42 protein-coding genes and 1 tRNA gene are annotated in these 44,462 nt (G+C 30.5%); 27 read left to right on the top strand and 16 right to left on the bottom strand.

Annotated features, from left to right (window positions below; translation table 11 throughout):
* Positions 1-146 precede the first annotated feature (146 nt).
* The 7 genes from ACEWL1_RS05335 to ACEWL1_RS05305 all read left to right on the top strand — a co-directional run bounded on the left by ACEWL1_RS05335 (position 147) and on the right by ACEWL1_RS05305 (position 7,651).
* Positions 147-1,382 carry a sigma-54 interaction domain-containing protein gene (locus ACEWL1_RS05335; protein WP_409232245.1) on the top strand — a complete coding sequence of 412 codons (1,236 nt, stop codon included), beginning with the start codon at positions 147-149 and terminating at the stop codon, positions 1,380-1,382.
* Between the two features lie 30 nt (positions 1,383-1,412).
* Entirely contained in the window at positions 1,413-1,919 is a 507-nt protein-coding gene (locus ACEWL1_RS05330; protein ID WP_409232244.1) for an LptE family protein, read from the top strand.
* A gap of 7 nt (positions 1,920-1,926) precedes the next feature.
* Positions 1,927-2,643 (top strand): hypothetical protein, encoded by a 717-nt coding sequence (locus ACEWL1_RS05325; protein ID WP_409232243.1) that lies wholly within the window; start codon positions 1,927-1,929, stop codon positions 2,641-2,643.
* On the top strand, positions 2,640-2,972 hold the full coding sequence (gene secG / locus ACEWL1_RS05320) for a preprotein translocase subunit SecG (RefSeq protein ID WP_409232242.1): 333 nt from the start codon (positions 2,640-2,642) through the stop codon (positions 2,970-2,972). The genes ACEWL1_RS05325 and secG overlap by 4 nt, the downstream gene beginning before the upstream one ends.
* Positions 2,973-3,152: 180 nt before the next feature.
* The gene (locus ACEWL1_RS05315; protein WP_301401599.1) at positions 3,153-3,428 is read left to right on the top strand and encodes a co-chaperone GroES; all 276 of its coding nucleotides are present in this window, start codon (positions 3,153-3,155) and stop codon (positions 3,426-3,428) included.
* 116 nt (positions 3,429-3,544) lie between these two features.
* The gene (gene groL / locus ACEWL1_RS05310) at positions 3,545-5,179 is read left to right on the top strand and encodes a chaperonin GroEL (RefSeq protein WP_409232241.1); all 1,635 of its coding nucleotides are present in this window, start codon (positions 3,545-3,547) and stop codon (positions 5,177-5,179) included.
* A gap of 105 nt (positions 5,180-5,284) precedes the next feature.
* Positions 5,285-7,651, top strand: coding sequence for a hypothetical protein (locus ACEWL1_RS05305; RefSeq protein WP_409232240.1), 2,367 nt, complete (start codon positions 5,285-5,287; stop codon positions 7,649-7,651).
* Between the two features lie 41 nt (positions 7,652-7,692).
* Here the strand turns inward: ACEWL1_RS05305 and ACEWL1_RS05300 are convergent, their stop codons facing one another.
* From ACEWL1_RS05300 to xrtF, 3 genes are read right to left on the bottom strand one after another with little or no spacing between them, the layout of a single operon-like run.
* Positions 7,693-7,953 carry a heavy metal-binding domain-containing protein gene (locus ACEWL1_RS05300; RefSeq protein ID WP_409232239.1) on the bottom strand — a complete coding sequence of 87 codons (261 nt, stop codon included), beginning with the start codon at positions 7,951-7,953 and terminating at the stop codon, positions 7,693-7,695.
* Positions 7,954-8,005: 52 nt separating this feature from the next.
* Positions 8,006-8,446 (bottom strand): exosortase F system-associated membrane protein, encoded by a 441-nt coding sequence (locus ACEWL1_RS05295; RefSeq protein ID WP_409232238.1) that lies wholly within the window; start codon positions 8,444-8,446, stop codon positions 8,006-8,008.
* Entirely contained in the window at positions 8,443-8,979 is a 537-nt protein-coding gene (xrtF, locus tag ACEWL1_RS05290; RefSeq protein ID WP_409232237.1) for an exosortase family protein XrtF, read from the bottom strand. The genes ACEWL1_RS05295 and xrtF overlap by 4 nt, the downstream gene beginning before the upstream one ends.
* Before the next feature lie 71 nt (positions 8,980-9,050).
* On the opposite strand from xrtF, the gene ACEWL1_RS05285 reads away from it, so the two are divergent.
* The 7 genes from ACEWL1_RS05285 (at position 9,051) to rodA (ending at position 16,969) form a co-directional block, all read left to right on the top strand.
* The gene (locus ACEWL1_RS05285) at positions 9,051-9,503 is read left to right on the top strand and encodes a GAF domain-containing protein (RefSeq protein WP_409232236.1); all 453 of its coding nucleotides are present in this window, start codon (positions 9,051-9,053) and stop codon (positions 9,501-9,503) included.
* A 312-nt stretch (positions 9,504-9,815) separates the two neighbouring features.
* Positions 9,816-11,348 (top strand): bifunctional phosphoribosylaminoimidazolecarboxamide formyltransferase/IMP cyclohydrolase, encoded by a 1,533-nt coding sequence (gene purH / locus ACEWL1_RS05280; protein WP_409232235.1) that lies wholly within the window; start codon positions 9,816-9,818, stop codon positions 11,346-11,348.
* 87 nt (positions 11,349-11,435) lie between these two features.
* A complete protein-coding gene (locus ACEWL1_RS05275; protein ID WP_409232234.1) occupies positions 11,436-12,464 on the top strand; it encodes a rod shape-determining protein in 1,029 nt (342 codons plus the stop codon).
* Between the two features lie 20 nt (positions 12,465-12,484).
* Complete coding sequence (gene mreC / locus ACEWL1_RS05270) at positions 12,485-13,312, top strand: rod shape-determining protein MreC (protein ID WP_409232233.1); 828 nt, start codon at positions 12,485-12,487, stop codon at positions 13,310-13,312.
* Positions 13,305-13,808: a rod shape-determining protein MreD gene (gene mreD / locus ACEWL1_RS05265; RefSeq protein WP_409232232.1), complete on the top strand. Its 504-nt coding sequence runs from the start codon at positions 13,305-13,307 to the stop codon at positions 13,806-13,808. Before mreC ends, mreD begins: the two co-directional genes overlap by 8 nt.
* Entirely contained in the window at positions 13,809-15,695 is a 1,887-nt protein-coding gene (mrdA, locus tag ACEWL1_RS05260) for a penicillin-binding protein 2 (RefSeq protein ID WP_409232231.1), read from the top strand.
* Positions 15,692-16,969, top strand: a complete 1,278-nt coding sequence (gene rodA, locus ACEWL1_RS05255; RefSeq protein WP_409232230.1) for a rod shape-determining protein RodA — start codon at positions 15,692-15,694, stop codon at positions 16,967-16,969. The genes mrdA and rodA overlap by 4 nt, the downstream gene beginning before the upstream one ends.
* Positions 16,970-17,049: 80 nt before the next feature.
* Here rodA and rpsT read toward each other — a convergent pair whose 3' ends face one another.
* The 3 genes from rpsT to proS form a co-directional block, all read right to left on the bottom strand.
* Positions 17,050-17,301: a 30S ribosomal protein S20 gene (gene rpsT, locus ACEWL1_RS05250; protein WP_409232229.1), complete on the bottom strand. Its 252-nt coding sequence runs from the start codon at positions 17,299-17,301 to the stop codon at positions 17,050-17,052.
* 30 nt (positions 17,302-17,331) lie between these two features.
* Positions 17,332-17,403 (bottom strand) — tRNA-Glu (locus ACEWL1_RS05245).
* A gap of 85 nt (positions 17,404-17,488) precedes the next feature.
* The gene (gene proS / locus ACEWL1_RS05240; RefSeq protein ID WP_409232228.1) at positions 17,489-18,967 is read right to left on the bottom strand and encodes a proline--tRNA ligase; all 1,479 of its coding nucleotides are present in this window, start codon (positions 18,965-18,967) and stop codon (positions 17,489-17,491) included.
* Positions 18,968-19,103: 136 nt separating this feature from the next.
* Between proS and ACEWL1_RS05235 the strand changes: the two genes are divergently transcribed.
* The 5 genes from ACEWL1_RS05235 to porT all read left to right on the top strand — a co-directional run bounded on the left by ACEWL1_RS05235 (position 19,104) and on the right by porT (position 23,966).
* On the top strand, positions 19,104-20,084 hold the full coding sequence (locus tag ACEWL1_RS05235; protein ID WP_409232227.1) for a hypothetical protein: 981 nt from the start codon (positions 19,104-19,106) through the stop codon (positions 20,082-20,084).
* Between the two features lie 23 nt (positions 20,085-20,107).
* Positions 20,108-21,493 (top strand): OmpP1/FadL family transporter, encoded by a 1,386-nt coding sequence (locus ACEWL1_RS05230; RefSeq protein WP_409232226.1) that lies wholly within the window; start codon positions 20,108-20,110, stop codon positions 21,491-21,493.
* Positions 21,494-21,628: 135 nt separating this feature from the next.
* On the top strand, positions 21,629-22,525 hold the full coding sequence (locus ACEWL1_RS05225; RefSeq protein ID WP_409232225.1) for a NifU family protein: 897 nt from the start codon (positions 21,629-21,631) through the stop codon (positions 22,523-22,525).
* A gap of 4 nt (positions 22,526-22,529) precedes the next feature.
* Positions 22,530-23,261 carry a bifunctional demethylmenaquinone methyltransferase/2-methoxy-6-polyprenyl-1,4-benzoquinol methylase UbiE gene (gene ubiE / locus ACEWL1_RS05220; protein WP_409232224.1) on the top strand — a complete coding sequence of 244 codons (732 nt, stop codon included), beginning with the start codon at positions 22,530-22,532 and terminating at the stop codon, positions 23,259-23,261.
* 3 nt (positions 23,262-23,264) lie between these two features.
* Entirely contained in the window at positions 23,265-23,966 is a 702-nt protein-coding gene (gene porT / locus ACEWL1_RS05215; RefSeq protein ID WP_409232223.1) for a type IX secretion/gliding motility protein PorT/SprT, read from the top strand.
* Positions 23,967-24,065: 99 nt separating this feature from the next.
* Here porT and ACEWL1_RS05210 read toward each other — a convergent pair whose 3' ends face one another.
* A complete protein-coding gene (locus tag ACEWL1_RS05210) occupies positions 24,066-24,797 on the bottom strand; it encodes a TrmH family RNA methyltransferase (RefSeq protein WP_409232222.1) in 732 nt (243 codons plus the stop codon).
* 72 nt (positions 24,798-24,869) lie between these two features.
* Here ACEWL1_RS05210 and tamL point away from each other — a divergent pair, with 72 nt between their 5' ends.
* The 7 genes from tamL (at position 24,870) to ACEWL1_RS05175 (ending at position 35,266) form a co-directional block, all read left to right on the top strand.
* Positions 24,870-27,362 carry a translocation and assembly module lipoprotein TamL gene (tamL, locus tag ACEWL1_RS05205; protein ID WP_409232221.1) on the top strand — a complete coding sequence of 831 codons (2,493 nt, stop codon included), beginning with the start codon at positions 24,870-24,872 and terminating at the stop codon, positions 27,360-27,362.
* A gap of 123 nt (positions 27,363-27,485) precedes the next feature.
* Positions 27,486-28,556, top strand: coding sequence for a class II fructose-bisphosphate aldolase (fbaA, locus tag ACEWL1_RS05200; RefSeq protein ID WP_409232220.1), 1,071 nt, complete (start codon positions 27,486-27,488; stop codon positions 28,554-28,556).
* A 64-nt stretch (positions 28,557-28,620) separates the two neighbouring features.
* Complete coding sequence (gene accD / locus ACEWL1_RS05195; protein ID WP_409232219.1) at positions 28,621-29,478, top strand: acetyl-CoA carboxylase, carboxyltransferase subunit beta; 858 nt, start codon at positions 28,621-28,623, stop codon at positions 29,476-29,478.
* Positions 29,479-29,656: 178 nt separating this feature from the next.
* Positions 29,657-29,926 (top strand): 30S ribosomal protein S15, encoded by a 270-nt coding sequence (gene rpsO, locus ACEWL1_RS05190; RefSeq protein ID WP_409232218.1) that lies wholly within the window; start codon positions 29,657-29,659, stop codon positions 29,924-29,926.
* Positions 29,927-30,181: 255 nt separating this feature from the next.
* On the top strand, positions 30,182-32,404 hold the full coding sequence (locus tag ACEWL1_RS05185) for a polyribonucleotide nucleotidyltransferase (RefSeq protein ID WP_409232217.1): 2,223 nt from the start codon (positions 30,182-30,184) through the stop codon (positions 32,402-32,404).
* A gap of 156 nt (positions 32,405-32,560) precedes the next feature.
* Positions 32,561-33,685, top strand: coding sequence for a 2-amino-4-hydroxy-6-hydroxymethyldihydropteridine diphosphokinase (gene folK, locus ACEWL1_RS05180; protein WP_409232216.1), 1,125 nt, complete (start codon positions 32,561-32,563; stop codon positions 33,683-33,685).
* 63 nt (positions 33,686-33,748) lie between these two features.
* Positions 33,749-35,266, top strand: a complete 1,518-nt coding sequence (locus tag ACEWL1_RS05175) for an OmpA family protein (protein WP_409232215.1) — start codon at positions 33,749-33,751, stop codon at positions 35,264-35,266.
* Positions 35,267-35,344: 78 nt separating this feature from the next.
* Here ACEWL1_RS05175 and ACEWL1_RS05170 read toward each other — a convergent pair whose 3' ends face one another.
* The 3 genes from ACEWL1_RS05170 to gldB form a co-directional block, all read right to left on the bottom strand.
* A complete protein-coding gene (locus ACEWL1_RS05170) occupies positions 35,345-35,887 on the bottom strand; it encodes a hypothetical protein (RefSeq protein WP_409232214.1) in 543 nt (180 codons plus the stop codon).
* Positions 35,888-36,061: 174 nt separating this feature from the next.
* Complete coding sequence (gene gldC / locus ACEWL1_RS05165) at positions 36,062-36,397, bottom strand: gliding motility protein GldC (RefSeq protein ID WP_409232213.1); 336 nt, start codon at positions 36,395-36,397, stop codon at positions 36,062-36,064.
* Entirely contained in the window at positions 36,397-37,353 is a 957-nt protein-coding gene (gene gldB / locus ACEWL1_RS05160) for a gliding motility lipoprotein GldB (RefSeq protein WP_409232212.1), read from the bottom strand. Before gldB ends, gldC begins: the two co-directional genes overlap by 1 nt.
* Before the next feature lie 59 nt (positions 37,354-37,412).
* Between gldB and nadE the strand changes: the two genes are divergently transcribed.
* Positions 37,413-38,201, top strand: coding sequence for an NAD(+) synthase (gene nadE / locus ACEWL1_RS05155; RefSeq protein ID WP_409232211.1), 789 nt, complete (start codon positions 37,413-37,415; stop codon positions 38,199-38,201).
* On the opposite strand, the gene ACEWL1_RS05150 is transcribed toward nadE, so the two are convergent.
* From ACEWL1_RS05150 to ACEWL1_RS05125, 6 genes are all read right to left on the bottom strand, one after another.
* Complete coding sequence (locus tag ACEWL1_RS05150) at positions 38,193-38,324, bottom strand: hypothetical protein (protein WP_409232210.1); 132 nt, start codon at positions 38,322-38,324, stop codon at positions 38,193-38,195. The two genes, nadE and ACEWL1_RS05150, sit on opposite strands and share 9 nt — an antisense overlap.
* Positions 38,325-38,407: 83 nt before the next feature.
* Positions 38,408-40,399 (bottom strand): DNA primase, encoded by a 1,992-nt coding sequence (gene dnaG / locus ACEWL1_RS05145; protein WP_409232209.1) that lies wholly within the window; start codon positions 40,397-40,399, stop codon positions 38,408-38,410.
* 69 nt (positions 40,400-40,468) lie between these two features.
* Positions 40,469-41,710 (bottom strand): ATP-dependent Clp protease ATP-binding subunit ClpX, encoded by a 1,242-nt coding sequence (clpX, locus tag ACEWL1_RS05140; protein ID WP_409232208.1) that lies wholly within the window; start codon positions 41,708-41,710, stop codon positions 40,469-40,471.
* Between the two features lie 58 nt (positions 41,711-41,768).
* The gene (clpP, locus tag ACEWL1_RS05135; protein WP_409232207.1) at positions 41,769-42,431 is read right to left on the bottom strand and encodes an ATP-dependent Clp endopeptidase proteolytic subunit ClpP; all 663 of its coding nucleotides are present in this window, start codon (positions 42,429-42,431) and stop codon (positions 41,769-41,771) included.
* A 202-nt stretch (positions 42,432-42,633) separates the two neighbouring features.
* Complete coding sequence (tig, locus tag ACEWL1_RS05130; RefSeq protein WP_409232206.1) at positions 42,634-43,956, bottom strand: trigger factor; 1,323 nt, start codon at positions 43,954-43,956, stop codon at positions 42,634-42,636.
* Between the two features lie 93 nt (positions 43,957-44,049).
* Complete coding sequence (locus ACEWL1_RS05125; protein ID WP_409232205.1) at positions 44,050-44,400, bottom strand: phage holin family protein; 351 nt, start codon at positions 44,398-44,400, stop codon at positions 44,050-44,052.
* Positions 44,401-44,462 lie beyond the last annotated feature (62 nt).

Raw genomic sequence — 44,462 nt, 5'->3', positions numbered from 1 at the left:
GGAACCGCAGTTTTTTATTATTATAAAAATTAAATTTAAAAAAATCATCAAATTTTAAAATTTACAAAGCGAAAATAAAATTCACTTTGAGCCTTTGTAACTATGAACCTCTGAACCTCAAAAAAAAAAAAAAAAAAAAAAAAAAAATGGAAAACTTACAAGTAATAAAACAACGATTCGGAATTATTGGAAACGACCTACATTTAAATCGTGCTTTAGAAAAAGCGATTAGAGTTGCTCCAACTGATATTTCTGTACTTGTAACTGGAGAAAGTGGTGTAGGTAAAGAAAATATTCCAAAAATCATTCATCAATTATCACACAGAAAACACGCAAAATATATTGCTGTTAACTGTGGTGCAATTCCGGAAGGAACCATTGATAGTGAATTATTCGGTCACGAAAAAGGTGCGTTTACTGGTGCATCCGCAAGTAGAAAGGGGTACTTTGAAGTTGCCGATGGCGGAACTATTTTTTTAGATGAAGTTGGTGAATTACCTTTAACAACTCAAGTTAGGTTATTACGTGTTTTAGAAAATGGGGAGTTTATAAAAGTTGGTTCATCTCAAGTACAAAAAACAAATGTGAGAATAGTTGCTGCTACAAACTTAAAAATGGCAAATGCCATTCAGAAAGGAAAATTTAGAGAAGATTTATTTTACAGATTAAGCACGATTGAAATTTCTTTACCACCACTTAGAGAACGTAAAGAAGACATTCATTTATTGTTCCGAAAATTTGCGGCAGATTTTGCACAGAAATACGGAATGCCAACGATTAGATTAGAGGAAAACGCTGTTAATTTGTTAACGAATTATCGTTATCCAGGAAACATTAGACAGTTAAGAAATATTGCTGAACAAGTATCAGTTGTCGAAGAAAATAGATTGATTACTGCAGAAAAATTGATTCAGTATTTACCCAACAATCAAGGTAATTTACCCGCTGTGATAGGCAATTCTGGCAGTTCAAATTCAGATTTCGCAAACGAACGAGATATAATGTATAAAATTTTGTTTGACATGCGAAATGACATTAATGATTTAAAAAGATTGACATTAGATATTTTAAAGAATGATGACATTGATGATTTGCAAGAAGAAAATCACAAATTGTTAGAAAAAATTTACAAAGAACAACATGGAGCTAGCAATGTTGAAGTGGTTCAAATATCAAAATCAAATTCAACTGACAATGATGATGATAAATACGATTTTATCGAAACTATTGAAGAAGACGAATCGTTATCATTACAAGATAAAGAAGTTGAAATGATAAAAAAGTCGCTAGAAAAAAATAATAACAAACGGAAATTAGCCGCTAAAGAATTAGGTATTTCTGAACGTACATTATATAGAAAAATTAAACAATACGATTTGTAAGTCTTACTTTTGTTTATATTTGAAATTCGTATGAAAAAACTATTCTACATCGCAACTTTTTTTATTAGTTTAATACTCATAACATCTTGTGGTGCTTATTCTTTTACAGGTGGAGATACAGGTAAAGCAAAAACCTTACAAATAGACTTTTTTAGAAATAATGCGCCTTTAGTTGAACCCTCTTTAAGTCAGAAATTTACGCAAGATTTTCAGGATTTATTTTTAAGACAAACCAATTTAAGCTTAGTAAGTTCTGGTGGAGATTTACGTTTTGAAGGAGAAATTACAGGCTACAGAATTGCACCAATGAGCTCAACTGCTCAGCAAACTGCAGCGCAAAACAGATTAACAATTACGGTAAATGTTCGTTATTTTAATAAGTTCATAGAAAAAGATAATTTCGAAAAATCTTTTTCTTTTTATCATGATTACCCAGCTAATTCACAACTAACCGGGGGTGTTTTAGAAACAGCTTATAAAGAGATTATAGATAGAATAACGCAAGATATTTTTAACGCATCTGTCGCAAAATGGTAAATGTATTATGAACACAAACAGCTTTACCGAAACATTAAAAAATCCTCAAAAAATTACTACTGAAAACACAGAAGTAATAAAAACCATCATTGAAGAATATCCGTATTTTCAGGCTGCTAGAGCCGTTTATTTAAAAGGATTAAAAAATAATGATAGTTTTAAATACAATGCCGAATTAAAAACAACAGCTGCACATACAACAGACAGAAGTGTTTTGTTTGATTTTATCACATCCTCAAAATTCGTTGAAGAACAAAAACTAGAACCTAAAGAAGTACATCAACAAATTACTGAGAAAATAATTAAAGAAGAACCTGTTATTACTATTAAAGAAGAATTATCAATTGGCAAACCTATTTCATTTTCTAAAACAGAAACACATTCTTTTAACGAATGGATGCAATTAGCTTCACAAAAAAAGATTGAAAGAAATCCTGTTGAAAAAGAAACCATAGATAAAAAAGTGATTATTGATACTTTTATCAAACAAAATCCAAAAATTTCTAAGATTTCTAAAGACACAGAAAGAAAGGAAGTTGTTTTAGAAGAGAAACAAGACTCTTACTTAATGACTGAAACCCTAGCGAAAGTATATTTAGAGCAAAATAAGTACGAAAACGCTATCAAAGCATATGAAATATTAAGTTTGAAATATCCAGAAAAAAGTGGTTTCTTTGCAGACCAAATTAAAAGAATTAGAATTTTACAAAAAAATAAATCATGAGTACGTATACAATCATTTTAATTTTAATATTAATCGTTGCAATTGCATTAATATTAATCGTTATGGTACAAAATCCAAAAGGTGGAGGATTATCTTCTTCATTTGGTGGCGGTGGAGCACAATCTATGGGTGGTGTACAAAACACAAACAACTTTTTAGACAGATCTACTTGGACTCTAGCAATTTCTATGTTTGCTTTAATCTTATTAGCAAATTTTGCAATTCCAAGAGCAAGCAACAACAATCCTCAGTTAGAGAATACATTAGAAAATGTAAATCCAACTCCAGTAAATACGAACCCAGTTACAACTAACGATAGTCTTAACTAATTAAGTTCGTAAACAAATATATAAATGCCAACGTAAATGACACGTTGGCATTTTTTGTATCTATATATTTTACAAAGAAAACTAAGTTATAGTAAAATTGTCAGTTTTTGATAATTGGTATAATTTATGACTCTTTATTTATCATAATAAAAACTATTAATTAATCAAAAATTTATAAAAATGGGATTAAACATTAAGCCTTTAGCAGACAGAGTTCTTGTAGAACCAGCTGCTGCAGAAACAACTACAGCTTCAGGTATTATTATTCCTGATAACGCTAAAGAAAAACCTCAAAAAGGAACTGTCGTTGCAATAGGTAACGGTACCAAAGACGAGCCTTTAACTGTAAAAGTTGGAGATTCTGTTTTATACGGAAAATACGCAGGAACTGAATTAAAATTAGAAGGTTCTGATTATTTAATGATGAGAGAGAGCGATATTTTAGCAATTATTTAAAAAGCTTATTAGCTTTTGGCTATTTGCCTTTAGCTTAAAAAATAAAAATTAATCTAGTAACTAAAACTTTTAGCAAACAGCCAAAGGCAAACAGCTAAAAGCAAAAATTAAATAAAATGGCAAAAGATATAAAATTTGATATTGAAGCACGTGATGGTTTAAAACGTGGAGTTGACGCATTAGCAAATGCAGTAAAAGTAACCTTAGGTCCAAAAGGAAGAAATGTAATTATTTCTAAAGCATTTGGAGCTCCAACTGTTACAAAAGATGGAGTTTCTGTAGCAAAAGAAATTGAACTTGAGAACGAATTAGAAAACATGGGAGCTCAAATGGTTAAAGAAGTTGCTTCTAAAACCAACGATTTAGCTGGTGACGGAACAACAACTGCAACCGTATTAGCACAAGCAATTGTAAAAGAAGGATTAAAGAATGTTGCTGCAGGTGCAAATCCGATGGATTTAAAACGTGGAATTGACAAAGCAGTAACTGCTATTGTGAAAGATCTTGACAAACAATCTCAAAAAGTTGGTAATTCATCTGAAAAAATAAAACAAGTTGCTTCTATTTCTGCAAATAACGATGATGTTATTGGAGATTTAATTGCCACTGCTTTTACCAAAGTTGGTAAAGAAGGCGTAATTACTGTTGAAGAAGCAAAAGGAATGGACACCTACGTTGATGTTGTTGAAGGAATGCAATTTGATCGTGGATATTTATCTCCATACTTTGTTACAGATGCAGATAAAATGATTGCAGATTTAGAAAATCCGTATGTATTATTATTTGATAAGAAAATTTCTAACTTACAAGAAATTCTTCCAATTTTAGAACCAGTTTCTCAATCTGGAAGACCTTTATTAATTATTGCTGAAGATGTAGACGGACAAGCGTTAGCAACTTTAGTGGTAAACAAATTAAGAGGTGGATTAAAAATTGCTGCTGTTAAAGCTCCAGGTTTTGGAGACAGAAGAAAAGCAATGTTAGAAGACATCGCTATTTTAACAGGAGGAACAGTAATTTCTGAAGAAAGAGGTTTTTCTTTAGAAAACGCAACCTTAGATTTACTAGGAACTGCTGAAGGCATCACAATAGACAAAGACAATACAACGATTGTAAATGGTTCTGGAAATGCTGCAGATATTAAAGCGAGAGTAAATCAAATTAAAGCACAAATAGAAACAACAACTTCTGATTACGACAAAGAAAAACTACAAGAACGTTTGGCTAAATTAGCTGGCGGAGTTGCAGTTTTATATGTTGGTGCTGCTTCTGAAGTAGAAATGAAAGAGAAGAAAGACAGAGTTGATGACGCTTTACATGCAACAAGAGCTGCAGTTGAAGAAGGAATTGTTGCTGGTGGTGGAGTTGCTTTAGTTCGTGCTAAAAAAGTACTAGAAAAATTAACTGCTGATAACTTAGATGAAGTAACAGGAATCCAAATTGTTGCTAGAGCAATAGAATCTCCTTTGAGAACCATTGTTGAAAATGCTGGTGGAGAAGGTTCTGTAGTGATCAACAAAGTATTAGAAGGTAAAAAAGATTTTGGTTACGATGCCAAATCTGATGCATATGTGGATATGTTAAAAGCAGGAATTATCGATCCTAAAAAAGTAACGCGTGTTGCTTTAGAAAACGCTGCTTCTGTAGCTGGAATGATTTTAACAACTGAATGTGCATTAATCGACATTAAAGAAGATAATCCTGGTGGTGGAATGCCTCCAATGGGTGGTGGAATGCCAGGAATGATGTAGTCGAGAAATTCGATACTTAACTAAAAAACCTCAAGAAATTCTCGAGGTTTTTTTATTGGAATGATTTTTGTAATTAAACAATAAATAATTAATTATCTTTAAGCTATGAAAAAAAACACATTCCTATCTCTTTTTTTATCAATTTTCACAGTTGCTTGTTTTGGTCAAGAAAAGAAATCGTTAGATTCTTCGTATGTTAATTACTTTAAATTAACGAGAGAGATTCCATACTTACACTTAAACAAAACAAGCTTTATTAATGGTGAAGAAGTTTGGTTTCAAGCCTACATCTTAGATCAAAAAACTAAAAAATTACACAACCACACAACAAATTTATACAGTGCAATTTATAATGAAAAAGGGGAACACAAACAATCTCAATTGCTTTTTGTTAAAAACGGAATTGCGTCAGGAAGCATAAAAATTGACTCTACATTTACAGACGGAACCTATTATTTAAAAGCATCTACTAATTGGATGCAAAATTTTAAAGAAGACGAATCTTATATCCAAAAAATACAAATTGTTGGAGGCAAAAAATCTGAAGAAAACATAATTGAATCGGACAGTAATTACGATTTACAATTGTTGCCTGAAGGTGGTCATTTAGTAGAAGCTACAAACGCAGTTGTTGGCATCGTCATTAAAGACAAAAAAAATAAAGGTGTTCAAATAAAATCGGGTGTTTTACTAGACGATAAAAACAACGTTGTAAAAGAAGTAAGCACAAATCAGTTTGGTTTAGGGAAAGTTAGTTTTTATTATGAACCAAACATCAATTATAAGGTTAAAATCACAACTCAAGGTGAGGAAACTATTATAAAAAATATTGAAGCTGCAAAAAAAGTTGGAATTACGCTTAACGTTGACAATCCTAATTCTACTTTTATAAAATTAACAATGCAAACCAATAAAGAGACTTTAAAAAATGCTGTAAACAACACGTATCACATTTATATACACAACACATCATCTATCCTTAAAAGTTCGTTTTCATTAAAAGAAAACACCTTTTCTTATAATTCCTTTTTATCTGTTAAAAAATTACAAAAAGGGACAAATATTATTACAATTTTAAATGATAAGATGCAGCCAATCTTAGAAAGAGTGTTCTTTAACAATCATCAGGATTTATATTCTGATATTTCTTCTAAAGTAATTTCAAAATCTAGAGATTCATTAACAATAACGCTAACTAAAAACGATACGAAAAATCATTTTTTGAGTGCTACTTTTTTACCAGAAAGCACTAAAAGTTATGCTTTAGAAAACACAATGTATTCTAAGTTTCTATTAAAACCATATATAAAAGGAGATGTTGAAAACAGTGCTTACTATTTTAAAAACACAAATAGAAAAAAATTAGCAGATTTAGACCTATTGCTTTTAACACAAGGATGGAGCAAATACAACTGGTACAATATTTTTAATACTACTCCAAAGCAAAATTTTGACTTTGAAAAAGGGATTACGGTTAAAGGAACTGTAAACATGAATGATCTCAATGATGATACAACCATCGTTTTATTTTCTTCTGAAAGTGAACTTTTATTGTCTGCTCCGGTAACTAATAACAAGTTTTCTTTTGACAATATTTATTTATCAGATTCTAGCAAGGTTAGTTTCTCAATCCAAGAAAAAAACAAATTGATAAAACCCCAAATTTATGCTAATTATTTACCTAGAATAAACACAAATTCTATTGCTGTAAATAAGTATTCTTACAAATTGAATGAATTAAATCTAAACTTAAAAGACTATATAAAGGAAAGAATTCTTTTAGATGAAGTAGTTGTAAAAGGGAAATCAAAATTAAAACACAAGCCAAAAACTTCAGGTTCATATCAAACATTTAAAGTTTCTGATGGATTAATTCCCAAAAGAGTAAATATCCTTGATTTCTTAAGAAACAGGGGCTTTGATATTAACGCAGATTTCTCACAAAGTGGTACCATTTCTACAAATAGAGGAAAAAGTAGAGGACCAACTAGTATTTTAGGAGGTGAAGACAATAACCTTGTAAAAACACCTGGAATCACTGCTGATTTTGTAAAAGTATTTGTAGACAACACCCAAATTGTTAGCCAGTATGAGAATAGTATCTATATGATTAATCATTTAAATGTTGAAGATTTTGATGAGATTCATTATACAAAATCTTTTGGTGGAGAAATTTATTTATTTACCAATCCCGTTAGAAAGTACGCAAACAAGAAAACATTTTTAACTAATGAGCTGCCAACTGGTTTTTCTAAATCAAAAGAATACTATCAACCAAAATATTATTCTACTTCGTCAGATATTTTTAAAAATTTCGGTGGTATTTATTGGAAATCAAAAATTGAATTAGATAAAGAAAGTTACACGTTTAAAGTTCCGCATTTAAATCAAAAAAGTATTCGATTCTACATAGAAGGAATTGCAAGTGATGGTTCCATCATTTTTGAAGAAAAAGTAATAACGATCAAGTAGTTTACATAAAAAACCTCGAGAAATTTTCGAGGTTTTTTTATTTAATGATTCTCGCCTGAATCTTTTTCTTCTGTCACTTTTTTTCTAAGCTTCATTTTACAAACTGGGCAAACTCCTTCTTTCTCATATGTTTTGCCTTTTTCGCAATCCATTGGGCATTGATACGTATTATGCGCTAATTCTTTTGACTCTTTATCAACCGTTACATGTTCTTTTTTAACTTCTTTTTTCTCTAATTTACATGCTGTAAACACAAAACCTATTGAGAAAACAACTGCTATTACAAATACTATTTTTTTCATTTTTATTGTTTTATTTAATTTGTGACTAATTAATTTAACGTATCGCAACGCTTTAAAATCTTCTTAATTTATTTAATTTCATATAATAAAATGCAGGAAAAAGTAATAATAAAAATAGTGGGTGAATTAAAAACCTTCTAACATAAAAAGGCAACAAATAACCCTGTCTAAATTCTCCTTTTAATAAAAACACAAAAGCAACGATCAATATTATAAAAGCTAACATTAAAAAAAAGCCTGCAAACTTTACAAACCGCTTTTTATCAAAAGCTATGTAAATAATACATAAAGTAATTAATGAGTTTAAAGTGTACCTAAACAATAAATCTACTACCAACTTCCAAGTATTTACCTCTGGCATACTTGAATACAGATAATCATTTTCAAAATAGGTAATTAACGGGTCATAAAACAAATCATTCTCAAATGCTCTAATTAAAAAAAATAGTGCAATTAAAATTATTATTGATATGTATTTAAAACCTTTTTTCATTTTTTTTGATGTGAAAATCTTTGAACCCAAATAACCCACAATAAAAATGTTGTTCCATAAATAATTGCAGGAAAAACTAAATTATGCAACACCATTTGTTGATTTGGGTATTGATACAACATTGCTGTTAAAAAAGCAATTCGCAATATATTTATTACATATATTATTAGACTACCAATAATTGCATAAATTATAGTTGTTCTTTTGGGGCCAGAAAATGCTACAATAAAAGCTACAAACAAAATGATAATGCTGATAGAGTTACAGCCTTCAATAACCCTTGCTGTATATTGATTATTTACAATTAATTTTACAGACATTTCTGTATTGTGCTGCGCACTAGTAACATCATATCCAATAAAATTTAAAACCGAAACTGTTTGATCTGCAACCTTGGATGTTATTGATGCACATTGAAAACCATTATTTTTTGATTGACTAGAATTTAAATAAGTAGCATAAAAAGTAAAAAGCAGAAAATAGGTTAAAAAAAATTTAACTAAAAAAAGAGCACTATTTTTATACTTATTCAACCTAAAATGTATTTATTTTGCAGCAATAATATTCATGCTTAACAAATTTAAGTAATTTCAATTAAAACAACATGCAGCTAGATAATTTAAAACAACATATTTCTTCAATAATTGACAGTTCAAATACTAAAGAAGAAAAACTTCAAGAAATTTGTGATTATTTAGAGTCTCAAATACCTTATTATGATTGGGTTGGTTTTTATTTTAAAAACGGAGACAAAGAAGAATTAAAATTAGCACAATTTACTGGAGAACCAACAGATCATGTTATTATTCCTTTCGGAAAAGGAATTTGTGGACAAGTTGCTGTTAGTAATGAAAATTTTGTAGTACAAGATGTTTCGGAACAGGATAATTATATTTCTTGTGGATGGAAAGTAAAATCTGAAATTGTAATTCCGATTTTTGTAAAAGGAGAAAATATTGGTCAAATAGACATCGATTCTCATACAGCAAACACATTTACAAAAAAAGACGAAGAATTGTTAGAGTATATTTGCAAAAAGGTTTCTAAAATATTATAAAAAAATCTTGAGCAATTGTTTATTCTAAAAAATTTATTTAAGTTTGTTACATATATATTTGATGTATATAAATTTTTTGTAATCATTAATCCCCTACAGATGAAAAAACAAAACACTATTTTTAGTGCTTTTTTAAGCAAAATTACAAGTTCTAAAAAGAACGATTTCTCTTCAAAAAAATACCAAAACTACACTAGTTTAGTCAACAATTTTAAAACCAGATTCGAACTCGATTAAGGTTTAATTTAAATAAAAAACCTATTGCTTTAAGCTAGATATTTAGTAGCTTTGCGTGCTTAACAACCCAACACAATGACCAGCACAAAAACTATTAAATCTGCATTAATTTCTGTTTTTCACAAAGACGGATTGCAGCCTTTGGTTGAAAAATTAAACGCACAAAACGTAACAATTTATTCAACTGGTGGTACTGAAAAATTTATTAAAGATTTAGGTATCCCTGTAATTCCGGTAGAAGACGTAACCTCTTATCCATCTATTTTAGGTGGTAGAGTTAAAACATTACATCCAAAAGTTTTTGGAGGGATATTAAACCGACAAAACCATGATGGTGATGTTTCCGAGATGGAAGCATATCAAATTCCGCAATTAGATTTAGTGATTGTAGATTTATATCCGTTTGAAAAAACGGTTACTTCTGGTGCTTCAGAAGAAGACATTATTGAGAAAATTGATATTGGCGGAATTTCATTAATTAGAGCAGCAGCAAAAAACTTTAAAGACACAGTTATCATCTCTTCAATGGAGCAATACAATGATTTCTTATCATTGATTTCTGAGAACAATGGATCAACTTCTTTATCGGACAGAAAAAAATTAGCTGCAAAAGCATTTAATATTTCATCGCATTACGACACTGCTATCTTTAACTACTTTAATTCAAATCACGAGGAAGCAGTTTTGAAAATTAGCGAAACAAGTGGACAGGTTTTACGATATGGAGAAAATCCACATCAAAAAGGTTTTTTCTTTGGTGATTTAGAAGCAATGTTTGATAAATTACATGGAAAAGAATTAAGTTATAATAACCTGTTAGACGTTGATGCTGCAGTAAATTTAATGGCCGAATTTAAAGGAGAAGCACCTACATTTGCTGTTTTAAAACACAATAATGCTTGTGGTTTTGCTCAAAGAAAAACGATAAAAGAAGCTTATATTGATGCTTTAGCGGGAGATCCTGTCTCTGCTTTTGGCGGAATTTTAATTGCAAATACAGAGATTGATTTAGAAACTGCAAAAGAAATTCATAAATTATTTTGCGAAGTTGTTATTGCCCCTTCTTTTACAGATGATGCTTTGACTATTTTAAAAGGAAAGAAAAATAGAATTATATTAATTCAGAAAGAAGTTGATTTACCAAAAACAACTATTAGGACTTGTTTAAATGGCGCTTTAGTTCAAGATAAAGATTTTAAAACAGATGGTTTAGAAGATTTATCTTATGCAACCAACAATAAACCAACCAAAAGTCAGTTAGAAGACTTATTATTTGCTTCTAAATTGTGTAAAAACACAAAGTCGAACACCATAATATTAGTTAAAGACAAACAATTACTAGCTGGTGGAACTGGGCAAACAAGCAGAGTTGATGCTTTAAATCAAGCAATTGAAAAAGCAAAGAATTTTAATTTTGATTTAAACAACTCTGTAATGGCAAGCGACGCCTTTTTTCCTTTTCCAGATTGTGTAGAAATTGCTGGAAATGCAGGAATAACAAGTGTAATACAACCTGGTGGATCTATTAAAGACCAACTAAGCATTGATTATTGTAACAACAATAATATTTCAATGGTTTTAACTGGAACAAGACATTTTAAGCACTAATAAATAACTATTAAATATTGTGTGATTTGAACACAGAATTTTAGTAGATTTGTAAGAATACATTAAAAAATAAAAAAAAATAATTTTATGGGTTTTTTCGATTTTATGACGGAAGATATCGCTATCGATTTAGGTACTGCGAATACACTTATCATTCACAATGGTAAAGTGGTAATAGATAGTCCATCTATAGTTGCCCGTAACAGAATAACTGGTAAAATTATCGCTGTTGGAAAAGAAGCAAACTTAATGCAAGGAAAAACGCACGAAAATATTAAAACCATTCGTCCGTTAAAAGATGGCGTTATTGCAGATTTCCAAGCATCAGAAGAAATGATTAAAGAATTTGTAAAGCAAATTCCATCTATCAAAAAGAAATTATTTCCACCTGCATTGCGCATGGTAATTTGTATTCCATCTGGAATTACAGAGGTTGAAAGACGAGCTGTACAGGATTCGGCAAGACATATGAACGCCAAAGAAATTTATTTGATTTTTGAACCAATGGCAGCTGCAATTGGTGTTGGTATTGATATTATGGAGCCTAAAGGAAACATGATTATTGACATAGGAGGAGGAACAACTGAAATTGCAGTTATTGCTTTAGCTGGTATTGTTTGCGATCAATCTGTAAAAGTTGCTGGTGATTTATTTACAAGCGATATTATGTATTATATGCGCACACAACACAACTTATATGTTGGAGAAACCACGGCAGAAAAAATTAAAATTAATATTGGAGCAGCAACTGAAGATTTAGATTCTCCACCAGAAGACATGTTGGTTCAAGGTAGAGATTTACTAAGTGGAAAACCAAAACAAGTACAAGTTTCATACAGAGAAATTGCTAAAGCATTAGACAAATCTATTTTAAGAATTGAAGATGCAGTAATGGAAACTTTATCTAAAACTCCGCCAGAATTAGCTGCAGATATTTACAATACTGGAATTTATTTAGCTGGTGGTGGCTCAATGCTTCGAGGATTAGACAAACGTTTATCTAGAAAAACAGACTTACCTGTTTATGTTGCAGAAGACCCTTTAAGAGCCGTTGTAAGAGGAACAGGGATTGCTTTAAAAGAAATTGAAAAATACAAAAGTATATTAATGAAATAAAATACATTTGACTCTTTTTTATGCAACAATTATTTTATTTCTTTGAAAAGTATAAGTATTTTCTTTTTTTCTTGTTGTTAGGGTTTATATCTATATTTTTTACAATTAACAACAACAACTTTCACAAAAGTAAATTTATAAGTTCTGCGAATGAAGTGACTGGTGGTTTTTACGAAAAAACATCACATTTTTCTAATTACTTCAATTTAAAACATCAAAATGAAGAACTGATACTAGAAAACAACAACTTAAGAAATTTAGTAGAAAAATATACTTCAAAAGCAGATTCAATGGTTACGTTTTCTGTTGTTGATTCAATAAAATATCACCAAAAATACACCTACTCTACTGCTAAAATTTACAGAAATAGCTACCATACTCCAAATAACATTCTCCTTATCAATAAAGGAAAAAATCAAGGTGTCTTTAAAGAAATGGCCGTTATAAATAGCAAAGGTATTATTGGAATAACTGATGATGCTAGTGCAAATTACGCAAGAGTACAGTCTATATTGAATAGCAATAGTAAAATTAACGCAAGATTAAAAAACAGCTCTCACTTTGGGACATTGGTTTGGGACGGACAAAATTATAACGTGGTACAGCTAGAAGACATTCCAAGGCAAGCAGATGTAAAAGTTGGAGACACAATAATTACCGGAGGGAAATCAACTATTTTTCCAGAAGGTATTTTAATTGGAATCGTTCAAAAAATCAACTCACAAAGCAGTAATAACTCAATAGATATTAAATTATTTAATGACATGAGTAATCTTAAAAATGTATATGTGGTCACCGCTTTAGATAAAGAGGAAATAAAAACTTTAATCAATTTTTTAGATGAATAAAGTTAGTTATATTTCTTTTTTGTTTTTCTCTCTCCTTCTACTACAAGTTTTAATACTAAACAATGTGTTATTTTTAGATTATATAAATCCTTATTTATATGTTGCTTTTGTAATATTTTATCCTTTAAAAAAAGAACGATACTTATTTTTATTCCTCTCCTTTTTATTAGGATTATCAATTGACTTCTTTTCTGATTCTGGCGGAATTAACGCTTTCTCTTTACTATTTATTGCCTACATAAGACTTTTTCTTGTTCGAATAATTTTTAAAAAAACAGAACAAGATTATTTATTATTTGATTTACATCAGGAGCCATTTGGAAAAGTTTTTAATTATGTGATAATTTTAATAGTAATACATCACTTCATCTTATTTTCTTTAGCTAACTTTAGCACACAAAACTTTTCAAGTGTTATTGCTAACACATTGTATTCAAGTATTTTTACTTCAGTTTTGTTTTTTTTAGGAACATACATTATCAGAAAGAAAAAATAAATGAAGCGTAGCGTTTTACTTTACTTTTTTATTACTCTAGCAGGATTAATATTAATAGGTAGATTATTTCAATTACAAGTAATCAAAGGAGCTGATTTAGATCCAAATCACAATGCTGCCGTAAAAGTAATTTATGATTACCCAGAGCGAGGTTATATTTTTGATAGAAACGGAAAACTTTTAGTTGCCAATCAACTTTCTTATGATGTTATGGTTGTTCCGAATGAAGTTGAGCAATTAGATACAATTGAGTTTTGCAACCTCTTAAAAATTGATATTGACTATTTTGAAAGAAAATACAAAACTGCTGAAAATTATTCCCCTTGGCTTCCATCTGTTTTTTTAAAACAATTAGCAAAAGAGGATTTTGCTTTTTTACAAGAAAAGCTTCATAAATTTAAAGGATTTTATATTCAAAAAAGAAACATTAGAGATTATCCAATCAACTCTGCTGCAAATGTATTGGGTTACATAAGTGAGGTAAACGAATTAGAAGCAAAAAACAACCCAAATTTCCAACAAGGAGAATTAATTGGAAGTAGCGGAGTAGAAAAATCATACGATTCTATTTTACGTGGAATTAAAGGAAAAAAATTTCTGCATCGAAATCGTTTAAACAAAATTATCGGAAAATATAAAAACGGAGAATATGACACTCTTGCAGTGAATGGTCAAGACATCACATTAACAATTGATAGCGAATTACAACAATACGGAGAATTATTAATGTCTGGAAAGCGAGGTGGTATTGTAGCAATTGAGCCCAAAACTGGAGAAATTCTAGCATTAATTTCATCACCAACCTACAATCCAAATATGATGGTTGGAAGAAAAAGATCTAAAAATTCAGTCATTTTAATGAACCCTGAAAATCCTGATAAACCAACTTTTGATAGATCTTTACAAGCAACCTATGCTCCAGGATCCCCTTTTAAACTTGTCAATGCACTTATTGGTTTGCAAGAAGGTGTAATAGACCACAATACTAATGTGTATTGTTATGGAGGATACAGATATGGAAATAAAAAAAGCGACTTTCAGAAATGTCATTGTAATATTTTTGGTGGACCTATTAAATTAAACACAGCAATTTCTAAATCTTGTAACAGTTATTTTTCTACAGCTTACAGAAAAATAATAGAAAATGCAGAATCTGCAAGTATTGGCATGGATGTTTGGAGTAATCATGTAAAAAGTTTTGGCCTAGGAAATTATTTAGGTTATGATTTACCAATTGGTAATAGAGGTTTGATTCCAGACGGAAAATATTATGATTCTCGATATAAATATTCTTGGGGACCAACAACAAATATTTCTAATGCAATCGGACAAGGTGAGATATTAACCACCCCCATTCAATTGGCTAATGTTACCGCTGCAATTGCTAATAAAGGATATTTTTTCACTCCACATATATTAAAGAAAACAGATGGAAAAAACATTAAAGACCCTAAATACACTGTTGCTAAAAGAACAACTATAGATGCTAAATATTATGACCCAATTATAGAAGGAATGCATGAGGTTTTTAAAACAGGTACAGGTACATATAGTAAAGTAAACGGAATTGATATTGTAGGAAAAACCGGAACATCAGAAAATTTTGCCATTATAAATGGGGTAAGAAAACAATTAAGAGATCATTCTATTTTAATTGCCTTTGCTCCAAAAGACAATCCACAAATTGCTATTGCTGTATTTGTAGAAAACGGAGGCTACGGATCTACAATTGCCGCTCCAATTACAAGTTTATTAATAGAAAAATACTTAAATAAAAAGATCTCGAGCAATAGAAGAAAATGGATAGAAAACAGCATGATTAATCTTAGCTTAAGAGATATTTATGATCAAAAAGAGTTGATAAACAAAACAGAATTTAAAGATTGAGAGTAGAAAAAAATAATATTTTTTATGGTATAGATTGGATTTTAGTAATCCTCTATATTACTTTAGTTGGTTTTGGCTGGATGAACATTTTTGCTGCTACAACTACTGATAATAATTCTGAGATTTTTGATCTGTCTACTAGATTTGGAAAGCAGTTGTTATGGATAATATTATGTGTTCCGTTAATTATTTTCATACTTTTTTTTAATTCAAAATTTTACGAAAAATTTGCAAGTATTTTATATTTATTAGGCATTCTTTCTTTAGTTGGACTTTTCTTCTTTGGTAAAAATATTAATGGTGCAACTTCATGGTATGGATTTGGAAACGCAAGTTTTCAGCCATCAGAATTTGCTAAAGCATTTACTGCATTAGCAATTGCTAAGCTACTTAGTGATCGTCATTACAATTTAAAACTAGTAAAAAATCAAATAAAAGCGTTTATCATCATTTTTTTACCCGCAGTTTTAATTGCATTACAACCAGATCTAGGTTCTGTATTGGTATATCTTTCTTTCTTTTTTGTATTAAACAGAGAAGGACTAACATTAAACTATATCACTATTGGCGCACTTGCTATTGTATTGTTTTTACTAACATTACTTTTTGGACCAACCACAATCATCTCTGTTGTTTTTGCACTATTAACTATAATTGTTTTTTATTTTTTAAAGAAAAACAAAGGATATTTTAAGTTTAATTGGCATAAAATTCTTGGGCTATATCTAATTTTTGGACTATATATTTTTAGTTCTGGTTATATCTTTAATAATGTTTTTGAGCAACACCAAAGAGATCGATTCGAAATTCTTTTAGGCCTTTCTCAAGACACAAAAAAAATTGGGTATAACACAAATCAATCTTTACAAGCAATTAGTTCTGGTGGGGGATTTGGAAAAGGTTTTTTACAAGGTGATAGAACGCAAGGAAATTTTGTGCCAGAACAAGACACCGATTATATTTTTACAACGGTTGGTGAAGAATGGGGTTTTACAGGAAGTGCTTTTGTTATCGTTTTGTTTATGCTACTACTCTATCGAATCATTTATTTAGCAGAAACTCATAAAAATAAATTTGGAAGAATTTACGGATATGGATTAGCCTCCATTCTCTTTTTTCATGTAGTAATAAATATTGGAATGGTAATTCAGTTATTACCAACAGTAGGAATTCCTTTACCGTTTTTTAGTTACGGCGGATCTTCTCTTTGGGGATTTACATTACTATTATTTATCTTTATTAAGTTAGATGCAAATAAAGGTTATGATTGGTAATGCTAAAATTCACCGAAATTATAAAATAAAAAAAGCGTTCTGAAATTCAGAACGCTTTTTTGTATTGTTTAATCTAAAAATTACAATGCAGCTACGTGCTTTGTTAATTTAGATTTTAAATTACTCGCTTTATTAACATGAACAATATTGTTCTTTGCTAACTTATCTAACATTGCAATAACAGAAGGTAATAATGCTTCAGCTTCTTTTTTATCTTCAACTGCACGCAAATTTCTTACAGCATTTCTTGTAGTTTTATGCTGATACTTGTTTCTTAACCTCTTTGCTTCGTTACTTCTAATTCTTTTTAAAGCTGACTTATGATTTGCCATAATGTTTATTTTAGTTTATTTTAAAACTTGTAGTCCGTACGGGAATCGAACCCGTGTTACCAGGATGAAAACCTGGCGTCCTAACCCCTAGACGAACGGACCATTACAATCTTATTACCGATTGCGGGTGCAAATATACAACGTTTTTGAAACTCTGCAATAGTTTTTTAATTTTTTTTAAAAATATTTAATAGGCCTTCGCAAACAACACTTTTTTACTTGACGGCTTCCCCGAAAATACACAAATTCCTTTTTCAAATTTAGTGTCATTTGGAATGCATCTAATGGTTGCTTTGGTTATTTCTTTAATCTTATCTTCGGTTTCTTCTGTTCCGTCCCAATGCGCCAAAACAAAACCACCCTTTGTTTCGACCACCTCTTTAAATTCATCAAAAGTTGCAACTTCTGTAGTATGATTACTTCTATATTTAACTGCTCTATTAAATAAATTCTCTTGAATTTGATTTAATAAATCCTCAATAAAATTCACAACAACATCTTGAGAAACGGTTTGCTTTTCCAAAGTGTCTCTACGTGCAACCTCAACTGTATTATTTTCTAAATCTCTAGCTCCAAAAGCTATTCTTACAGGAACCCCTTTCAACTCATATTCAGCAAATTTTGCTCCAGGTCTAAACGTATCTCTAGCATCAAATTTAACAGAAATTCCTTTTTCCTTGAATCCCTTTACAAATTCCGAAACTTTTTCTGAAATTGCTTCTAGTTGTTCATCATTTTTATAAATTGGCACAATTACAACTTGAATTGGCGCTAATTTTGGTGGTAAAACCAATCCAAAATCATCTGAATGCGTCATTATTAAACCACCAATCAAACGTGTTGAAACTCCCCAAGAAGTTGCCCAAACATATTCTTGCTTTCCTTCTTTAGAAGTATATTTTACATCAAAAGCTTTGGCGAAATTTTGCCCCAAAAAGTGTGATGTTCCTGCTTGCAATGCTTTTCCGTCTTGCATTAATGCTTCAATAGTAAAAGTATCTTCTGCACCAGCAAAACGTTCGCTTTCTGATTTTGCTCCTTTTACAACTGGCATGGCCATAAAGTTTTCTGCAAATTCTGCATATACTTCTTGCATTTGTTTTGCTTCTGCAATTGCTTCTTTTTTTGTTGCATGTGCAGTATGGCCTTCTTGCCATAAAAATTCTGCTGTTCTTAAAAACAAACGTGTTCGCATTTCCCATCGAACTACATTTGCCCATTGATTTATTAATAAAGGCAAATCTCTATAGGATTGAATCCAACCTTTATAAGTATTCCAAATAATTGCTTCAGATGTTGGTCTTACCACCAATTCTTCTTCTAATTTTGCTTCTGGATCTACACGAAGTTTGCCTGGTTTATCAGGATCATTTTGCAAACGATAATGCGTTACAACTGCACATTCTTTCGCAAAACCTTCTGCATTTTTCTCTTCTGCTTCAAACAAACTTTTTGGCACAAATAATGGGAAATAGGCATTTTCATGTCCAGTTTCCTTAAACATTCTATCTAATTCTGATTGCATTTTCTCCCAAATGGCATATCCGTAGGGCTTTATAACCATACATCCTCTAACGGCAGAGTTTTCTGCTAAATCAGCTTTTACAACTAATTCGTTATACCATTTAGAATAATCTTCTTTTCTTGTCGTTAACTTCTTACCCATATTTAAAAGTTTGGCATAAAACTTGTTATCTTTATAGTGGATTTAAAATCCTGCACAAAACTAATGCAAAAAGATTAGTGTCCCAATCAAAGTTTAATTTTTTTGCAAAACAATATTAATCTGATCTATATATATTATGAAATCTCAATCATATCCAAAAAAAATAGCTTACTATCTTGGCCTTGCAATTTTTGCAAATTTAGTATTAGTATCATGCGGGACTTACCAAAGTGTTTATACTAATGATGGAATTTATGATGACGGCAATGTTGAAGAAAAGGTTTTTGTTACAAACACAAAAAGATATCAAAATGTAGAAGACAGTTATTTTAAAGAAGAAATTAATGCTTTTAACGACATCACAGAGGAAACTGTTTTTACGGATGTAGATGATTATACTTCATACAACGATTTAGATGACAATTACAACAACGATCCTTGGGGTTATACTACCAATAATGATGATGATATTACCATCAACATCAACGTAAGAAACAGATTTAGAAATTATTGGGATTTTCATGATTATGACCGCTATTGGGGCTATCAATGGGGGTTTAGATATGGTTTTTATGGCGACTATGCATACTACCCTTACCAATATGGATATTACAATAATTATAGATTTTATAATTTTTATTATTCACCTTATTATTATAACAGACCTTATTACAGAAACACAAGATATTATGACAACAACAGAAATTATACGTACTCAAAACGAAATTCTGTAAACACATCGAGCAGAAGAAATTCTTTTTTTTACAATTCTAAAAACACAAATTCAAGCAGAAGAGCTTCATCTGTAAACACTAGAGTTAAATCTATTTTTAACAATACAAATTACAATACGAGAAGAAGAAGTAATTCGATTCAGAATAACAACAACAGCACCAGAAGAAACTCTACAAACACAACAAGAAGAACCAATACAAAACGAAATAATTCTGCAAATAACAGGTCAAATTCGTCTAATAAAAAAACATACAATACAACGAGAAGAAGTTCTTCAAGTTCAAATAAATCATATAGATCAAATACATCTTCTAATAGAAATTCATCAGTAAAAAGTTCTAGCACAAGAAGTAGCAATACTTCTAAAAGAAGAGGAAATTAACAAACGATATTTAAATTTAAAAAATGAAAAAAGTTACATTATTTGTACTCTTTTGTGCAATTTCTTTGCCTAGTTTTTCGCAAAGTTTAGGCTATGAAGATTTAGCTATTTTATTTTCAAAAGACAACAATACAGGTGCTGCAAGATACAATGCAATGAGTGGCGCATTTGGTGCATTGGGTGGAGATGTTAGTGCAATAAAAATAAATCCTGCAAGCGGTGCTATTTTTAACAATAGCTTATTTACAGCAACTTTTGACTCTAGAGCTGCAGAAATAAAAACTACTTATTACGGCAACTCTACGAGCACACAAGAAGATTATTTTAACTTTTCTCAAGCTGGAGCAGTTTTTGTCTATAACAGTTATTCAAATAGCGATTGGTCTAAATTTGCGTTTAGCTTTAATTATTCTATAAGAAATAATTTTGATACAAATTTTATTGCAAACGGAAATAGTGGTTTTGCAACATTTACAGAGTTTCCTTTAGATACAGGAAATCCTAAAACTCAATATTTAAATTCAGATTCTCAACAGTTTAGCACAGCATATAAAGGTGAAATTTCAGAATATAATTTTGCAATTTCTGGTGTGTATCAAAACGATTTATATTTAGGTGCATCTATAAATACGTATGATTTAAAATTTTCTCAACAATCTTTTTTAACCGAACAAAATAAGGATGGTTCTGGAAATGTGTTAAATGCTAAATTTTATCAAGAAAACAATACATTAGGAACCGGATTTTCTATAAGCGCTGGAGCAATTTACAAAGCAACAAAAAGCTTACGGTTAGGTTTTTCTTATCAAACACCAACTTGGTTTACAGAGATAAATGAAGAAACCAATATTTTAAATAATGACGGTTTTTTAGGCGATACTAAAATAGAAGTAACTAATAACAACACAATTTATGACAACACAGCAGGTAACTATTTTCCTGTTCAAGCATTTTCTTATAAATTAAAAACTCCTGCAAAAACAACAGCAAGTATTGCGTATATTTTTGGCAAAAATGGATTGATAAGTGCAGATTACACTTTAAATAATTACAAAAAACTAAAACTCTCTAACGGAGATTTTACTGTAGAAAATCAATTTTTTAACAACAACCTAAGAAACACTTATACATTAAACGTAGGAACAGAATGGCGCTTTAAATTACTTAGTTTGCGTGGTGGATATCACTATTCTGAGAGTCCAGACGCTAACGCAATCGCATCAGATAATATCAAGGGATATTCTTACGGAGCAGGATATACTTTTGGAAATGTAAAATTAGATGTTGCATATCAAAACAAAACAAGCACCCAATTGTATCATTTTTACCCACAATACAATCAAGTAAAAGCGGCAGATTTAAAAATTGATAACCGCATTTTAACATTTACATTTAGCATCAATTTATAAAAGAATTAATCTTAAAAACAAGCGAGACCTCATCGGAAATAAACCTTTGAGGTCTTTGCTATTCATTCATATTTTTACCTTAATTTTGTCAAACATTTGTTCGATGAAATTCAATCGAATCACATCTATATTATTATGAGTAAAACAGCAATTTCTATACAAAATACAACAAACGATTCTATCATTAAATTTACAAGTACTTCTATTTTGATTAATGGTGGAAGCTATGAATTTAATAATATTGACGAAGCAAAGAACGCTCCGTTAGCACAACAGTTATTTTATTTGCCATTTGTTAAGAAAGTTTTTATTACAGCTAATTTTATTGCAATTCAAAAATTTGATATTGTTGAATGGACAGATGTTCAAGAAGAAGTTAGAGAACAAATTGAGGCCTATCTAAATGACGGGAATAGTGTAATAAAGGAAACTGAAAAAAAACAAGCTATTGAAGTGTATGCAGAAGTGACTCCAAATCCATCAGTAATGAAATTTGGAACTACAAAATCGCTAACAACTACAGATGTTGAATGTAAAAATATTGATGAAGCAAATGCAACATCGCCACTTGCACAAGCTTTATTCCATTTTCCCTTTGTAAAAGAAGTTTTTATTTCAGAAAACTACATTTCAATTACAAAGTTTGATATGGTAGAATGGGATGAAATTAGAACCGAATTAAGAACATTTATTCTTAAGTATTTACAAGAAGACAAAACTATTATCAAACAAATCCCTAAAGCAGAAAAAGAAAAAAAAGAATCTGAAAGTATTACTCCAGAAAATTTGGATGAAACTTCTGCAAAAATTGTTAGTATTTTAGATGAATACATAAAGCCTGCAGTTGCTTCGGATGGTGGTAATATCGCCTTTAAATCTTACAATCAAGATAGTAAAGTTGTAAGTGTTGTTTTACAAGGCGCTTGTAGTGGTTGTCCGTCATCAACAATAACGTTAAAAAACGGAATTGAAACCATGCTAAAAGAAATGTTACCAAATCAAATTAACGAAGTTGTTGCAATAAACGGATAAGAAAATGTCAGCAGAAAAAATAAACCCATACAAAAATTCAGAATTAGGAAAAAAAGAGCAAGTCGCTCAAATGTTTGATAATATTTCTGAAAATTATGATGGATTAAATCGTGTTATTTCTTTTGGAATTGATGTAAAATGGCGCAAAAAAGTAGTTGCTATTGTTGGCGAAAACAATCCGAAGCAAATTTTAGATATTGCAACAGGAACTGGAGATTTAGCAATTATGATGAATTCTTTAAATCCTGATAAAATTACAGGTTTAGATATTTCTGCAGGAATGTTAGAAGTTGGAAAACAAAAAATTGCCAAAGCAAATTTATCAGACAAAATAGAAATGATTGTTGGCGATTCTGAAAATATGCCGTTTAAAGATGAAACTTTTGATGCGATTACCGTTTCATTTGGTGTTCGTAATTTTGCAAATTTAGACAAAGGTTTAACAGAGATTAAACGTGTTTTAAAACCAAACGGAAAGTTGGTGATTTTAGAAACTTCTAATCCAACAAAATTTCCTTATAAACAAGGATATCGTTTTCATTGTTCTGTAATATTGCCTTTAATTGGAAAACTCTTCTCTAAAGATAAAGTTGCTTATTCGTATTTATCAGAATCTGCAAATTCTTTTCCTTTTGGAGAAAAATTCAACAATATTTTACTAAAAAATGGGTTTACTACTGCAACAGATACACCTGTAACTTTTGGTGTAGCATCAATTTATACAGCTACAAAGTAACCTATGAAACCATTAAAATTACTTTTTTTAGGAATCCTTTTTATTTTCTCAAATTCTTTATTTGCACAAAAGGACAGAGTAAATTATTTACCAAATTTTGATAAGAAAAAATTACATTATGGCTTTTATCTTGGAGTAAATCAGAATGATTTTAAGATTGATTACAAAACAAGTAATTATGCAAACGCAAATATAAGTGTAACGGCAACTAGCGGATTTAACGTTGGTTTAATTGCTGATTTACGTTTGCACAAAAACATTAATGTACGTTTTGAACCAGGGTTAATTAGCAACACGAAAACACTCGCTTTTACACATATAAATTCTAAGCAAGATAGCATTCGAGAAATTGGCTCTACATATTTACACATTCCATTTGTGTTTAAATTTAGCACAGACAGAATGGACAATGTAAGACCTTATCTCTTGGCTGGAGTTTCTTATGATTATAATTTTTCTAGCAATCAAAGAAATGCAAATGACAATTCTGGCGGAGAATTTAGAATGAAAACCCACAACTTTATGTACGAAGTTGGAATTGGAATCGATATTTATTTATACTTCTTTAAATTTTCTCCTTCAATTCGTGGTGTTTTTGCAATGAATAACGAATTGAAATATGATGATAGCGCAAATAGTCAATGGACTTCTCCAGTTAACTTTTTAGGAACTCGTGGTGTTTTCTTAAATTTTGCTTTTGAATAAAAGTTAGTGGCAAAGTAAAAAAGTGGCAAAGTTGCAAAGTTGCAAAGTGGAAAAGGCTTAAAATTTTTGATTCAAAAACTGTTAACTGAAAACTGTTTATTAAATATTTCTCTTAAACTCACTCAATAAAATTGCAGCAGCCGTTGCAACGTTTAAACTTTCTGTTTCTTGAATATTTCCAAACCTTGGAATTGAGATTTTAGCATCAACCAATTTTCTAATTGCATCAGAAATTCCGTTTGCCTCATTTCCCATCACAAAAACTGCTTCTTTTGGTAAATCGCTTTTATAGACGTTTTCACCCTCCATATCTGCAATAAATGTTGGTAAATCAGTTTCATTTAAAAAACCAATCAAATCCGTATAAATTATTTCTACACGAGTCAAAGAACCCATGGATGCTTGCACAACTTTTTGATTGTAACAATCTACCGTTGTTGCAGAACAAACTAATTTTTGCACACCAAACCAATCGCACAAACGAATAATTGTCCCTAAATTTCCAGGATCATTTATGGCATCGAGTGCAATAATAATTCCTGTGTTTTTTGTTGAAAGTGTTTCAGGAATTTTAAACAATCCAACAACTTTATTAGGTGTTTTAAGTTGACTTATTTTTTTTAGTTCCTTTTCTGTAACGATTATTATATTTTCTATTTCAGTAGAAACCTCAAAATCATCAGTTATAAAAAGTTGCGCAACTTTAAAAGTAGAATTGAGCAATTCGTTTACAACTTTTACGCCTTCGGCAACAAATAATTTGTGTTTTTGTCGATACTTTTTTTGCTGTAAACTAGTTATAAGTTTAATGTGATTCTTTGATAAATTCATTAATTAATTTTAAATTAGAAAAACCATCTAAAAATAGTACTTTTGAACCAAGTTATAGTCAGTACAAAGCTAATGAAAAAAGTTTCTTATTCTCTTTTTATATTTTTAATACTTGCTTCTTGTAACTCTGTTAAAAGAGTACCAGAAAAAGAGCACTTATTAAGAGCTACAACAATTTTAGTTGATGGCAAGAAAAATAAAAACAGTGAATTGTTAGACTATGTGCTTCAAAAACCAAATGCAAGGACTTTAGGAATTCCTATTTCTTTATATTTTCATAATCTTGGAAATCCTAACTCGCCTAAAACACCTAAAGCTTGGGCAACATTACATCCAAAAAAATATGCTTTTTTCAAAAGTTTATTTTCTGAAAAACAAAGTATTGGTGTCGCAAAATCGTACATTAATTTTAACAATTGGTTTTTAAATAGTGGTGAATCACCTGTAATTATTAATGATTTAAAAACTAGCAAAACGGTTACAAACTTAAATTCATATTATATTACTCAAGGGTACTTTAAAAATAAAGTAACTGCAAAAAAAGATACATTAAAAAAGAAAAAAGCAAAAATCACTTATATTATCAATAGAGGGAAACCTTTTTATTTAGATACAATTATAAGACAAATTCCGTCTTCCGTTTTAAAAGCAATTTATCAAAGAGACACCATTAGCACTTTTTTAAAAACCGGTGACCAATACAACGATCAAAACTTCATCAAAGAAGCTGCAAGAATTACAGAGCTTTTTAGAAATTCTGGCGTTTATAATTTTATTGACAATGCCATCCGATTTTATCCAGACAGCACAAGGACAGACAACAAAACAAATGTACTTGTAACAATTGCCGATAAATATCTTACAGATGAAGATGGAAGAAACGTTTATAAACCTTTTCAAATAAAAAAAATTGGTAAAATTAATGTCTACACAGATTATACATTTAATACCGAGAGTGAACCTTATTTAGACTCAGTTACTTACAACGGAATAAATTTTTTTGCACATCAAAAAATAAAATACAATCCAAAATATTTATCACAGTCTATCTTTATAAAACCAAATCAGATTTACAGCGATACACTAAGAAACCTAACCCGAAATCATCTAAAATCACTTAAAAACTTTAAATCTATAAACATAAAATATACAGAAGTTAATGATTCTGATTTATTGATTGCAGATATTAGATTAACCCCAAATGAAAAATACACTATCGGTACAGATACTGAGCTAACACATTCTAATATTAGAAAATTAGGTGTTTCAGAAAAATTTTCAATCACCAATAGAAACACTTTTAAAGGAGCAGAATTATTTAAATTTTCTTTCATTGGCTCTTTCTTTAATACTTCTACACAGTTTAGCAATTCTAATGGGTTTTTTAATGCCTGGGAAGTTGGTGTAGATGCATCATTAGAAATTCCGCGATTTTTTGCTCCATTCGGTTTAAATAGATTGGTGCCTAAAGAAATGTCTCCTAGAACAATATTATCAGTAGGAACAGGGGTTCAAAAAAATATTGGATTAGATAAACAAACAGTTACAGCGGTTATTGATTTTAAATGGGATTTTAACAGTCGAAAATCCATCAACTTAGAATTATTTAACATTCAGTACATTAGAAATTTAAATACAAGTGAATATTTTAATATTTATGATTCAGAATTTGAAAAACTAAAACCAGTAGCTATGGCATACGACCCAAATTTTGTATTGTCAAAAGAAAATGCAGTAAATTTTATGAATACTGTAAATTCAGATTCAAATTTTCAAGCAAACTATCCATCAGAATTTAATGATAATGGTAATGTTAATAATCGTTACAACATTATTACCTCTAACTTTATCATACCAACTATTGCGTATTCTTATACCTATAGCAACCAATTAACTTACAAAGACAACAACTTTTCTTTTTTTAGAGTACGAGTTGCAAATTCTGGAAATTTTGTTTCACTATTAAGCAATCAAAAAAATAGTGCTGGTGTAAAAACAATTTCAAATACACCCATTGCTCAGTATTTCAAAACCGATGTAGAATACAAGCAGTTTTGGGATGTTTCTAGGAATTCTGTTTTAGGGTTTCGATCATTTTTAGGAGTTGTTTTAGCCTACGGAAAATCTGACATCCCGTTTACAAAAAGTTATTTTGCAGGAGGGTCAAACGATATAAGAGCATGGAAAACCTATGAACTTGGGCCAGGCTCTTCGGCACCAGGATTAGAATATAATGTTGGTAATTTTAAATTTTTAACAAGCTTAGAATATAGGTTCGATTTAATAAGTAATTTAAAAGGAGCTTTATTTATAGATGCTGGTAATATTTGGGAATTAACTGATTCTAAATTTGTAGAATCTAAGGCTAAACTAAATAGTCTTGAGGCTCTTAAACAAATGGCTGTTGGCTCTGGCTTTGGAGCTAGATACGATTTTAATTTTCTAGTACTACGTATAGATGTTGGGTTTAAAACACACGAACCCTATTTAACTGGAAGCAAATGGTTTAAAAACTTTAACTTTAATAACGCTGTATACAATATAGGAATCAACTATCCTTTCTAATCTCCTTAATTAGTCTATGTAAATTCTATATTGAAATATAATAAATGACAAAAAACACAATAAAATTCTTTAAAAAATAACTATTTTTGACCTAACTATTTTTTAGATTATAAACAACACAACATGAGTCATTCAATAAAGCCAGGAGTTGCAACAGGTACTACTGTTCAAGAAATATTTAAACTAGCAAAAGCTAAAAATTTTGCATTACCAGCAGTAAACGTTGTTGGTTCTAGTAGCGTAAATGCTGTTTTAGAAACTGCAAAAGAGTTAAATTCGCCTGTAATTATTCAATTTTCAAATGGTGGCGCTTTGTTTAATGCCGGAAAAGGGTTGTCAAATGAAAATGAAAAAGCAGCTATTGCTGGTGCTGTTGCAGGAGCAAAACACATTCATTTAATGGCAGAATTATATGGCATTCCTGTAATTCTACATACAGATCATGCTGCAAAAAAATTATTACCTTGGATTGATGGTTTGTTAGATGCTAGTGAAAAACATTTTGCTGAAACAGGCAAACCTTTATATAGTTCTCACATGATAGATTTATCTGAAGAACCAATTGAGGAAAACATTGAAATCTGTAAAAAATATTTAGCTCGAATGAGCAAAATAGGGATGACTCTAGAAATTGAATTAGGAATCACTGGTGGTGAAGAAGATGGTGTAGATAATTCTGATGTAGATGTGTCTAAATTGTATACACAACCAGAAGAAGTAGCTTATGCATATGAAGAGTTAATGAAAGTAAGTCCACAATTTACAATTGCAGCTGCTTTTGGAAATGTACATGGGGTTTACAAACCTGGAAACGTAAAATTAACTCCAAAAATCTTAAAAAATTCTCAAGAATATATTTCACAAAAATACAATGTAGCCCACAATACAATCGACTTTGTTTTTCATGGCGGATCTGGTTCTTCAGTAGAGGAAATTAGAGAAGCAATTGGCTATGGAGTTATCAAAATGAATATCGACACCGATTTACAATTTGCTTTTACCGAAGGCGTTAGAGATTACATTCTTGCTAAACAAGATTATTTACAAACACAAATTGGTAATCCAGAAGGAGAAGAATTACCAAATAAAAAATATTACGACCCCAGAAAATGGCTTCGCGAAGGAGAAATTACTTTTAAAAATAGATTAAAAGCAGCTTTTGAAGATTTAAACAATGTAAATACACTTGCATAATCTCAAATAGTTAGCTTATTTTAGCCGATTATTATACACCATAAAAATTTAAAACAACTACACAATGGCTTGGTTTAAAAGAATAGAAAAAGGAATACACACCGCTACAGAAGATAAAAAAGACATTCCGGTTGGATTGTGGTACAAAACTCCGAGTGGTAAAATTATAGATACTGAAGAATTAAAAAGAAACTTATATGTAAGTCCAGAAGATGGTTACCATGTAAGAATTGGAAGTAAAGAATACTTTGAGTTGTTTTTTGATGACAATAAATTTAAAGAGTTAGATGCAAAATTAACTTCTGTAGATTCTTTAAAATTTGAAGACACTAAAAAATATCCAGACAGAATAAAAGCTGCACAGGAAAAAACCAAACTAAAAGATGCTGTTAGAACTGCTGTTGGAAAATCTTTAGGAAAAGATTTAGTAATTGCCGCAATGGATTTTACTTTTATTGGCGGATCAATGGGATCTGTGGTTGGTGAAAAAATTGCAAGGGCAATTAATCATTCAATTGAGCATAAAATTCCATTTTTAATGATTTCAAAATCCGGTGGAGCACGTATGCAAGAAGCATCATTATCGTTAATGCAATTGGTAAAAACATCAGCAAAACTAGCACAATTAGCAGAAGTAAAAATTCCATATATTTCTTTATGTACAGATCCAACAACTGGTGGCACAACTGCTTCTTACGCAATGCTGGGTGATATAAATATTGCCGAACCAAATGCTTTAATTGGCTTTGCTGGACCAAGAGTTGTAAAAGACACGACAGGAAAAGATTTACCAGAAGGATTTCAGCGTTCTGAATTTTTATTAGAACATGGATTTTTAGACGGAATTTACGAACGTAAAAACCTAAAAAAGCAAATCAATTTATATATTGATTTAATTCAGAACAATCCTATTAGAAGTTAAAAAAAGAAATGTAAGATTCCTTTTTTAAAATAACAATCTTTTAATCAGCAAATTACTCTTGCTTTTTGTTTTTTAAAATCACAATGTATTTAGCTTAAAAAATAAAAATAGTTGTATATTTGCAGCTTCAATGAAAAAATCATTGATATACATAAAAATCATTTAAAGTAATATTGGCATGTATTTAACAAAAGAAGTAAAAGAGGAAATCTTTTCAAAACACGGTAAGTCAGCAACCGACACTGGAACATCAGAAGGGCAAATTGCATTGTTCACATTTAGAATTAACCACTTAACTGAACACTTAAAAAATAATCGTAAAGATTATAACACAGAGCGCTCGTTAGTAAAGTTAGTAGGTAAACGTAGAAGTTTATTAGATTATCTAAAGAAAACTGAAATCAACAGATATCGTGCGATTATCAAAGAATTAGGAATTAGAAAATAAAACCTAACAAAAAAGAGGCTCTATAAACGTGCCTCTTTTTTATTATGATAAATTTCTTGTAGCTTGCTACAAAACAATAATTTGTCTTTCCGGCGAAAGCAGAAATTTAAGAATATTCAATTCTACTTAACAAATAGAATTTTTATATAAAAATTCAAAATTAGTAACAGCAATTTTGATTTTCCATTGGAAGTAAAACAACAACAAAACAACAACACAACAACAAACAAAGTATCAATTTAGAATTAAAATTTTATGATTCCAAAAGTATTTAGAGAGGTTATAGACCTTGGAGATGGAAGAACCATCTCATTAGAAACCGGTAAATTAGCAAAACAAGCACACGGTTCAGTTGTTGTTCAAATGGGAAAAGCAATGTTGTTATGTACAGTTGTATCTAACTACAAACAAAGTCCTGTAGATTTTTTACCATTAACGGTAGACTATAGAGAAAAATTTGCTGCTGCAGGAAGATATCCTGGAGGATTCTTTAAAAGAGAAGCAAGACCAAGTGATGGAGAAGTATTAACCATGCGTTTAGTAGACCGTGTTTTACGTCCGTTATTTCCAAAAGACTACCATTCAGAAGTACAAGTAATGATTCAGTTAATGTCTCATGACGAAGATGTAATGCCAGATGCATTAGCAGGTTTAGCAGCTTCTGCAGCGATACAATTATCGGATTTCCCATTCGAATGCCCAATTTCTGAAGCCCGTGTTGCAAGAGTAAATGGAGAATTCGTAATCAATCCTAATAGAGCACAATTAGCAGAATCTGACATCGACATGATGATTGGAGCTTCTGCGGATTCTGTGATGATGGTTGAAGGGGAAATGGATGAAATTTCTGAAGAAGAAATGGCAGATGCAATTAAATTTGCACACGAAGCTATAAAAATACAATGTGCTGCGCAGGTTCGTTTAGCTGAAGCATTCGGAAAGAAAGAAACTAGAGAATATGAAGGAGAAAGAGAAGATGAAGAATTAGCAGCAAAAATAAATGACTTTTGTTACGATAAATGTTATGCAATTGCTAAAAAAGGAACCTCTAAGGTAGAGCGTTCTGCAGCTTTTGATGCAGTAAAAGAAGAGTTAATAGCTTCATTTACTGAAGAAGAATTAGCTGATTATGCAGAATTGATTGGGAAATATTTCAACAAGGCTCAAAAAAATGCAGTTAGAGAATTAACTTTGGCAGAAGGGTTACGTTTAGACGGACGTAAAACAGATGAAATTAGACCAATTTGGTGTGAAGTAGATTACTTACCATCAGTTCATGGTTCATCAATCTTTACTCGTGGAGAGACGCAAGCTTTAGCAACCGTAACTTTAGGAACATCAAGAGATGCAAATAAAATAGACATGCCATCTTACGAAGGTGAGGAAAATTTCTATTTACATTACAACTTCCCTCCTTTTTGTACAGGTGAAGCTAGACCGTTAAGAGGAACTTCAAGAAGAGAAGTTGGTCATGGTAACTTAGCGCAACGTGGTTTAAAAGGAATGATTCCAGACGATTGTCCTTATACAGTAAGAGTTGTTTCTGAAGTTTTAGAATCTAATGGTTCTTCTTCTATGGCAACAGTTTGTGCTGGTACAATGGCATTAATGGATGCAGGTGTTCAAATGATAAGACCTGTTTCTGGTATTGCAATGGGATTAATTTCTGACGGAGATCGTTATGCTGTTTTATCTGATATTTTAGGTGATGAAGATCATTTAGGTGATATGGATTTTAAAGTAACTGGTACTTCTAAAGGAATTACTGCTTGTCAAATGGACATTAAAGTAAAAGGATTAGGTTACGAAATTTTAGTGAATGCACTAAAACAAGCTCGTGATGGTCGTTTACACATTTTAGAGAAGTTAACGGATACTATTTCTACAGCTAATGCAGAAGTAAAAGACCATGCTCCTAAAATGATTAACAGAAGAATTCCTAATGAATTGATTGGTGCATTTATTGGACCAGGAGGAAAACACATTCAAGAACTACAAAAAGAAACTGGAACTACAATTGTAATTACAGAAGATGCAACTACTGAAGAAGGGATTATTGAAATCTTAGGAACAGATCCAGAAGGAATTGAAACAGTAATTGCTCGTATTGAATCAATGCTATTTAAACCTGAAGTTGGTAGTGCTTACGAAGTAAAGGTAATTAAAATGTTAGATTTTGGTGCTGTTGTAGAATACACAGAAGCTCCAGGAAACGAAGTTTTATTACACGTAAGTGAATTAGCTTGGGAACGCACAGAAAATGTTTCTGACGTAGTTAAAATGGGAGATGTTTTTGATGTAAAATACTTCGGAATAGACCCAAGAACTCGTAAAGAAAAAGTTTCTCGTAAAGCATTGTTAGAAAAACCTGAAGGTTACGTAGCAAGACCACCAAGAGAAAACAACAATCGTGGGAGAGACAATCGAGGACGTGATAATCGCAGAGACGATAGAAAACCAAGAGAAAAAAGAGATTAATCTTTTACAGATTTCTTTATAAAGAAAAAGCGCATGAACAAGTTCATGCGCTTTTTTTAGTTTTCAAATTTAAGTTAGAGTTTTTTTGAAATGTTAATAAATGAATCAAACTTATTCTGTTTATTCTTTTAAGATTTATTTTCTTTGTAATTACTTATGAAAATTCAACGAGTTACATATTTATCGCTTGGAAGTAACCAAGGAAATAAGCTAAAAAACCTTCAAGAAGCTATTTATTTAATTGCAGAAAAAATTGGCCCAATTTTAAAAATCTCATCTGTATACAAAACACCATCTGTGGGTTTTGTAGGAGAGGATTTTTTTAATATTTGCATAAAGTTATCTACTTATTTACCCCCCGAAAAAATATTAAGCAGTAGTCTTGAAATAGAAAAAAAACTAGGCCGAATTAGAACTAATTCTGATGGTTATTCGGACAGAACTATAGATTTAGACATCCTTTTATTTGATGATGAAATTATTTTTTCTCATGAATTAATCGTTCCACATCCAAGAATGTTAGATCGCAAATTTGTACTAGTTCCTTTAATTGAAATTGCCTCTGAAGTACTTCATCCGGTTACTAAAATTCATCTTGGAAAATGTTTAGATGGTTGCTCAGACAACACCGAAATAAACAAAACAACAGAAACGTTAATTCGTCCAATTCCATTAACAGAAAAATACAATTATATTGCAATTGAAGGAAATATTGGCGCAGGAAAAACAAGTTTAGCTAAAATGATGTCTGATGAATTTAACGCTAAAATTGTATTAGAACGTTTTGCTGACAATCCTTTTTTGCCTAAATTTTATGAAGATAAAGAGCGCTTTGCATTCCCATTAGAAATGAGTTTTTTAGCAGATCGCTATCAACAATTAAGTGATGATTTAGCACAATTTGACTTATTCAAAAACTTAATTGTATCTGATTACTACATTTTTAAATCATTAATTTTTGCGCAAGTCACACTTCAAAAAGATGAATACTTGCTTTACAGAAAAATGTTTGATTTAATGTATAAAGAAATTACTAAGCCAGATTTATATGTCTATTTGTATCAAAACACAGACCGATTAATTAAAAATATCAAAAAAAGAGGTAGAGAATATGAGCAGAATATTTCATCAGATTACCTAAAAAAAATACACAATGGTTATAGTAATTTTATTAAAACCCAACAAGACCTTAACACTTTAACTATTGATGTTTCTGAATTAGATTTTGTGAACAATAAAGATGATTATCAATTAATTATCAAAAAAATTAATAATGGTTAATTTTTTTGTAATTTCGCAATCTAAATTATTTCCCCGATTTTTAAAATAAATGAATCGCTTCAAATGAGGAAAAATATTTTATTACTATTTACTTTATTATTGAGTACTATATCTTTATTAAGTCAAAATAATCTTGACGAAAAAAAGCAAAACAACAACATTAAAAGCATTCAATTTAACAACAGCAATAGCTGGGCTGTTGGAGGAGGTGTTAGTAATTTTATTATGCATGGAGATTTACGTTCTATAGGAACTGGAAATCTTGGCAATTTTTGGAATTTTGGAGCCTATGCGTATGTAGATAAAATGTTCAACCCTTTATTAGGACTAGAATTTAAAGTAAATTACTCAAAAATATCTGGAGGTGCACAATACTTTTCTAATGTGTATGACATACTTTATGTCAATCAAACAAAAATATCAAACAACTTATTTTTTAAAGGAACTGCTTACGGAGCCGAATTAAATTTAATGTTAAGTTTTTCAAACTTATATGTAACCAATACAAGAAAATGGAATGCAATAGGTTATTTCGGAGTTGGTTATCATCAATATGATTCTGCTCTATACGAAAAACTTGCTGATGGTTCAAACAACGTATTAGTTGACTTTGGGAAAAACCCTGCAAGAAACAGCGTTTATGAAGCAAGCTCTGTTTATTTATCTACTCAATTAGGATTAAGATACAGGCTAAACAAAAGAGTCGACATTGAAGTAAGACCCTCTTGGTACTTCAACTACGAAGATCACCTAGATGCAACTATTTCTAACAAGCAAGATTGGGAAACATTTTTTGTAACTCATATTGGTGTTGTAGTTAAATTAGGGAAAAAGAAAACATTTACTATCTGGGGAGATGAGACAAAAGAGAAAAGTGAAAAATTTGAGATAATAGATACAGATGATGATGGTGTTATTGATCAACTAGATAAAGATCCTAACACTCCTGTTGGAGTTCAAGTATATGGAAATGGTGTCCCTGTTGATAGTGATGCAGATGGTGTACCAGATTATTTAGATAAATGTGTCTTTGTAAAAGGAAGAGTAGATAATGATGGTTGTCCTTTTATTGGAGATAAAGATAGAGATGGAATTCCAGATAGAGAAGATAAATGCCCTGAAGTAAAAGGTTTAGAAATACATCAAGGTTGCCCGGATGCAAATGCATTAAGGGTTACAGAATTAGTTACGGTAATGAGCTACTCTAAAAACATTTATTTTAATACTGACAGCAACTCTATTAGAAGTGGATTTTACTATACAATGTTAGATGATGTTGCAGAAATTATGTTAAAAAACAAAGATGTAACTTTTAGCATATTTGGCTATACAGATAATGTTGGGACGGAAGAATACAACTTAAACCTTTCAGAAAGAAGAGCAAATGAAGCTAGAAAATACTTAATTGAGAGAGGTGTTGAATCAGATAGAATTACCGCTAAAGGATTTGGAGAGGCAAACCCAGCATATAGCAATGACACAACACAAGGAAGACAACTAAACAGAAGAGTCGAAATTAAATCTGTAGGTTATTACGAAAGCAAAACACAGTTAAAAAGAGAAGACACCAACAAGAATTAATTAATTTATTTTAATTTTATATAAAAAAAAGCAAGTTATTCATGAATAACTTGCTTTTTTTTATAAATTATAGAAATATCAATCTACAAAAGTTCCCTTTGTCGTTAAAGAAAACTCTAGGTCAAAATTAAATAATTCATCCGTAACTGCATTACTATAATAAGAAAGAACAACTTGTTTTCTTTGTAATAACTTAGAAGATATTGCAGCCAAAGTTTCTTTATTACTTATTTTAAATTCAAAACTACCATTTAAAAGGCTCAAAAAGTCGATTCTTATATCGTTTTCTGTTATTTTTATTTCATCAACAAATACTTCAATGTTAAAGACTTTTGCAGAGGGGTTTATTTTAAAATTTTTTATTTTAAAACTCAATTGCTCAACATCAACTTCTTTAAGATAATCTATATTATCACTAAATACTTTAGAGGATTTTAAATTAATGATCGTATTTGAATTAACACGAACAGTATTCCCTTCAGTATTATTAATATGAACTGGTAAGTCTTTTTTTAATTGATCTTTTGAAAAGAAAACAATTTGACGAGGTGCCTCATTTTCGCATGAAACACTAAGTAGTAGGACAAAAGCTAAAACGCTAAATAATTTAAATACTCTCATTTTGGGGGATATTGGATTGTTAAACATTAAAGTTAATTAAAAAAAATAAAACAATTAACTTATTTTAAATATTACTTATACAAATGTATCTAACAATGCAAAGTCTCCCAATAGGCAATTTTCTTAATTTTTCATAATAAGATTTTATAAGAAAAAACTGAGTTTATGTCAATACTATTTTTTTAGCTCTAGTTTTTCAGCAAAATAATCACAAAAATCTCTCATAGTTGCGCTCATTTTCTGATCATCGGTAGCTCGCTCAAAAGTATTTGCCATAGAAACTAAGGTTTGATGAAAGAATTGTTTCATTTCATCTACTGGCATCTCTTTTGTCCATAAATCCATACGAAGTGTATCTTTCTGTAGATGATCCCAAACAGAAATCATTATCGCTTTAGATTCAGAATCTTCAATTCCGCCATCTTCTGCCGTCCAAAAAATATTTTCAGGAACTTTATTTTCGTCCAATCCTACTTTAAAATTTATTTCTGAAGTGTGTTTTATTGCCATTACTTTTTAGGTTTGTATTTAGAGTTTTTATATACTTCTTCTGAAGGTGTTTTTAATAATTGCTGCAAAGATACATCATTATGCAGCATGTATGATCTTACAATTTGCCAACCAATCCATACCCCAATCCTTCCTGGTGACAGTGTATCTTCTGATCTATAAAATTTTGAAAACGGAGCCAATTCTAAAAAGCGTTGATTCAATTTTGTGTCTGTGCTAAACAATAGTTTATTTTCAATAAAATATTTCCAAACTTGCTCTTCATTTTCAACTGCCCAATTGTATTTCTCATTTGAATATCCTATCTTCTGATTGTCATTAACTGTTGGTAAGTAGTTGTCTAAAAAGTATAACTGTTTCCCTGCTGTTATCATTTTACTGATAAATGTTCTATCATTAGTTATATTTTGTTTCGGTATAATTGCTTTAGCAGCATCAACTACAATATGATTTTTTTCGAAATTTTGTTTGATATAACTTGGGTAATCAGCATAAAACTCATGGCTTTTACCCAAATAAACATCTAAAGAAATTAATAAATAATCTCCTGAATACAACACCTTATTTTGATAATCAATATTACTTAAAAGTGTAACCACTTTTGGCGCTTTAAAAGTTGGATTATAATATTTAATATGCTTAAATAATTGCGTTAAATCATTCTTAAGAAAATTAATATCAGCATATATTTTCTGTGTTTCTAAAAACAATTCTTGTTCGTTTTTATTATTAATCTTAGCTACCCATATAGAATCTGGTTCATTCTTAGAAAAGAAAAATGGGTACATCGTTTTTGTTTGCTCTAGCGAACTTTCTGTTGATGTATAAAAATCTACATCAAACCGATCAATCGAAAATTCTACCTCAACAGCACTCAAATCAATTTGATTTTCTTGTTTGTTATCACAAGAAAACAAGGTTGTGAAAAGTGTAAAAATGAAAAAATATTTCCGCATTATCTTTGTATATTAGAGTTCTAATTTAAGAACGACAAAAGTACTAAAATAGTTTATAAATGAAGGTAGAAAAAGTATCTGAACACATTGTTAATTGGTTAAAAAATTATGCAATTGATGCAAAAGTAAATGGATTTGTAATTGGAATTTCTGGCGGAATAGATTCTGCAGTAACTTCTGTACTTTGTGCTAAAACTGGATTTAAAACGGTTTGTGTAGAAATGCCAATTCACCAAGCAGAAAGTCAAGTTAGTAGAGCATTAGAGCACATCAATCATTTAAAAGCTACTTTTAGCAACGTATCTTCTGTTAAAGTTGACCTAACCAGTACATTTGAAGATTTTAAAACACAAGCACCAAGTTCAGAAAATTCTGACGCGTTACATCTTGCTTTGGCAAATACTCGAGCAAGATTAAGAATGACAACTTTGTACTACTTAGCTGGTTTAGAAGGATTATTAGTTGCAGGAACAGGAAATAAAGTAGAAGATTTTGGTGTTGGATTTTACACAAAATATGGTGATGGCGGCGTAGATTTAAGTCCGATTGCAGATTTATTAAAATCAGAAGTGTACGAATTAGCCAAATATCTAAATGTTGCTGAATCTATTCAAAATGCACAACCAACAGATGGTTTATTTGGAGATAGTAGAACAGACGAAGATCAAATCGGCGCTTCTTATGATGAATTGGAATGGGCAATGCAAATGCTAGAAAAAGGTAAAAGCATTTCAGATTTTAAGGGAAGAGAATTAGAGGTATTTAAAATTTATACCCGATTAAATACCATCAATCAACACAAAATGCTGCCAATACCTATTTGTAAAATTAGTGGTGACTTAAAGTAAGTTTGCAGCAATCATAGTTCTTTTAATTCTACGATATGCTTTTTTCTTAGAACCATTAACAACAGAAAATGGTAAAAGTATAAAAAGTCTGATTATGTTTAAGATTTGTAGCGTTTTTTTCATGTCTTTTTCTTTTTTAGCGGATACTAATATACGAAAAAAATTAAAACTCAAATAAGTAGAAATACGTATCTATTAAAATGAAACTAAACAACCCTATTTAACTTTTCAAACAAGCGTTTTTTAAGCCCTGTATAATTAGCTACTAATTCTAAATCTACACTTACAGAATTATTTTCTTGAGCTTCTTTCATTATCTCATTAATCTTACGTTCTATTAGTATTCTTCTAAGGTTTAAAATAGCATCTGTTACTAATTTTGGTAAAATAGAAATTGTTTCGGTAACAAAAATATTTTTACGTTCCCATTCGCTCAACGTATATTTTTCTTCATCCATCAAGATACTTGTTACTTCATTTGCTATTTCCTTATTTTCATGATGAATTAAGCTACTAATTTCTATTTTCTCATTCTGACTAATTTGATTAATTAATTCATAATAAACCATCTGAAAAACAGCATTGGTAAACTCAATTTCGTCTTCCTGAAGATTTAAATACAATTCTTTAAAGACAGGAGAAGTATATTTTTCTTCCTCTTTAACTATTTTTCCGTGCTCGTTTTCACTTTCAATAATATTTGTAAAATGGACTTCTTCGTTTCCAAATAATAGTAAAATTCGTATAATTTCTTTTTCTAGCAAATCTAACTGGTTCACTTTCTGGCCAGCAACCATTCCTCCTTTTACTGCGGTCATTGCAGCTTCTTGCTCTGCAAAATATTCTGGTGGTGGTTGATTTGGATCTACATTTCTTTGTTTACTTTTAGAAGTAGCTTCTTTGTTTAAAAGTTGTGCCAATTCACTAAACAATACACGTTCAGAAATTTCCATGATTCTAGAACATTCTTGCACATACACTTCTCGCTGAATTCCATCAGGAATTTTAGAAATACTCGTTACAATATCACGAATTAATCCTGCTTTTTTAACAGGATCATTCTTGGCTTCTTTCATCAATAAAGAAACCTTAAAATTGATAAAATCTTGAGCCGTATTTTCTAAATATTCTTTCAATTCTGCATCAGAATGCGATTTTGCAAAACTATCTGGATCTTCTCCTTCAGGAAACGTCACCACTTTTACATTCATTCCTTGCTCTAAAATCAAATCAATTCCACGAATTGATGCTCTTAAACCTGCTGCATCACCATCAAAAAGCACGGTAATGTTTTGTGTTAATCTTCTTATCAAACGTATTTGATCCGAAGTTAAAGCTGTTCCAGAAGAAGCAACCACATTTTCTATTCCAGATTGATGAAACGAAATTACATCGGTATATCCTTCAACTAAAAAACAATTGTCTTGCTTGGCAATTTCTTTTTTCGCCTGATAAATTCCGTATAAAATTTTACTCTTGTGGTAAATATCACTTTCTGGTGAATTTAAATATTTTGCCGCTTTTTTATCCGCAGTTAAAATTCGTCCACCAAAACCAAGAATTCTTCCCGACATAGAATGAATCGGAAACAAAACACGTCCTTTAAAACGGTCAAACTGTTTATTTTCTTTAACAATGGTTAATCCGGTTGATGCTAAATATTTGATGTCGTAACCTTTTTTTAAAGCTGATTTTGTGAAATTATCCCATTCGTCTTTACAATATCCTAAATCAAATTTTTCAATAATATCGTCTCTAAAACCACGCTCTTTAAAATACGAAAGTCCAATTGCTTTTCCTTGTTGCGTATGTAGCATTAAATCATGAAAATATTCTGCAGCGAATTTTGACACCAAAAACATACTTTCACGTTCGTTTAATTGTTGTTTTTGTTCGTCTGATTGCTCAGTTTCTTCAATTTCAATATTGTATTTCTTCGCTAAATATCTGATGGCTTCTGGATACGAATAATGTTCGTGTTCCATTAAAAAAGAAACAGAAGTTCCTCCTTTACCTGTACTAAAATCCTTCCAAATTTGCTTTACAGGAGACACCATAAAAGAAGGCGATTTTTCGTCTGTAAACGGACTTAACCCTTTAAAGTTACTTCCTGCTTTTTTTAATTGTACAAACTCACCTATGACTTCTTCTACTCTTGCAGTTTCAAAAACACGATCTATGGTTTGTTTGGATATCATAAAACAAAAATATAAAAAAAGACCTCACAAAGTTATCTTTTATGAGGTCTTAATTAATTTTAATTATTCTTAAGAAGCAACACTCAATTTCTTTAATGCTGTCTTTGTTAATTTATTTTCTGCATATTCTTTTGTTACTTTAAATTCTTTAATATCAGAACTTGGCAACTCGAACATGGCATCTGTAAAAATTGCTTCACACAACGAACGCAAACCTCTTGCGCCCAATTTGTATTCAACCGCTTTATCTACAATATACATCAATGCTTCTTCATCTATTTCGAATGTAATATCATCCATAGAAAACAACTTTGTGTATTGCTTGATGATTGAATTTTTAGGTTCTGTTAAAATTGCTCTTAACGTTTTTGCATCTAATGGATTCATATAGCTCAACACAGGTAAACGACCAATGATTTCTGGAATTAATCCAAAAGCTTTTAAATCGGAAGGAATGATGTATTGCAGTAAATTATCTTCATCAATTTTATCTTCTGCAACAGAAGCAGAATATCCAACGGCTTGCATATTTAAACGTTTGCTGATCATTCTATCGATTCCAGAAAAAGCTCCACCAGCAATAAATAAAATATCTTTGGTATTTACTTCTATAAATTTTTGATCTGGATGTTTTCTTCCTCCTTTTGGAGCAACATTTACAACCGAACCTTCTAATAATTTTAACAACGCTTGTTGAACGCCTTCACCAGAAACATCTCTAGTAATTGACGGATTGTCTCCTTTACGAGCAATTTTATCAATTTCATCAATAAAAACAATTCCTCTTTCTGCTTTTGTTACGTCGTAATCGGCAACTTGCAATAATCTGCTTAAAATACTTTCTACATCTTCTCCAACATAACCAGCTTGTGTTAAAACAGTAGCATCTACAATAGAAAAAGGCACGTTTAACATTTTAGCAATCGTTTTTGCAACCAATGTTTTTCCTGTTCCAGTTTCTCCAACTAAAATGATATTACTCTTTTCTATTTCTACATCATCTTCTTCAGTAGATTTTGATTGTAATAGCCTTTTATAGTGATTGTAAACAGCAACCGACATCGATTTTTTAGTTTCTGTTTGACCAATTATATATTGATCTAAAAACTCTTTGATTTCTTTTGGCTTTTTCAGCATTAAATCTTTAGACAATCCGCTTGCTTGCTTCTCTGTAACTTCTTCTTCTAAAATACCTGTTGCTTGCTCAATACATTTATCACAAATGTGCGCATCAATACCAGCAATTAACAAATTAGTTTCTGCTTTTTTACGTCCACAAAACGAACATTCTAAATTTTCTTCTTTCGACATTTTGTTTTCTTTTGGCTGTTAGCTATTAGCAAAAGGCTAAGAGCTGATGGCTTTTTCTTTATTTTTTTCTTGTTAAAATTTCATCAATCATACCATATTCTTTCGCTTCTGATGCAATCATCCAATAATCTCTATCAGAATCTGCGTTTACTTTTTCTATGGTTTGCCCAGAATGATCTGCAATAATTTCATACAATTCATCTTTCAATTTTAAAATTTCTCTTGTTGTAATTTCAATGTCTGATGCTTGTCCTTGTGCGCCACCTAGAGGTTGGTGAATCATAATTCTAGAATGTGGCAATGCAGAACGTTTTCCTTTTTGTCCTGCACACATTAAAACGGCTCCCATAGAAGCTGCCATTCCTGTACAAATTGTTGCTACATCTGGTTTTATAAATTGCATGGTATCGTAAATTCCCAATCCAGCATACACTCCTCCGCCTGGAGAATTGATGTAAATAGAAATATCTTTGGATGCATCAACACTTTCTAAGAATAATAATTGTGCTTGAATTACATTGGCAACTTGGTCGTTAATTCCTGTTCCTAAAAAAATAATTCTATCCATCATTAAACGAGAAAAAACATCCATTTGAGTAATGTTCATTTGACGTTCTTCCATAATATATGGCGTTAAACTACTTGTTATTTTACCTAGATGTGTACTGCTAATTCCGTGATGCTTTGTTGCGTATTTTTCGAACTCTTTTCCGTAATCCATTTCCTGATTATTTTTTAAATGTTTAGAACTGTAAATATAAGAACTATTTTACTACTATTTTGTTACAGTCGATGACTAAAAAAACTCCTTTAATTAGTAAAGGAGTTTTTGATATTCTTGATTTTTTATTTAAAAATGAGATTTCTCGACTCCGCCTGCCTGCCGCAGGCAGGGCTCGAAATGACATTTTTTTTACAAGCTGTTACTTATAAACCTCTTTGATAAAGTCTTCGTAAGTAACTTCTTTTGTTTTAAATGTGATGTTATCTTTATAGAAAGTCAACAATTTATGTGAAATTAATTGCTCTTGTAAGCGTTTTGCTTCGTCTTGGTTTCCTAAGATTCTTGCAGCAATATCGTCCAATTCTTTTTCTTCTGGATTCATATTCCCGAATTGTGCCATTTGCGTTCTGATAAATCCTTTTGCATACTCTACCAATTCTGCATAATCTAATTTGATGTCGTTATCTTTCATAATCTTTCCTTCGATTAATTGATAACGCAATCCTTTTTCTGATTTTGCATATTCTTCAGCAGCTTCTTCAGCAGTCATTTCTTTTTCTCCAGCAGTTGCCAACCATTTTTGTAAAAAAGCTGAAGGTAAATCGAACTTTGTATTTTCTACTAAATATTCTGTCACCGCATTTAATAATTGTTGATCTCCTTGCGCTAAAAATTGCTTTTCTGCATCTTCTTTAATTCTGTTTCTTACTTCTGTAACAGATTTTACATCACCATTTGGAAACAGTTTATCAAACAATTCTTGATCTAAATCTGCCAATTCTGTTACAGTAATTTCTTCAATAGTAAAAGAAACTTTAATATCTAAACCGTGAATATCATCGTGAGATAAACCTAATGCTCCTTCTAATTTATGATCGTCAGAAAACAATCCTTTTGTCTTTAATTCTAAAACATCACCAACTTTAGCACCCACAAACTTTTTTAAGTTTGGTTTCCCTTTAAGATCAGCTAAAGAAATCGTAGTTTTTTTATTGATTTCTTTTTCTTCGTTTACAAAAGTTCCGGTTACGTTTGCTTCTTCTGTTACAGTATCAACAGCATTCATTTTTCCGTATCGAGATTGTAAATTTTCTACTTCTTTATCAATTAAAGCATCATCTGCAACAATATTATATTGTGTGATTTTCTTTTTTGCAGATAAATCTACTGTGAATTCTGGAGCTAAGCCTAATTCGAATTCAAAAGAAAAAGTTTCTGTATCCCAAGAAAAATCATCTTGTACTCTAGGCAATGGATTTCCTAATATATCAAGTTTTTCTTCTGTTAAGAATTTATTTAAAGATTCTTGTAGCAATTTGTTAACTTCATCTATCATGATAGATTTTCCGTATTGTTTTTTTACCATTCCCATTGGCACATGCCCTTTTCTAAATCCAGGAATGTCTGCTTTTTTACGGTAATCTTGTAATACTTCTGTTACTTTAGTTTGATAGTCTTCTGCAACAATATCAACTTTAACAACTGCATTTAATGCATCTACGTTTTCTTTGGTAATATTCATAATATCAATTATATTCTTAAAAAATTGGCTGCAAAATTAGTGATTTTTACCAACTCTGCAAAGGTTTAAACACTTCAATTTCAGTTATATTCTTTATTCTCCTTTTTCGTCTTTTATCAATTTAAATAATGCCGATCTAAATACAGAAAGCAAAATACTAAACAATAATGCAGAGAAAAAACTCGACACTAAAAATCCGCCAACCAAATTAGCCGCTAGTAAAATGATGATTGCATTTATGACAAACAAAAATAAGCCAAGCGTTACTATAGTTGCTGGCAGTGTAAAAAAGATCAAAAGCGGACGAACAAACATGTTTAATACGGCTATTGCAAAAGCAACCCAAATTGCTGTTACATAATTGGCAACTTCTACTCCGGGTAAAATTGCTGCTAATACAAAAACAGCCATTGCTGTAAGTAATACTTTTAGAAGAAAATTCATTTTTAACTGTTTTAATTTAAATGAGTTATGCTAAAATCTAGCCAAAGCCGTTTTACTGATAA

This window comes from Polaribacter gochangensis, assembly GCF_046224025.1.
GTDB classification, from domain to species: domain Bacteria; phylum Bacteroidota; class Bacteroidia; order Flavobacteriales; family Flavobacteriaceae; genus Polaribacter; species Polaribacter gochangensis.
Note: the sequence above shows the minus strand (reverse complement) of the source record. Positions and strands in the feature narration are given on the sequence as shown.

What these genes read in the sequence shown, in the direction of transcription:
- ACEWL1_RS05335 (WP_409232245.1), top strand. Translation starts at nt 147, where the DNA reads ATGGAAAACTTACAAGTAATAAAACAACGATTCGGAATTATTGGAAAC.
- ACEWL1_RS05330 (WP_409232244.1), top strand. Translation starts at nt 1,413, where the DNA reads ATGAAAAAACTATTCTACATCGCAACTTTTTTTATTAGTTTAATACTC.
- ACEWL1_RS05325 (WP_409232243.1), top strand. Translation starts at nt 1,927, where the DNA reads ATGAACACAAACAGCTTTACCGAAACATTAAAAAATCCTCAAAAAATT.
- secG (WP_409232242.1), top strand. Translation starts at nt 2,640, where the DNA reads ATGAGTACGTATACAATCATTTTAATTTTAATATTAATCGTTGCAATT.
- ACEWL1_RS05315 (WP_301401599.1), top strand. Translation starts at nt 3,153, where the DNA reads ATGGGATTAAACATTAAGCCTTTAGCAGACAGAGTTCTTGTAGAACCA.
- groL (WP_409232241.1), top strand. Translation starts at nt 3,545, where the DNA reads ATGGCAAAAGATATAAAATTTGATATTGAAGCACGTGATGGTTTAAAA.
- ACEWL1_RS05305 (WP_409232240.1), top strand. Translation starts at nt 5,285, where the DNA reads ATGAAAAAAAACACATTCCTATCTCTTTTTTTATCAATTTTCACAGTT.
- ACEWL1_RS05300 (WP_409232239.1), bottom strand. Translation starts at nt 7,953, where the DNA reads ATGAAAAAAATAGTATTTGTAATAGCAGTTGTTTTCTCAATAGGTTTT.
- ACEWL1_RS05295 (WP_409232238.1), bottom strand. Translation starts at nt 8,446, where the DNA reads ATGAAAAAAGGTTTTAAATACATATCAATAATAATTTTAATTGCACTA.
- ACEWL1_RS05285 (WP_409232236.1), top strand. Translation starts at nt 9,051, where the DNA reads ATGCAGCTAGATAATTTAAAACAACATATTTCTTCAATAATTGACAGT.
- purH (WP_409232235.1), top strand. Translation starts at nt 9,816, where the DNA reads ATGACCAGCACAAAAACTATTAAATCTGCATTAATTTCTGTTTTTCAC.
- ACEWL1_RS05275 (WP_409232234.1), top strand. Translation starts at nt 11,436, where the DNA reads ATGGGTTTTTTCGATTTTATGACGGAAGATATCGCTATCGATTTAGGT.
- mreC (WP_409232233.1), top strand. Translation starts at nt 12,485, where the DNA reads ATGCAACAATTATTTTATTTCTTTGAAAAGTATAAGTATTTTCTTTTT.
- mreD (WP_409232232.1), top strand. Translation starts at nt 13,305, where the DNA reads ATGAATAAAGTTAGTTATATTTCTTTTTTGTTTTTCTCTCTCCTTCTA.
- mrdA (WP_409232231.1), top strand. Translation starts at nt 13,809, where the DNA reads ATGAAGCGTAGCGTTTTACTTTACTTTTTTATTACTCTAGCAGGATTA.
- rpsT (WP_409232229.1), bottom strand. Translation starts at nt 17,301, where the DNA reads ATGGCAAATCATAAGTCAGCTTTAAAAAGAATTAGAAGTAACGAAGCA.
- proS (WP_409232228.1), bottom strand. Translation starts at nt 18,967, where the DNA reads ATGGGTAAGAAGTTAACGACAAGAAAAGAAGATTATTCTAAATGGTAT.
- ACEWL1_RS05235 (WP_409232227.1), top strand. Translation starts at nt 19,104, where the DNA reads ATGAAATCTCAATCATATCCAAAAAAAATAGCTTACTATCTTGGCCTT.
- ACEWL1_RS05230 (WP_409232226.1), top strand. Translation starts at nt 20,108, where the DNA reads ATGAAAAAAGTTACATTATTTGTACTCTTTTGTGCAATTTCTTTGCCT.
- ACEWL1_RS05225 (WP_409232225.1), top strand. Translation starts at nt 21,629, where the DNA reads ATGAGTAAAACAGCAATTTCTATACAAAATACAACAAACGATTCTATC.
- ubiE (WP_409232224.1), top strand. Translation starts at nt 22,530, where the DNA reads ATGTCAGCAGAAAAAATAAACCCATACAAAAATTCAGAATTAGGAAAA.
- porT (WP_409232223.1), top strand. Translation starts at nt 23,265, where the DNA reads ATGAAACCATTAAAATTACTTTTTTTAGGAATCCTTTTTATTTTCTCA.
- ACEWL1_RS05210 (WP_409232222.1), bottom strand. Translation starts at nt 24,797, where the DNA reads ATGAATTTATCAAAGAATCACATTAAACTTATAACTAGTTTACAGCAA.
- tamL (WP_409232221.1), top strand. Translation starts at nt 24,870, where the DNA reads ATGAAAAAAGTTTCTTATTCTCTTTTTATATTTTTAATACTTGCTTCT.
- fbaA (WP_409232220.1), top strand. Translation starts at nt 27,486, where the DNA reads ATGAGTCATTCAATAAAGCCAGGAGTTGCAACAGGTACTACTGTTCAA.
- accD (WP_409232219.1), top strand. Translation starts at nt 28,621, where the DNA reads ATGGCTTGGTTTAAAAGAATAGAAAAAGGAATACACACCGCTACAGAA.
- rpsO (WP_409232218.1), top strand. Translation starts at nt 29,657, where the DNA reads ATGTATTTAACAAAAGAAGTAAAAGAGGAAATCTTTTCAAAACACGGT.
- ACEWL1_RS05185 (WP_409232217.1), top strand. Translation starts at nt 30,182, where the DNA reads ATGATTCCAAAAGTATTTAGAGAGGTTATAGACCTTGGAGATGGAAGA.
- folK (WP_409232216.1), top strand. Translation starts at nt 32,561, where the DNA reads ATGAAAATTCAACGAGTTACATATTTATCGCTTGGAAGTAACCAAGGA.
- ACEWL1_RS05175 (WP_409232215.1), top strand. Translation starts at nt 33,749, where the DNA reads ATGAGGAAAAATATTTTATTACTATTTACTTTATTATTGAGTACTATA.
- ACEWL1_RS05170 (WP_409232214.1), bottom strand. Translation starts at nt 35,887, where the DNA reads ATGAGAGTATTTAAATTATTTAGCGTTTTAGCTTTTGTCCTACTACTT.
- gldC (WP_409232213.1), bottom strand. Translation starts at nt 36,397, where the DNA reads ATGGCAATAAAACACACTTCAGAAATAAATTTTAAAGTAGGATTGGAC.
- gldB (WP_409232212.1), bottom strand. Translation starts at nt 37,353, where the DNA reads ATGCGGAAATATTTTTTCATTTTTACACTTTTCACAACCTTGTTTTCT.
- nadE (WP_409232211.1), top strand. Translation starts at nt 37,413, where the DNA reads ATGAAGGTAGAAAAAGTATCTGAACACATTGTTAATTGGTTAAAAAAT.
- ACEWL1_RS05150 (WP_409232210.1), bottom strand. Translation starts at nt 38,324, where the DNA reads ATGAAAAAAACGCTACAAATCTTAAACATAATCAGACTTTTTATACTT.
- dnaG (WP_409232209.1), bottom strand. Translation starts at nt 40,399, where the DNA reads ATGATATCCAAACAAACCATAGATCGTGTTTTTGAAACTGCAAGAGTA.
- clpX (WP_409232208.1), bottom strand. Translation starts at nt 41,710, where the DNA reads ATGTCGAAAGAAGAAAATTTAGAATGTTCGTTTTGTGGACGTAAAAAA.
- clpP (WP_409232207.1), bottom strand. Translation starts at nt 42,431, where the DNA reads ATGGATTACGGAAAAGAGTTCGAAAAATACGCAACAAAGCATCACGGA.
- tig (WP_409232206.1), bottom strand. Translation starts at nt 43,956, where the DNA reads ATGAATATTACCAAAGAAAACGTAGATGCATTAAATGCAGTTGTTAAA.
- ACEWL1_RS05125 (WP_409232205.1), bottom strand. Translation starts at nt 44,400, where the DNA reads ATGAATTTTCTTCTAAAAGTATTACTTACAGCAATGGCTGTTTTTGTA.